The sequence below is a fragment of the Pseudorhizobium xiangyangii genome (assembly GCF_020531965.1).
Lineage (GTDB): Bacteria > Pseudomonadota > Alphaproteobacteria > Rhizobiales > Rhizobiaceae > Neorhizobium > Neorhizobium xiangyangii.
The window spans coordinates 1-48,146 of record NZ_JAJAWH010000030.1; the positions used below are offsets into that span (position 1 = coordinate 1).

At 59.7% G+C, this 48,146-nt stretch carries 47 protein-coding genes; 30 read left to right on the forward strand and 17 right to left on the reverse strand.

The window, feature by feature from the left end:
• The coding region (locus LH464_RS20795) for a hypothetical protein (RefSeq protein WP_226788329.1) at positions 1-251 on the forward strand (251 nt) is incomplete at its 5' end.
• Here LH464_RS20795 and LH464_RS20800 read toward each other — a convergent pair.
• The 11 genes from LH464_RS20800 to LH464_RS20850 form a co-directional block, all read right to left on the reverse strand.
• A complete protein-coding gene (locus tag LH464_RS20800) occupies positions 221-1,006 on the reverse strand; it encodes an ABC transporter ATP-binding protein (RefSeq protein WP_226788330.1) in 786 nt (261 codons plus the stop codon). The genes LH464_RS20795 and LH464_RS20800 overlap by 31 nt on opposite strands.
• Positions 1,003-2,067: a FecCD family ABC transporter permease gene (locus tag LH464_RS20805; RefSeq protein ID WP_226788331.1), complete on the reverse strand. Its 1,065-nt coding sequence runs from the start codon at positions 2,065-2,067 to the stop codon at positions 1,003-1,005. Before LH464_RS20805 ends, LH464_RS20800 begins: the two co-directional genes overlap by 4 nt.
• On the reverse strand, positions 2,064-3,179 hold the full coding sequence (locus tag LH464_RS20810; protein WP_226788332.1) for an ABC transporter substrate-binding protein: 1,116 nt from the start codon (positions 3,177-3,179) through the stop codon (positions 2,064-2,066). Before LH464_RS20810 ends, LH464_RS20805 begins: the two co-directional genes overlap by 4 nt.
• A 449-nt stretch (positions 3,180-3,628) precedes the next feature.
• Positions 3,629-4,024 carry a hypothetical protein gene (locus LH464_RS20815; protein ID WP_226788333.1) on the reverse strand — a complete coding sequence of 132 codons (396 nt, stop codon included), beginning with the start codon at positions 4,022-4,024 and terminating at the stop codon, positions 3,629-3,631.
• A 439-nt stretch (positions 4,025-4,463) separates the two neighbouring features.
• Positions 4,464-5,885 carry an MFS transporter gene (locus tag LH464_RS20820; RefSeq protein ID WP_226788334.1) on the reverse strand — a complete coding sequence of 474 codons (1,422 nt, stop codon included), beginning with the start codon at positions 5,883-5,885 and terminating at the stop codon, positions 4,464-4,466.
• Between the two features lie 57 nt (positions 5,886-5,942).
• Positions 5,943-6,980, reverse strand: coding sequence for an aliphatic sulfonate ABC transporter substrate-binding protein (locus LH464_RS20825; RefSeq protein WP_226788335.1), 1,038 nt, complete (start codon positions 6,978-6,980; stop codon positions 5,943-5,945).
• Between the two features lie 51 nt (positions 6,981-7,031).
• Positions 7,032-7,895 carry an ABC transporter permease gene (locus LH464_RS20830; RefSeq protein WP_226788336.1) on the reverse strand — a complete coding sequence of 288 codons (864 nt, stop codon included), beginning with the start codon at positions 7,893-7,895 and terminating at the stop codon, positions 7,032-7,034.
• Positions 7,896-7,906: 11 nt separating this feature from the next.
• The gene (locus LH464_RS20835; RefSeq protein ID WP_226788337.1) at positions 7,907-8,743 is read right to left on the reverse strand and encodes an ABC transporter ATP-binding protein; all 837 of its coding nucleotides are present in this window, start codon (positions 8,741-8,743) and stop codon (positions 7,907-7,909) included.
• 17 nt (positions 8,744-8,760) lie between these two features.
• Positions 8,761-9,090, reverse strand: coding sequence for a 4Fe-4S dicluster domain-containing protein (locus LH464_RS20840; protein ID WP_226788338.1), 330 nt, complete (start codon positions 9,088-9,090; stop codon positions 8,761-8,763).
• 3 nt (positions 9,091-9,093) lie between these two features.
• On the reverse strand, positions 9,094-10,719 hold the full coding sequence (locus tag LH464_RS20845; RefSeq protein ID WP_226788339.1) for an FAD-dependent oxidoreductase: 1,626 nt from the start codon (positions 10,717-10,719) through the stop codon (positions 9,094-9,096).
• A 71-nt stretch (positions 10,720-10,790) separates the two neighbouring features.
• Complete coding sequence (locus tag LH464_RS20850) at positions 10,791-11,378, reverse strand: thioredoxin family protein (RefSeq protein ID WP_226788340.1); 588 nt, start codon at positions 11,376-11,378, stop codon at positions 10,791-10,793.
• A 358-nt stretch (positions 11,379-11,736) separates the two neighbouring features.
• Here LH464_RS20850 and LH464_RS20855 point away from each other — a divergent pair, with 358 nt between their 5' ends.
• The 14 genes from LH464_RS20855 to LH464_RS20920 all read left to right on the forward strand — a co-directional run bounded on the left by LH464_RS20855 (position 11,737) and on the right by LH464_RS20920 (position 29,882).
• Positions 11,737-13,059, forward strand: a complete 1,323-nt coding sequence (locus LH464_RS20855) for an acetamidase/formamidase family protein (protein ID WP_226788341.1) — start codon at positions 11,737-11,739, stop codon at positions 13,057-13,059.
• Between the two features lie 730 nt (positions 13,060-13,789).
• On the forward strand, positions 13,790-14,686 hold the full coding sequence (locus LH464_RS20860; protein WP_226788342.1) for a DMT family transporter: 897 nt from the start codon (positions 13,790-13,792) through the stop codon (positions 14,684-14,686).
• A 381-nt stretch (positions 14,687-15,067) separates the two neighbouring features.
• Positions 15,068-15,820: a pseudouridine synthase gene (locus LH464_RS20865; protein ID WP_226788343.1), complete on the forward strand. Its 753-nt coding sequence runs from the start codon at positions 15,068-15,070 to the stop codon at positions 15,818-15,820.
• Between the two features lie 216 nt (positions 15,821-16,036).
• Positions 16,037-16,603, forward strand: coding sequence for a trimeric intracellular cation channel family protein (locus tag LH464_RS20870; RefSeq protein ID WP_390625030.1), 567 nt, complete (start codon positions 16,037-16,039; stop codon positions 16,601-16,603).
• Positions 16,604-16,859: 256 nt separating this feature from the next.
• Positions 16,860-17,594 (forward strand): hypothetical protein, encoded by a 735-nt coding sequence (locus tag LH464_RS20875; RefSeq protein WP_226788345.1) that lies wholly within the window; start codon positions 16,860-16,862, stop codon positions 17,592-17,594.
• Between the two features lie 406 nt (positions 17,595-18,000).
• Complete coding sequence (locus LH464_RS20880; protein WP_226788346.1) at positions 18,001-18,525, forward strand: transcription elongation factor GreAB; 525 nt, start codon at positions 18,001-18,003, stop codon at positions 18,523-18,525.
• A gap of 45 nt (positions 18,526-18,570) precedes the next feature.
• On the forward strand, positions 18,571-19,059 hold the full coding sequence (locus LH464_RS20885; protein ID WP_226788347.1) for an NUDIX hydrolase: 489 nt from the start codon (positions 18,571-18,573) through the stop codon (positions 19,057-19,059).
• A 408-nt stretch (positions 19,060-19,467) separates the two neighbouring features.
• Complete coding sequence (locus LH464_RS20890; protein ID WP_390625025.1) at positions 19,468-20,265, forward strand: FadR/GntR family transcriptional regulator; 798 nt, start codon at positions 19,468-19,470, stop codon at positions 20,263-20,265.
• An 87-nt stretch (positions 20,266-20,352) separates the two neighbouring features.
• Positions 20,353-21,858 carry an ABC transporter substrate-binding protein gene (locus LH464_RS20895; RefSeq protein ID WP_226788349.1) on the forward strand — a complete coding sequence of 502 codons (1,506 nt, stop codon included), beginning with the start codon at positions 20,353-20,355 and terminating at the stop codon, positions 21,856-21,858.
• A 68-nt stretch (positions 21,859-21,926) separates the two neighbouring features.
• On the forward strand, positions 21,927-22,874 hold the full coding sequence (locus tag LH464_RS20900) for an ABC transporter permease (protein ID WP_226788350.1): 948 nt from the start codon (positions 21,927-21,929) through the stop codon (positions 22,872-22,874).
• Positions 22,871-23,746 carry an ABC transporter permease gene (locus tag LH464_RS20905; RefSeq protein WP_226788351.1) on the forward strand — a complete coding sequence of 292 codons (876 nt, stop codon included), beginning with the start codon at positions 22,871-22,873 and terminating at the stop codon, positions 23,744-23,746. The genes LH464_RS20900 and LH464_RS20905 overlap by 4 nt, the downstream gene beginning before the upstream one ends.
• An 18-nt stretch (positions 23,747-23,764) precedes the next feature.
• Entirely contained in the window at positions 23,765-25,549 is a 1,785-nt protein-coding gene (locus LH464_RS20910; RefSeq protein ID WP_226788352.1) for a gamma-glutamyltransferase family protein, read from the forward strand.
• Between the two features lie 2 nt (positions 25,550-25,551).
• Positions 25,552-27,363, forward strand: coding sequence for an ABC transporter ATP-binding protein (locus tag LH464_RS20915; RefSeq protein WP_226788353.1), 1,812 nt, complete (start codon positions 25,552-25,554; stop codon positions 27,361-27,363).
• A gap of 197 nt (positions 27,364-27,560) precedes the next feature.
• The gene (locus LH464_RS20920; RefSeq protein ID WP_226788354.1) at positions 27,561-29,882 is read left to right on the forward strand and encodes an arylsulfatase; all 2,322 of its coding nucleotides are present in this window, start codon (positions 27,561-27,563) and stop codon (positions 29,880-29,882) included.
• Between the two features lie 34 nt (positions 29,883-29,916).
• Here the strand turns inward: LH464_RS20920 and pqqE are convergent, their stop codons facing one another.
• Genes pqqE through pqqB form a run of 4 tightly spaced genes read right to left on the reverse strand, consistent with a single transcriptional unit; the run spans position 29,917 to position 33,024 of the window.
• Positions 29,917-31,041, reverse strand: coding sequence for a pyrroloquinoline quinone biosynthesis protein PqqE (gene pqqE / locus LH464_RS20925; RefSeq protein ID WP_226788355.1), 1,125 nt, complete (start codon positions 31,039-31,041; stop codon positions 29,917-29,919).
• The gene (pqqD, locus tag LH464_RS20930) at positions 31,038-31,334 is read right to left on the reverse strand and encodes a pyrroloquinoline quinone biosynthesis peptide chaperone PqqD (RefSeq protein ID WP_226788356.1); all 297 of its coding nucleotides are present in this window, start codon (positions 31,332-31,334) and stop codon (positions 31,038-31,040) included. Before pqqD ends, pqqE begins: the two co-directional genes overlap by 4 nt.
• Entirely contained in the window at positions 31,331-32,089 is a 759-nt protein-coding gene (gene pqqC, locus LH464_RS20935; protein WP_226788357.1) for a pyrroloquinoline-quinone synthase PqqC, read from the reverse strand. Before pqqC ends, pqqD begins: the two co-directional genes overlap by 4 nt.
• Positions 32,086-33,024: a pyrroloquinoline quinone biosynthesis protein PqqB gene (gene pqqB, locus LH464_RS20940; protein ID WP_226788358.1), complete on the reverse strand. Its 939-nt coding sequence runs from the start codon at positions 33,022-33,024 to the stop codon at positions 32,086-32,088. The genes pqqC and pqqB overlap by 4 nt, the downstream gene beginning before the upstream one ends.
• A gap of 465 nt (positions 33,025-33,489) precedes the next feature.
• On the opposite strand from pqqB, the gene LH464_RS20945 reads away from it, so the two are divergent.
• The 6 genes from LH464_RS20945 to LH464_RS20970 are packed head-to-tail and all read left to right on the forward strand — an operon-like array spanning position 33,490 to position 38,503.
• Positions 33,490-34,656, forward strand: a complete 1,167-nt coding sequence (locus LH464_RS20945) for an ABC transporter substrate-binding protein (RefSeq protein ID WP_226788369.1) — start codon at positions 33,490-33,492, stop codon at positions 34,654-34,656.
• A gap of 24 nt (positions 34,657-34,680) precedes the next feature.
• A complete protein-coding gene (locus tag LH464_RS20950) occupies positions 34,681-35,658 on the forward strand; it encodes a YVTN family beta-propeller repeat protein (RefSeq protein ID WP_226788359.1) in 978 nt (325 codons plus the stop codon).
• Positions 35,659-35,696: 38 nt separating this feature from the next.
• The gene (locus LH464_RS20955) at positions 35,697-36,182 is read left to right on the forward strand and encodes a hypothetical protein (RefSeq protein WP_226788360.1); all 486 of its coding nucleotides are present in this window, start codon (positions 35,697-35,699) and stop codon (positions 36,180-36,182) included.
• 43 nt (positions 36,183-36,225) lie between these two features.
• On the forward strand, positions 36,226-37,014 hold the full coding sequence (locus tag LH464_RS20960; protein WP_226788361.1) for an ABC transporter ATP-binding protein: 789 nt from the start codon (positions 36,226-36,228) through the stop codon (positions 37,012-37,014).
• Positions 37,011-37,874: an ABC transporter permease gene (locus LH464_RS20965; RefSeq protein WP_390625026.1), complete on the forward strand. Its 864-nt coding sequence runs from the start codon at positions 37,011-37,013 to the stop codon at positions 37,872-37,874. Before LH464_RS20960 ends, LH464_RS20965 begins: the two co-directional genes overlap by 4 nt.
• Positions 37,871-38,503, forward strand: coding sequence for a hypothetical protein (locus LH464_RS20970; protein WP_226788362.1), 633 nt, complete (start codon positions 37,871-37,873; stop codon positions 38,501-38,503). The genes LH464_RS20965 and LH464_RS20970 overlap by 4 nt, the downstream gene beginning before the upstream one ends.
• 12 nt (positions 38,504-38,515) lie before the next feature.
• Here LH464_RS20970 and LH464_RS20975 read toward each other — a convergent pair whose 3' ends face one another.
• Entirely contained in the window at positions 38,516-38,896 is a 381-nt protein-coding gene (locus tag LH464_RS20975; RefSeq protein ID WP_226788363.1) for a c-type cytochrome, read from the reverse strand.
• 294 nt (positions 38,897-39,190) lie between these two features.
• Between LH464_RS20975 and LH464_RS20980 the strand changes: the two genes are divergently transcribed.
• Genes LH464_RS20980 through LH464_RS20995 form a run of 4 tightly spaced genes read left to right on the forward strand, consistent with a single transcriptional unit; the run spans position 39,191 to position 41,954 of the window.
• Positions 39,191-39,400, forward strand: a complete 210-nt coding sequence (locus tag LH464_RS20980) for a hypothetical protein (RefSeq protein WP_226788364.1) — start codon at positions 39,191-39,193, stop codon at positions 39,398-39,400.
• 28 nt (positions 39,401-39,428) lie between these two features.
• Positions 39,429-40,421 (forward strand): ABC transporter substrate-binding protein, encoded by a 993-nt coding sequence (locus LH464_RS20985; protein WP_226788365.1) that lies wholly within the window; start codon positions 39,429-39,431, stop codon positions 40,419-40,421.
• Positions 40,418-41,245 (forward strand): ABC transporter permease, encoded by an 828-nt coding sequence (locus LH464_RS20990; RefSeq protein ID WP_390625027.1) that lies wholly within the window; start codon positions 40,418-40,420, stop codon positions 41,243-41,245. The genes LH464_RS20985 and LH464_RS20990 overlap by 4 nt, the downstream gene beginning before the upstream one ends.
• On the forward strand, positions 41,214-41,954 hold the full coding sequence (locus tag LH464_RS20995) for an ABC transporter ATP-binding protein (protein ID WP_226788372.1): 741 nt from the start codon (positions 41,214-41,216) through the stop codon (positions 41,952-41,954). The genes LH464_RS20990 and LH464_RS20995 overlap by 32 nt, the downstream gene beginning before the upstream one ends.
• A 54-nt stretch (positions 41,955-42,008) precedes the next feature.
• Here the strand turns inward: LH464_RS20995 and LH464_RS21000 are convergent, their stop codons facing one another.
• Complete coding sequence (locus LH464_RS21000; protein WP_390625028.1) at positions 42,009-42,350, reverse strand: hypothetical protein; 342 nt, start codon at positions 42,348-42,350, stop codon at positions 42,009-42,011.
• Positions 42,351-42,777: 427 nt separating this feature from the next.
• Between LH464_RS21000 and LH464_RS21005 the strand changes: the two genes are divergently transcribed.
• The 5 genes from LH464_RS21005 to gfa all read left to right on the forward strand — a co-directional run bounded on the left by LH464_RS21005 (position 42,778) and on the right by gfa (position 48,110).
• Positions 42,778-44,676 (forward strand): methanol/ethanol family PQQ-dependent dehydrogenase, encoded by a 1,899-nt coding sequence (locus LH464_RS21005; RefSeq protein ID WP_226788374.1) that lies wholly within the window; start codon positions 42,778-42,780, stop codon positions 44,674-44,676.
• Positions 44,677-44,833: 157 nt separating this feature from the next.
• Complete coding sequence (locus LH464_RS21010) at positions 44,834-45,358, forward strand: c-type cytochrome, methanol metabolism-related (RefSeq protein ID WP_390625029.1); 525 nt, start codon at positions 44,834-44,836, stop codon at positions 45,356-45,358.
• 1 nt (position 45,359) lies between these two features.
• Positions 45,360-46,223, forward strand: a complete 864-nt coding sequence (locus tag LH464_RS21015; RefSeq protein WP_226788366.1) for a substrate-binding domain-containing protein — start codon at positions 45,360-45,362, stop codon at positions 46,221-46,223.
• A gap of 31 nt (positions 46,224-46,254) precedes the next feature.
• Complete coding sequence (locus tag LH464_RS21020) at positions 46,255-47,382, forward strand: S-(hydroxymethyl)glutathione dehydrogenase/class III alcohol dehydrogenase (protein WP_226788367.1); 1,128 nt, start codon at positions 46,255-46,257, stop codon at positions 47,380-47,382.
• A gap of 152 nt (positions 47,383-47,534) precedes the next feature.
• On the forward strand, positions 47,535-48,110 hold the full coding sequence (gene gfa, locus LH464_RS21025; protein ID WP_226788368.1) for an S-(hydroxymethyl)glutathione synthase: 576 nt from the start codon (positions 47,535-47,537) through the stop codon (positions 48,108-48,110).
• Positions 48,111-48,146 lie beyond the last annotated feature (36 nt).

The window sequence follows — 48,146 nt, forward strand, 5'->3', positions numbered from 1 at the left end:
AAATCCTGCCCCCGCAACCAACGAAACTTGTAAAGTTACCCAGTCCAGCTTCTTATTATCAAGCTCCTCAGACCAAACGTCGAGGAGCTTTTTTGCGTTTTCCCTCCGTGTCGATCTGGGTAGACGCGATCTTGGCTGACCTTGTCTCCAAGTTTGCGCATGATCATGATGCCGCCATCGAGCTCTATTTGTGGAGCTGGATTGATGCCTTTCAGGGATTTCATCGTGTTTCCTTGATTGTTTCTGGTTGAATTAAGGTGGGCGCCAGGGGCAGGATCACCGGTACTCCCGAGCTGGAGGGAATGAATTCAGCCTCGATGCCGTAGACGGATCGCAGGACGTCCGGCGTGATAACCGTGGCCAAGGTCCCATGCCCCACCAGTCTTCCACCGTTCAGCAGCATGATCGTATCGCTATGGCGAGCAGCAAGATTGAGATCGTGGACCGCGATCAGTACGAGCGCGCCGGTAGCGGCTACGTAATCCTTCAGAAGGTTGAGAACGTGCATCTGGTGCCTGACATCAAGTGCACTGGTTGATTCGTCGAGCAGCAGCAACTGCGGCTCGCGCAACAGGCGCTGCGCGAGCAGCACCAGCTGTTGCTGGCCGCCCGAAAGGGTTTGCATGCCGCGCGCGGCGAGATCGCCGATCCCGAAGAAGGCCAGGATCCGGGAGGCCGCGCCAACCGTTTCATCGGCAATCCGCCAGCCGAGCTGCTCATGACGGCCAAGCAGAATGACCTCGAGGACGGACAATTCCGCCCGGACCTGGCACTGCTGCGGCATGAAGCCGATTTTGCGCATGTCGACCGGTTTGCCGCACCACAGGATCTTGCCACCGGAAGAAGACTGTCCCGCAATGGCGTTCAGCAGGGTCGACTTGCCAGCGCCGTTCGGGCCGATCAATCCGACGATCTGACCAGCCGCGATAGACGCGGAAACCCCGGATAGGACTCTGGTGCGGTCGTGCTGGACGACCACGTCTTTCAATACCAGCCGCATCGTCATGCCATGCCTCCTTGACCGCGTTTGGCGATGACCGCAAACAACATCGGCACGCCTGCGACGGCCGTGATGATGCCGACGGGAATGACGGCGGCCGGAGAGATGAATTTCCCAAACACGGAAGCGCCGATCAGAATGATCGCTCCTGTCACTGCTGCAAGGGGGAGGGAAAAGCGATGGTCCTCTCCGACGAGCGCCCGGGCGACATGTGGAGCAATCAGTCCAACGAAGCCTATGGTGCCAACGAAGGAGACAGCCGCGGCTGTCAGCAGCGCAACGATCAGGAAGGTGTGCCTGCGGATGTTTTCAACGGAGAGCCCGAGGCTGCGCGCATTGGCGTCTCCCAGACGGAGCGTCGTCAATGCCCAGGTGCTGCGAGCGATGAACGGCAGGCAGGCGCATGCGATGGCGGCAGTGACCGCGACACTCGTCCATGTGGATTTCAACAGGCTGCCGAACATCCAGAAGACGATCTGCTGGAGCACTTCCGGTGATGCCAGGAACTGCAGCAGCGACTGCAATGACTGGAAGAAAAACAGGACGGCGATGCCACCGAGAACCAGGATTTCCGGCGTAGAGCCACGCAACCGGGCGATGAGGTAGACAAGTCCGCAGGCGACCAGTGTCATCGCGAAGGCGCAGGCCGGGACAACCAAGAACCCCGGAAGAGGGATAAGCGAGCCGAACATGATTGCGAGCGCCGCGCCGAAGCCAGCGGCTGCTGAAAAGCCGAGCGTGAAGGGACTGGCCAGCGGATTGCCGAGGATCGTCTGCATCTGCAGACCGGCAAGGCCGAGGCAGGCGCCGACAAGCACGCCCATGACCGTTTGTGGCATACGCAACTGCCAGAGAATGGTCGCAACCATGCGGTCGTTGCCGGCCGGCCCGGCCAGCAGTCCATGCCATAGGTCGACAAGCGGCATGCCGGAAGGGCCGGTGACGAGATCGAGCACCGTCAGCAAGACGAGACCGATGAACGCGCCGATCAGCACCGAAGTCCGACGTGCGGATGCGCGGCGAAAGCCGTCGCGCATCCCTTCGAGACCTGAAGAAAAGGAGGTCATTGTTCGTCCGCTTCATCATAAGGCAGAACGAATACGCCATCGGCCTTGATCGGCAGCCATGTGTCGTAATAGTCGCGGATGTTCCTTGCAGGATCGACGTCCCTGAATGCGTCGGGATAGAGCTGCTTAGCGATATATTGCGCGTAGACGTAGTCCGAGAGTGTGCGTGCGCCACCATGATAGATTGCATGCACACCGCCATTGTTGACAGCAGGCAAATCGGACCAGCCGGGACGACCCATATAGGCCTTCACGCGCTCGCGGGTCACCGTGGGATCGGCGCCGAAGCCAACAGCAACCGCTTGCGGCTTGTTGAGCCATTCGGAGCCCCCGAGAAAGATCAGGTCGGGCTTCTGCGCCAGCACATATTCCGGGCTGAGTGGCCCCCAATTGCCGATCTGGCCTTTGGCGATATTATCGCCGCCAAGCCTGTCGACCAGAGCGCCCCACATGGTGTCGCCATAGGAATTGCCGACTTCGCCAGGTCCTTTTTGTGCCAGCTCGACATAGACCTTTTTATCCGTCGGTCCTGCCGCTTTGATCCGGGCATGAATGTCGGCCATCGCATCTTCATAATTCCTGGCAAGCCTCTCGGCGCGGTCTTCCGTGCCCATCAGTTTGCCAAGCGCCAATGTGGACGCGACATGCTTTTCGACGGTCTGGGCATTGTAGTCCAGCGTTACGATCGGGATACCCGCTGCCTCGATCTGCTGTATGCCTTGCCCGAGGGCGTCATAGGACCAGGCTGCCAGAATGAGCAGATCAGGCTTTGCCGCAATTACTTTCTCGATGGAGAACGTGTTGTCTTCGGTATTGCCGACGTCAGGAATGGAGGCGAGTTTTGGTAACGCCTTTTGATATGCTGCGAACTGGTTCGGTCTCCAGTCCTTCCACGTTGACAGCGAGAGCGCCACGACCTTGTCGAGCGCGTCAGGCCCGGCGATCGCGAGGTAATCCTCATAGTAAAAGCTGAGGACGATACGTTCCGGCACCTTGGGTACCGTCACGGTTCGTCCCTTGACGTCAGTGACGGTAATGTCGGCAAAGGCGCTGGCCGTCATGGCCGTCATGGCCATGAAGCCGAGGAAAGCTGCGGTGAGGGTGCTTTTCATGGTGTTTCCTTGCGGTATGCGCTGGCGGGCGCCAGAACGCTCGCCGCTCTTGATGTGGTTGGACGCTGTCAGCTCAACCCGCGTCAGGCAGGGCCGGAGTGCTTTTGCTGCGGGTGAGACGATTTCGATGGCCGGGCGAACTGCTCCGAGAGGTCGAGCAACGCGGAAGCCACTTTCTCCTATGCCGCCTTGCGGCCGAAAGTCGGTCGATCGCGGAAAGTCGCGCAGGAAAATCCTGGTGCGCGGTGCAACAAGCTTGCAAACCTGTGATTTGCTGCTGCTTCTGGACGGGAATCAGAAAATCGATCGGGAGTACGGGCGATACGTCGCCCAACGTGATCCTGAGGAACATGACGTGGTGTCCGGCGCTACGCCGGTCACCACGTTCCGAGGATCGGTACGCTCAACCGGCGATGACTGAAGGACCGCTGCGATTTGCAGCGGCGGGTTCAGGCAAAGGCGCCGGCCGGAGGGCCACGTGGGCTCGTGTTGGGAGGAAACAGCTGGCGGTAGAACGCTTCGCGCCGGATCGGCAACTGAATTTCCGCCGCGACGACAATTGCTTGTCCGATTGAATCGGCAGGCGCCGGCACGACGATTGACGCCGTGATCCGGCAGGCTTCGCAGCCATTGCCGACATCAGGGCTGTGGTGTTTCCCGTTTTCATCATGCCCAGGAAGGCAGAGCACCGGGACGGTTCCATCAGGCAATGTGTAGGCCGAGATTTCCGAAAGAGGAATTGCCGATTCGATGACGGGTGTCTTATGGGCAAACCCGACGGACAACAGGGCTATGGCGCAAAGCATGCGCACCAGTTTTGCCATGTCTGACGTGATTGCCGCCATACGGATCGGTCCCCTTCCGCTGACTGGATTAAGCGCGCTTTCAACGTTTCGCAATGCGGCACTTTGTACTGTCTTTTGTTTTCTGGTTCGGTCCGCGCATTCCACTATCCAGAAAATCGTTCAACTTTCGAGTTGGCTCTCAGAGCCCTCCAAGCTGTCATATAGCCCCAGACTGATTGATCCGGCCCCAAGCCCCAAGCGTTCGATGGACGCTGGGTGAACCCGCAACGTTCTGGATTTCTTAAGTTGTAACAAGCACTTAAACTCCGGAACTGTTCTCACTCAAATTCTTTCGAAAGCACCCGTGACGGGCGGGTTCAGCAGCTCGCAAAGCGACGACATCGGTCTGGAAGGCGCGCTTCGCGTGCAAGGGCTGCCGGTCCTGATGATTGGAGGTCCTGATGATTGCCGGCGAGGACGCCAAGCCCTCGCCAGCATATCAGCCTTTGTGGCCTGAAACTTCCAATCCGGCGTCGCGGGGCAGGCCGAGGAAACGAATGGCCGACAATACTCCGATTGCCGCGACGACGAGCAAGGCAATGCGGATATCGGTAAGCGTGCCACCCTCTCCAGTATCGCCATGCAGGTAAGACGAGAACCGGATCACGCCCGCGGCAACTGCGATGCCCAGCAGCTGTGACAACTGCTGCAACATCGAAGAGATCCCCGTGGCCGCACTTCGCTGGCTGGGCGTCACGTCCGCAAACGCAATCGTGGTCAGTGACGTAAATTGCATCGATCTGAACAGGCCGCAGGCGAAAAGCAGCACATACAACAAGGCACGAGGTGTCTGCCCGTCAACCAGTGCAAACGCGCCGATCGATGAGGCAGCGGCAATGCCGTTGATCACCAGAAGAGAGCGGAATCCGAATAGCCGCAAGGCCGGCGTTGTCACGCTCTTCATCATCAGGTTTCCGAAGAAGTAGACGAGGACCAGGCCTCCGGTTTCGACTGCGTTCAGGCCAAGGCCGACCTGAAACAACAACGGCAGCAGGAACGGGGTCGAGTTGATCGCCAGCCGTCCGGCGGTGCCGGCCCATAGAGTAGCGAGCGCGAAGGTCGGTAGCTTCAGGACTGACATGTCAAACAAGGCGTTTGTTGCGCGCCTCAGATGCCTGACGGCCAGCCAGCCCGCTCCGAGCCCGAGCGTCATCAACATAACCCCGGGGATGCCTCCATTCCCAGTGCTGATAAGCTCCAGACCCGTCAGGGTCGATGCCAGTCCGACGGTTGTCAGCAGGAAACCGGGAACGTCGAAAGGACGAGGATCTTCAGCCGGGACCGGGGGAATGAAAACCGCCACCAGTACGATGCCGATCAGGCCCAGCGGAACATTGATGAAAAAATTCCATTCCCATCCTACGTGGGTGGTAATCCAGGCTCCAACAAGCGGACCAATCACCGGAGCGATGAGCGCTGGCCAGGTAATGGTCGCGATAGCGCTGACGAGTTTCGATTTCGGTGTGTCGCGCAGCACGAGCTGGCGACCGACTGGGGTCATCAGAGCGGCCGAAGCGCCTTGGACGAGACGAGCAATCGTGAACTCACCCAGCGTTTCTGAAAGGCCGCAGGCAACGGACGACAGGGTGAAGAGAGCAATTGCCGAGAGGAAGACCTGTTTCGCCCCGAGGCGATCAGCCAGCCATCCGGCCGGCGGAATGAATACCGCCATGGCAAGCAGGTAGACGGTGAAGCCAATATTGAGGGTTACGACATCGGTGTCGAATGTTGCAGCCATCGCGGGAAGAGAGGTGGCGATGATTGTCCCGTCCAACATCTGCATGAAGAAGGCGACGGCAACAATGGCCGGGACAATCCGCGTGCGAGGAAGGGTAAGCGGTGAGGAATGGTTCAATGACATGGATGACAGTACAGTCGTTGGGCGTCGGCCGGTTCTCCGACGCCCGAATTCAAGAGATCAATTGCTTGCGGCGACTTGTTTCAGCGCAGCGTCATAGAATGAGCGGTCCACCCAGCTATCGTAGTCGACCTTGCCGTTTAGCAGCCCTGCTTCCGCCATGAAGGCTTCTTCACCCTGAAGCGCCCGGACTGCTTCGTCGGTGATTTCGGGATCCTGGAAGAACTTGCCGTCCGGGTATGTGGCGCGCACAGCACTGTCGCTGTTGCCAGTTTCCTTGACAAAGATTCCGATCGTCTCTTCCGGATTGGCGTCGGCCCAGCGCGCTGCTGCGATGTCCACGGCAAGCAAGCGCGTCACGATTTCCGGGTATTTGCCGGCGAAGTCGCCGTTGACGCTGACAACGTGCGGAACGGCCCATTCCGGCTTGCCGGATTTCCCGGCGTCGAAAAGGACCCGCGCTTGCCCGGTCTCCACCAGTTTCTGGGCGGGGCCGGTGCTTTCCACAATGGCGTCCACGTCGCCCCGAGCCAACGCTGGGGCGGAACTCTCGATGCCAAGATTGAGGCTCTCGATATCATTGATGGAAAGGCCCGCCGTCTGCAGCGCCTTTGCGAAGGTCGAATGGCGAACGGTACCCGACAGATAGGCCACTTTCTTGCCCTTCAGATCCTCAAGCGTCTGGAGCGGCGAGTCCGGCTTGACGACGATGAGGGTTTCGTTGGAACGGTTCCAGCTGGAAAGCCCGACCAGCTTGACGTCGGCACCTGTCGCGGCCAGGCGAAGTGAGGGATTGTTGCCGATGTAGGTGAAATCAAGCGCGCCGGAACCCAGGGCAACAGTGGCCGCGGAGCCGCCATCGAATGTCGTGAGTTCGACCTTGATCCCATCTTTTGCGAACTCCTCCTCCAACAACTTCTGATTCCGGTAGAGGATGAATTTCAGATGCCCGGGTGCGGTGGAGCCGATACGGATCACGTCCGGCTTTGCATCATCGGCAAAGGTCGGCGTGGCGCCTGCCAATGGAATGACGGAAAGTCCAAGGGCAAGTCTTAGAAGTGTCCGGCGGAGCGGAAATGCTGATGAAAAGAGGGTCATGAGTTGATCCTTTCGAGGTGATGCTGTGTCGTTAGGTGTGACGTCGGCAATTCAGTTCGGACCGCTATCTGCGCTGCTGTGCCAATGCGTGGCACGTCGTTCGCCCGCCACGAGCAGGTAGTTGAGGAGAAGGCCGATGATCGTGAGGGTCAGTATGCCGGCATACATCCGGTCGGTTTCCAGCATCAGCGACGAATGCTGGATCAGGTAGCCGATGCCCGATTGCGCCGCGAGCATCTCTGCGGCTATCACCGAGAACAGGGACGTCTTCACACCAAGCCGCGCGCCGGCAACAATTGATGGTATGGCGGATGGAAAGATGACTTTCTTGAACATGTTCCAGTCGGAAGTTCCCATCGAGCGGGCAGCCTTTATCAGCAGCGGATCCGCGGATTTCACCCCGACGATCGTATTGATCAGGAGAAAGAAGACGGCGGCGTAGAAGGTGATGGCAATCTTCGAGGCCTCGCCTATGCCGAGTACGAGGATGAAAACCGGCAGTAACGCGAACTGCGAGGTGTTGCGCAGGGTCTGCACGAGAAAATCCGACGCCTTCTCAAAGAGAGAATAGCGCCCCATCAGCAACCCTAACGGGACCGCTATCACGACAGCCAGCACGAAGCCCGCTGCTGCACGCTGGAGACTGATACCGATATGTTCGCCCAGCTGTCCGCTCATGATCATCTCCCACAACGTGGCGAGCACCCGGCTGAGCGGCGGAAAGAACAGTGCGTTGATCCAGCCGGCCCGGGGCGCCACTTCCCACAGAAGCGCAAACGCGATCAGCGCAGGGAGCCCGATTGTCAGGGTGCTGAATGTTTCGCTGAGGGCGGTCGGCGCTTTCGTCGCTTTCGACCGGCGGCGAAATCCGAGCGCGTTGCGAATTGGCGGGCTTTGGTCGATCGTCAGGCTCATTTCGCCCTCCATTAGTTGGCGTAGCTTGAAGCGAGCGCCCAATCGCGCTGCGCCTTGCTGACTTCGTCGCGCAGGCTCTCCCAAACCCGACCACGATAGGTATTGAAGGCATCGCTGTTGCGGACATCGAGTTCACGGGGTCGCGACAGATCGATATCGATGATCTCCTTCACTCGCGCCGGACGCGCGGTCATCACGACGACCCGATCGGCAAGGTAAATGGCTTCGTCGATGGAGTGCGTGACGAAGACTACCGTCGTCTTGATCTGTTCCCAGATGCGAAGCAGCTCGCTCTGCAGGATGTCCCGTGTCTGGGCATCGAGGGCCGCGAACGGCTCGTCCATGAGAAGGACCTGCGGGTCGGTGGAAAGTGCCCGCGCAATCGCAACCCGCTGCTGCATTCCGCCGGAAAGCTGTGAGGGAAAGCGATCCTCAAAGCCTTTCAACCCGAAGAGATGGAGGAAGTAGCGCGCTTTCTCGCGTCGCTCCGCGGTTGCCACGCCGCGAACCTCGAGTGCGTACTCGACGTTCTGCAGGGCCGTCCGCCAGGGAAACAGCGCATATTGCTGGAAGACATAGGCCGTCCTGGCATGTGGCTTCGTCACGTGTAGACCATCGATCGTGGCAATGCCGGACGTCGCTTCCGTAAGGCCCGCGATGACATCGAGGAGAACCGACTTGCCGCTGCCGGAGGGCCCGACGACGGTGATGAACTCGCCGCGGTTGATCGTCAGGTCAACACCGTCCAACACCGCGATCCGGTTGGAAGTGATGCCGTCCACCGTTATGGTCTGGCCGGGCTTGAGGGTAAATGTCTTGCGCAGTTCGCTAACGGCGATGCGTTCCATGGTCCTGTCTCCTTCGCTCAGACTTGTGCGACACGGATGTGGCGGGTCGGATCGTTCTGCGCCCCACCAGCGCGGCCACGGCTCCAACCCAGCGAGCGGGCGTAGACGCCAAAAAGTCCGCGTTGATCGACTTCGGTTTCGGTAATGCCGATGGGCTGGTGGGCCTGCTCGGCAACGTACAGCGCATCGGTCGGGCAATAGATTTCGCACAGAAAGCAGGTCTGGCAGTCGTCCTGGCGTGCGATGACCGGCAGGCCACTCTCGTCGCGATCAAATACGAAGGCCGGACAGATCCGCTCGCAAATGTCGCAACGAATGCAGCGATCCGAGGATATGACTTCAATCATCTCTCAAGCCTCCTGCATTGCGTCGAGAGCCAGTTGCTCACGCACTGCCGTCACCTGGTCCAGACCAGAAACGATGATGCGACTTGTCTCCGCGGCGCGCTCTTCCGGAAAATCCTTCCTGCGATGCACGCCGCGGCTTTCGGTGCGCAGCAGCGCTGCTGCAACGGTCCAGCGCGCCGTCGCCGTAACGGCAGCCACTTCTCGCGAGCGCAACCGTGCGATGCCTTTTGACGATGGTGCCGCGTTGAGACCGGCCCATAGCTTTTCAAGCTGCACCCGGCTGGCCTCCAGCGTGTCGCCCGAGCGCCAATAGCTCTTCTCTAGTGGTGCAATCTCATCGTGGACGACTTGGGCCGCTTCCGAGAGATCGACCTCGCGCTCGGCCGTGCCGTTCAGGCCTGTCGTCCCAAGCGCCTGCAATTGCTTGAAATGGCGGCCCTGCCGACGGCGGGCATGCTGTGCTGCCCCGTGCCCGGCCCACCACCCGCTGGCGATTGCCCAGGACGCGTTTATAGCACCGCCTCCAGAGACACCCCCGGTGACGTTCTCGCGGCTTGCCGCATCACCTGCGACATAGAGGCCTGGAACACCGGTGGCGCAATCGGACGATACGATGCGAATACCGCCAGTTCCTCTGACGGTGCCTTCATATTTGAGCTCAACGCGGAAAAGGTCGTTGAAGGGATTTATGCCCATCCGTTCGTAGGGCTGAAAGCAGTTGGGCTGCCCCCGCTGCAGCCAGTCCTGCATGGCGGGCTCGGCGTGGTCCAGACGCGCAAAGACCGGGCCGGACAGCAATGCCTTCGCAACCTGTCGTTCGCCACCACCGATGCCGTTGGTCACGGGTTCACCATTGGAATCGCGCAGCACCTCGCCGTCTTCGCGGTAGAACGTGGCCCAGCGGAAAGGCAGGCCCTTGTTCAACGAGGAGCCGTGTGGCGCCAGCGTGTATTTCCCCGTGAACTCCATTCCGGAAAGCGCAGCACCGGCCTCGGCAGCGAACAGATATCCGTCGCCTGTAAGCCCCGTGCCGCCAAGAATACGCTCGAAAAAAGCGCAGCCGCCGGTGGCGAGTACAACGGCCCTTGCCGTGACCCGAAAGCTCGATCCGGTACGGCGAACCAGCCCTGCAGCGCCTGCAATCTCATTGTCGGCACCCAGCAGTTCCAGCACCGGGTGATGATCGAGAATGGTCACGCCCGCCTTCTGGACCCTCTGGCGGATGAAGCGCATGTAGTCCGGACCACGGAGATTGGCGATGTAAAGGCTGCCGTCCTCCTCGGTTGGAAACGGATATCCCCATTCCACGAGTTTCTGCAGGTTTTCATAGGCCCGATCGGCGCAACGCAGCATCCATCGGCGGTCGGCAAGACCTGCCGTCCGCTTGAAACGCTGCTCGACGGAAGCGGTGCGTCCTTCACCGGGTGGGACGCACCACGTGCCCGTATTCGAAGGTGCCGTGGCACCACTCGTTCCATGGTAGCCTTTGTCGGCCAGGACGACGCGAGCCCCGGCTTCGGCGGCCGAAAGTGCAGCCCAGGCTGCCGCCGGCCCTCCGCCGACGACGAGCACGTCCGCTTCCATGACACGCCCCTCAATTACGGGCTGCTCTTTACGACGCGATGCCACGATCTTTCACTCTCCGGTGATGCGTTTGAATGACGCTGGCTCTGGGTGAACCAGGGCTGTCAGCCTGACCGTCAGGCCGCGGTCGAGAACCAGGATGGTTCGTTCCCTGCCGTCCACTTGATGTTGCACCCGATCGACGGAAGCTGGGCGCTTGCTACATCCTGACCAGCCAGGACCGCATCGACTGCTGCGCGCAGGTCGGCACCGGTCACCGGCTTGCCGTTGCCAGGCCGGGCGTCATCGAATTGGCCGTGATAGGCCAGACGGCGCTCCCGGTCGTACAGGAAGAAATCCGGTGTACACGCCGCGCCGTAAGCTTTCGCAGCGGACTGCGAGGCGTCCTTCAAATAGGGGAAGTGGTAGCCGTGGGCCTTCGCTTCCTCTCCGTTGCGCTGCAGAGTTTCTTCAGGGTGCGCCGCCGCGTCGTTGCTGTTGATCGCGATGACGGCCAATCCCTTGCCTGCAAACTCGTCGGCAAACCTGGCGAGCTCTTCGCGTAGCAGGACGACGAAGGGGCACCGATTCGAGATAAAGGCGACGAGCAATGCTGGCTGCTCGGAGAAGCTTGAGAGCGTGAAAATATTTCCGTCGGCATCGGGCAGTGCGAAATCGGAAGCAGAGGTGCCGAGTGCGATTTCGTTGGATTCGGTTTTGGGCATGATTTTCTCCTGCTGCAAGAACCGATCTATAAGGCGATATAATCCATAGTTTTTATAGATAATATGTTTTGTATTTGTGCCTGTGAGTAGATTTCGTTGTCATAAATTTCGAGAATTGGCAGCGGTTCTTTCCTCGCGGCCATGGGGCATACCGCATATGCCCGCTTGATCTGAGGTCTGCTGACTTGTGCGGCAATGCCGCTGGCTGAGGTCAGAACGGACGCTGGCCTCCAATAGGTTTCTGTCATAGCATCGCAGGACTTGCAGCAATCCGCTTTGGCACCACGAGGAGTGGTGGCACCAAATCCGCACATACTCACGCCATCACTGGCATGCGATATTCATCCGGAGCAGCGATATGAACAAGGCAACTTCTATCTCGTCCGCGCCTCAGCGCAGCATTGTCGTCCAGGGTTTTACCAACAGCCTGCTTGATCCAAACGCTCCGATGCTGGGGCCGGTCGAAAACGGTGGTACGATCATTGCCAATACCGCTCCCGGCTGCTGGGGACCGATGATCACGCCGCGTTTGCGCGGCGGTCACGAGGTCACACAGCCAGTCTTCGTGGATGGTGCCAAGCCCGGAGACGGAATTGCCATACGCATCCGCGACATCACGGTAACTTCGCTCGCCACTGCTTCCGGCCACGACTCTTCGCCGGAGGGCTTCTGCCTCGGGGATCCCTATGTCGCGGCACGCTGCCCCACCTGCGATGAGATCTGGCCAGAGACGCATTTGGAAGGGATTGGTCAGGATGCGGTGAAGTGCAATAAATGCGGCAATGCGGTCAAACCGTTCGAAATCGTTCACGGCTATACCGTGGTTTTCGACGAGACGCGTCGCGTCGGTGTCACCGTTCCGAAAGCGGCAGCTGAAACGATAGCACGCGACGCCCATCACTATGCCGCCCTGCCGGATGAATCCGTGCAGCATCCGATTTTGGCGTTCGCCCCCTCTGACATGCCGGGGGTCATCGTGCGCATGCGGCCCTTCCTGGGCCAACTGGGAACGACACCTTCGCACCCCATGCCAGATTCACACAATGCCGGCGACTTCGGCGCCTTTCTTGTCGGCGCACCGCATGCCTATGCCATCACGGCCGAACAGCTTGCCGAGCACAAGACGGACGGCCACATGGACATCGATGCGGTGCGGCCGGGGGCAATCCTGATCGCACCGGTGAAGGTAAAGGGTGCAGGGGTTTATATGGGGGACATGCATGCCGCCCAGGGTGACGGTGAGATCGCCGGTCACACAATGGACGTCGCCGGAAGCGTGACCCTTCAGGTCGAGGTCGTGAAAAACTATCCGATAGACGGCCCCGTGCTGTTTCCCCTGCTGGAGGACCTGCCGCCGCTTGCCCGGCCCTTCACCGCCGATGAGCGCACGCGCGCCGCACGCTTGGCCCATACCTGGGGCATGGATACTCTTGAAGAACTTGCCCCCATCTCGGTTGTCGGTACGGCCGCCAACATGAACGCCGCAATCGAGAACGGGCTTGAGAGGGCCGCCAAGCTACTTGGATTGACGGTTCCCGAGGTGCGCAACCGGGCCACGGTGAACGGTGCGATCGAGATCGGCCGCGCGCCCGGTGTCATCCAGGTGACGTTCCTTGCGCCACTGAGCCGGCTCGATGCGGTTGGTCTGGGTGACTATGCCCGGGAGCAGTACGGTTTATGAAGGCTGGTACCTGATCCGCGGGAACTGTTCTTCCTTCTGGGCGACTGGCCTCGATACATCCTCGGGCAAGGATGAGAACGTTGTGAACTCGTCGTGCGCCAATACCGGTGCCGCGCGGAGGTTCCTGCCGTCGGGAAAAGCCGGTCTCGCCGGAGTGTAGGCTATTGCGAGTAGTGCTGCGCGCGATGGAAGGCAAGCAACTCGCGCAGACAATCGCGATATGTTTGACAAACGCCTGTGAATGGCCGACAACCCGTCCATGTCACCGTTTTGGTCCATTCAATCAACTGACTACAAGGCTAGCTGTAAAATCGGCTAATTGCCTGGCGCCCCTACCTGCGAAAGCAAGAGCGGTGCCAGGCCAGCTTCCAGCTACTTCCCCTTATCTATGCAAGTTTCGAGCGCACTCGGTATGGTGCGCGCTTTTGCTTGCGCGTCTAAGATTGGATTACCAACATGACCTTCAGATGCAGTTGCACATTCCCCATCAGCGGCCCGAACAAGCTGCCTCGTTTCAAGAAGTGGGCGGCGGCCAACGTCCCCGAGATCCTGTTCAGCCTACCTCCGCAAGTGCCGGTAAAAAGCGAAGCACTAACGGTACGCGTCCGATCGGTGGAAGATCGCCGCATTCTTTTGGCTCGGCTTGATGGCGTGAAACTATAGCCGAAATATCGGATGGCGGCTTAGTCCGCCATCCATTCCCAAGGCGATTTCTTCTGCGGAGCATGTGATGGCGACGGACAAACTACTCACTGGTGCGAGGCAGCGGACAGCGTTTGGCCATGGGCTAATCTGGATGGCGCTCAGCATGGCCTCCTTCATCGGCATGGCTGTGGGGTCGCGGGAACTGGCAGCGACGTTGTCGATCCGTCAGGTCCTGTTTTTTCGTGCACTGGTCGGTCTTGCGGTGATCCTGGTCGTGGGACGGTCTCTGCTGCCAGAGATCCGGCAGAAAAAGCTCGTCCGTCTACACGTCTTGCGCAACACGGTCCATTTTGCCGCGCAATACTTCTGGACCATCGGCATAGTCCTTCTGCCGTTGGCCTCGGTGTTCGCGCTGGAATTCACCATGCCAATCTGGGTCGCTTTCTTTGCGTGGATGTTTCTGAAGGAGCGTCTGACGGGGCCGCGGATACTGGCCACCCTGGGTGGTTTCATCGGCGTCCTGGTGGTCGTGCGGCCCGGGTTTGGAATGGTCGACCCGGCTGCGGCATTGGTCCTGATCGCGGCCGCGGGCTACGGCCTGTCGCTGATTTTCGTGAAGCAGCTGACAAGACAGTGTTCGCCAGGGGTCATCGTCGTATGGATGATCCTGATCCAGTTGCCGCTGGGTTTCCTGGCCGCAATAACCGACTGGCGAGAGGTCCATTTCACGGATGTGCCCTGGATGCTCCTGGCGGGCATAGGTGCACTGAGCGCTCACTACTGCCAAGCGCAGGCACTGAAGAGGCTCGAGGCGTCGGTCGTCATGCCGATTGATTTCCTCCGCGTGCCAATGGCAGCCCTGGTAGGGTATTATATCTACGGAGAGGGTATCGATCTCTGGGTGGTGGTCGGGGGCGGCATCATCCTGGCATCGAACTTTCAGGCAATGATGTCGGAGCGTAGCAGGCCTCAGCCTGCGTAGTTCGGTACGATCCCTGGATAGATGGTCGTTTGACGGGATGATGAACCCCAACGCTTGGCTCGGTCCGCTGGAAGCATGCCGGAGGAACGGCATATGCTTGCAAAAAACACTTTAAGTGATATCCGAACGCTCAGATCATATGCCACACAGGCTTTTGTCCATTTGGTGACGCAGTCATGCTCGACTTGAAAAACAACGATAGCGGTCGACCGCATCCTTTGAAAATCACCATCTAGCCCGAACGTGCGCAAATCCTGGTGGCGTTCGGGGCTACCAGGAAAATCTCCCGACTTATTGCAGCCTCCCTGGAGGCCTTCGCTCCTGTCTCTTCATGGGCCAGCGCAGCGAGCGTTCCTGTGGAGCGATGACTGGTAACTCCGAATGCCAAAAGACGCAGTGTCCCACACCAAAAAAGTCACCCTGCAAAGAGCTTTCTCTAAGCTGGGTATTTCGTCCCGCACTCAAGCAGAGCAACTTGTTAAAGAGGGGAGGGTGCAGATCAATGGAAGGCTGGCCACAAATCCATCGGTATGGGTGGACATCGATAGTGATCGTCTAACTCTGGATGGCAAACTTTTGGAGGGACGACATCAAGTCTACCTGGCGCTCAACAAGCCACGCGGCTTGGTGACGACGCGGCACGACCCAGAAGGCCGTCCAACGGTCTTTGACTGTTTACGGAGTGTCGATCTCCCATTTGTGGCACCAGTTGGTCGTCTGGATAAGGCCAGCGAGGGACTACTGCTCTTCACCAACGACACGGTGCTAGCTCAGCGGCTGCTGGAGCCGTCGCTGAGTATCAGGAAGACGTATCACGTCCAGGTCAACGGAATGCCGACCGAACATGCCTTGAGGAGATTGGCCAACGGTGTCGCGTGTGGAGGAGCCCATCTGGCTGCCAAATCGGTTCGAGTTATCCGACGCGGCGAGAAGAATTGCTGGTTGGAAGTTGAACTCACCGAAGGCAAAAACCGTCAAATACGAAGGATGATGGAAGAAGTCGATCTGCTTTGCCTACGTCTTGTTCGAGTGGCAATCCATGACTTGGTTCTTGGTGATCTTCCGAAGGGACATCATCGCCATCTCACGGAGTTTGAAATTCAGTCGCTTCGCGCTGGAGCGGGGCTGCCGTAGCGTTCGGTCACCACAACGACTTCATTGCCAGGAGCGGGCTGGGAACCTTGAATGCCGGGCTTGGGGCAGATCCAGGTGACGCTTTCACCGCAAGCGGCGCTTAGAGCCGGCCCGTGCCAAAACCACCACTTCCATCAGGATTTCGTCCCCGTGCAGATTTTCCCCCTCGAACCCGTTATCCACGCCCTCTACCTGGTAGCGATCATCGTGGAGGCCATGACCGCTGCTATCGCAGCGGGGCGGCGCGAAATGGATTGGTTGGGCGTCTGTGTCCTGGGCAGTGTCACTGCTCTTGCAGGTGGCTCCGTCCGCGATGTGCTGCTCGATAACCATCCACTTTCTTGGGTGGAACGGCCGTATCTGCTGGGCGTGACCTGTGGCGCTGCTCTTGCCACCGTGGCGTTGGCAAGGCTGATGCCAAGGCTTCGACACTTGTTCCTGATCCTCGATGCCATCGGTCTTGCGGTCTTCACGGTTATTGGCTGTCGCATTGCCGCAAACCTTGATCTTCCCATTTCAGTCGTGGTCGCCTCAGGCGTGATAACGGGCTGCGCCGGGGGAGTGCTGAGAGATATGTTGTGTGCCGAAGTGCCGCTGTTATTCCGTGCGGAACTGTACGCGACGGTTTCAGTCGTGGCGGGTATTGCCTATGTGGGCACGATCTATGTTGGCCTTGGCGAGTCTTTCGCGCTATTGGCGGCTTTGGTCATAGGATTGGCGCTGAGGCTGACCGCGATACGGTTTCGCTGGAGCTTGCCGAAATTCACATACGTTCGTGATTGATGTTGATGTTCACGCTAGCCGATGCCTGGGGTTATGCGCCCCACCTCGCCGTTGACTTAATCGTGGGTAAGCATACGATCACCCACATGATGACGTGCGGACCACAAGCCAGACGGGAGCCCCTGCGCCTCAAAGCAGGAGCGTGACCCGGTCGCACTAAGATGCGCCCGGGATTATCTGCCGGTTCCCAAGAAATAGCGCCTTCGGTCGACCACTTCGCTTCCGAGCCGCGCCATCTGGTCGAAAGGTCATCGACATGGTTCATTCTCCAATCGAGAGTTTTGATTTTGATCGTCCTTCCCTTGGCGATCTGGCAGCCAGCCTGCATGAGGAAGTGCGTTCGATCGCACCGCTTGTTGATGCAGTCCACATGGTCGGAATTGGCACTTCGGCTGTTGGAACGCAGGCCTGGATCGCGCTGGCCATAATTCACGCCTTTTGGCGGAACGCGAATGTCTCTCCGGATGTTACCGCAGCCGTTCTAAGCGGTTGGCCCGAGATTTCGGCATCGCTGGAAGAAGTTCTATGTTTCAGATCGGGTGCAACCGACCATGAGAGCGATCCGTTTCTTCTCTTCAGTCCTATTGCCGCCGAGTCTATCCCTGTTCCTGCCATCGATGAATATCTGGATCTCGTGCAGAACCGCTTCTTTGTCTGGAGGCGCCCAAGCATAGACCGGAGGTCTCTGGGTCAATCGCTGCTCGCTGGAACGGGGCCGGACATCGAGGAGGATTATCTTGACGCATTGCAGAAGCTGAAGGCCAAGCCTTCCTACGACCGCCTTTGGCTTGGCTACACGGACGGACGAAGCTTTTTCCGCAACGAGAGGCGACAAGGTCCCAAGGGTCTGGAATTGGCAACGTCGGTCACTGATCTTGAACACAGTTCCTTGTCGTTCGAAGACAGCTACGCCTGCAAAATCTCGATTAATGTGTCCCTTGCCGCACGGGAGATGAAGCGTCGCGCGCTAGGGTTGGACGTGGTGTCTTGAACGGCTCCGTCCCTTTGGTGCCGCCGCTTGACAACAGCCTCCATGCGGCCATGATAGGTGACATGAAACTCCTATTGAAAAATCTCCACTCACTGAAGGCTAGCATTATCGCGAACTAGCGGCCCCCGTCCGGAAAATGACCGGGCGAGGGGACGATATCCAGCGAACTAGTCGATAGTCCCGGCGCCGCCGAGGCCGGACTTCAGGGTAGGTACAGAGAGTTTCATGACTTTGCGCGTTGCTTCTCACATTTATGTTTGGTTCTCGAATTTCCATTTGGGTCTCGCCGATACGCTATCGCTGCGCTCGGGGAGGCTGGGCGCAGGATCGATGCCCCTGGTCCGGTAAAGCCACTTGACCAGGGGTCGTTACCCTCCTGCCAAACCCATTTGTATCGGAGAAACCGATGTCCAGAGAATCCTTCTGTCAACTGACAGTTGGCGACGCCAGCGTTTTGATGTCTATGCTCGACTACTATTGTGACAAGCCGAATGCGTTCACAGTCCTTTTGCGGGAAAAGCTTAGCCACGCGGAGATCTTCTTCAAGGATGACATCCCGCCAGACGTGGTAACGCTCGATAGTCGAATCCTCTATAAAACAAACCAACGGCCAACCGGACCGCATGTGCTCGTCAGGAGCAGCCCCGAGAAACTACCGGAGTTTGCGCTTTCAGTTCACACCATGCGGGGACTTGCCTTGCTTGGTCTGGCGCAGGGCGAAACGGTGGACTGCCGTCTGGAGGATGGAAGCCTTGAGGTACTGCAGGTCGACCGTCTGCTGTATCAGCCTGAGGCAAACGAGAGGATGTCCAGCACGCCAGGTTCCACCGGAGCAATTGTCGATGATGCCCCACAAGTGGTCACCTTCCGGCCTCGGACAAAGCCGCTGCCAATCAACTACGACGATGACCCCGGCCCCAGCGCGGCCTGAAAGCTAGCGCCGTCAATCGTGAGCCCCCGGCGGGCTCCGAACCAATTGCCCGAACTGGAGAATATGTTGAATCCGATACGAGTGGCGGGCCGATGCGGCATCGCTGCGACAGAACCGCTGGCTCAGGTTGGTGCCTTGCCATGGCGCATGTCAAAGAAGGGCCTTCTGAGGATCATGCTGATTACCTCGCGAAGCGGTAGGCAGTGGATTATTCCAAAGGGGTGGCCGATCGCTGGAAAATCCGAGGCTGAGTCCGCGGGACGGGAAGCATTGGAAGAAGCGGGGATCATCGGAGATCTTGCTCCGCGGCCTTTGGGAGATTTCCACTACTCCAAACACGGTTGCTCGGAAGAGATTCTTCGTGTGCGCGTCTTTCCACTGCGGGTGCGTGGAACGCTGGTGAGATGGCAGGAATCGAAAGAGCGGAAGCGGCGCTGGTTTTCGATAAGTGAAGCGACCAACACGGTCGCCAACAACGAACTGGCAGCTTTAATCCAAGCCTCATCCGAGGCGGGGTTCGACAAGGCCGACTAGTCACCGACGTTTGCGAGGCGGCCTTGCCGCTTCGCAAACGCATTCGACAACGTCTGTATTTTCCCGTCTCGCCGCTTGCCGTTCGTTCTCTGTGCGGACCCTCAATACGACGGGTCATGCGTCGACCAACCTCGGATTCCTGATCCACCGCGCCACGGCAGGACTTTAGCGACTGTATTGCCATGTATGCTGCTCCACGTGCCGCCATGCCCGTCGGCGCATGTGTGCTGATTTTTGGTCGAAGCGACGGCCAATGCTTCCTGGCGGTTGTTTAATGGCTCGAAGTCCACCGAGTTGGCAAATGTGGTTCCAGCAGCGATGTGCTCATAATCTAGGCGATCCGTTGGGGTGCTTAAAAAACATCTTGACGCTTTCACCGAAATATTCTCCAATCGAACCAATAGAAGAATGGTTCGCAAAATGGCACGGTCAACTGAGTTAGAGCCTAAGGACAACTCAAATTACGCCCTGGAAAAACTGCGCGAGCTCATTCGAACGGGGCAGCTCGCAAGCGGCGGGCGATTGCCAACCGAGCGCGCTTTTGCAGAGACCCTTAATGTCGGCCGCCGTTCAGTTCGTCGTGCCCTGGAAGTGCTCGAGTCCGAAGGTCTGATCTGGCGTCGCCAAGGTGCCGGGACCTTTGTTGGCGAGAAGCCGGATGGCTGGACCAATCATGTCGATGCGCTTGTCGCCGGCACCGACATCATGGAAATCATGGAGGTGCGTCTGCGCATCGAGCCGCAACTGGCGCAGCTCGCCGCCATGCGTGCAAAACCTGCCGAAATCGAGCGCATGCGGGCGCTGGCTGAAAAGATCGGTCAGAGCACGGACGCCGATGCCAAGGAACTGTGGGACGGGGCGCTTCATCGCCAGATTGCCCAGAGCGCCGGCAACCAGCTTTTCCTGTCGATCTTCGATGTCGTCAATCGCATCCGCCAAGATGATGCCTGGCAGTTGATCCGCGAGCGCGCCCGTCGTGCCGGAAAGAACGAAAAGGCTTCCTACCTGCAGCACCTGTCTATCGTTGATGCCATTGGGGCGCGTGATCCGGGCAAGGCGGGTGAGGCGATGCGCCAGCATCTGCTGATGCATCAGGAGCGGCTGATCCGCGCCACTTCTCTCGACGATGCGGGCCTGACGGATGAGGAAATCGAAGGTCTCGCGATCGTGGATGAGGAGGACAGCCAGCTCAGCGCGGCCTCCTGAGACATCTGGAATACCTGCCGTTCCTTCGCGGGCGGCCAACAAGAACAATGCCAAAACAGAGAAAAATCAGACCAGAGGATCGAACAGATGAAAATTGCCAGCCTGACATCTGCGCTGCTTGCCGGCGCCTTCCTTGCCTTCCCGGCCATGTCCGCCGAACTGCGGATCGGCCTCAATGACGATGCAGACGTTCTCGACCCGGCGCAGTCGCGCACCTTCGTCGGGCGTCTCGTCTATACGGCGATGTGCGACAAGCTTGTCGACATCTCGCAGGAGATGAAGATCGTCCCGCAGTTGGCTACCGAGTGGGCATGGTCTGAAGGCGGTAACGTGCTGACCATGAAGATCCGCGACGGCGTGAAATTCCACGATGGCGAGGTTCTCGATGCCGCCGCCGTGGTTGCCACCATAGAACGCAACATGACCCTGCCGGAATCGCGCCGCAAGAGCGAACTCGCCTCTGTCGCCAAGGTGGAAGCGAGCGGCCCGCTGGAAGTGAAGTTTACGCTGAAGTCTCCGGACGTCACGCTTCTGGCCCAGCTTTCCGACCGCGCCGGCATGATCGTGTCGCCGAAGGCTGCCAAGGAACTCGGCGCCAATTTCGGATCCAAGCCGGTCTGCGCCGGTCCGTTCAAGTTCGTCGAGCGTATCCAGCAGGACCGTATCGTGCTGGAGAAGTTCGCCGACTATTGGGACAAGGACAAGATCCTCGTCGACAAGATTACCTACCTTCCGATCCCGGATACGACCGTGAAGCTGGCCAACCTGCGTTCGGGTGACCTCGATATCGCCGAGCGTATCTCGGCATCCGATGCCGAGTCCGTGAAGAACGACCCGAACCTCACCTACGCCGACGTCATCGGACCCGGCTACATGGCCATGTATGCCAACGTCGCCAACGGCGAGCGCGCGGACAACCCGCTCGGCAAGGACAAGCGTCTTCGTCAGGCGTTTTCGCTGGCGATCGATCGCGAGGCCATTAGCCAGATCGTCTACGAAGGCACGGCCATGGCAGGCAATCAGCCGTTCCCGCCCAGCAGCCCGTGGTTCAACAAGGACCTAGCCGTACCGGCGCGTGACATCGAAAAGGCCAAGCAGCTGATGAAGGAAGCGGGCTACGAAACGCTCGACATCGAGCTGCAGCACGCCAACAACACCACCCAGACGCAGATGATGCAGGTCATCCAGTCGATGGTGGCCGAAGCCGGCTTCAACGTCAGCCTGAAGGCGACCGAGTTTGCCACGCTGCTGTCGGAACAGACCGCCGGTAACTATCAGCTCAGCCGTTCCGACTGGTCCGGCCGCATCGACCCGGATGGTAACCTTCATCAGTTCGTCACCTGCAAGGGTGGCATCAACGACGTGAAGTATTGCAACCCGGAAGTCGACAAGCTCCTGGACGAAGCCCGCACTTCGCCGGACGATGCCGTGCGCAAGGAGAAGTATGACGCCGCCAGCGTCATACTCGCTGACGACATGCCGATCATCTACCTCGGCCACCAGCCCTACGCCTACGCCATCTCCAACAAGGTCGAGGGTTTTGAGCCGTCGCCGGATGGCATGATGCGTCTCTTGGGTGTCTCCAAGAAGTAATTTCACCTCAAGACAGCCGCGCGGGACAAAATTCCGCGCGGCCTCCTGCAAATCAAGAGGGCGATGTCATGCCTGTCTATATCGGCAAGCGGCTGCTGGTCGCGATCCCGACGCTGTTGATCATCTCGATCTTCGTGTTCTCGCTGCAGAAACTTCTGCCCGGCGATCCGATCCTGGCCATGGCCGGTGAAGAACGGGACCCCGCGACGATCGCGTTCCTGCGCGAAAAGTACCACCTCAATGATCCAGTCATCGTCCAGTATTTCTCCTGGATCGGCGGCATTCTCGTCGGTGATTTTGGCATCTCCCTGCGAACCAACCAGCCGGTCCTCGAACTGATCGGCCAGAAGCTTCCGGTGACGATCCAGCTCGCTGTCATGTCGATGATACTAGCCTTGCTGATCGGCATTCCGGCCGGCATCCTGGCGGCCGTCTACAAGAACCGCGCGTGGGACTACATCGCTAACATCGTGGCTTTGTCAGGCCTTTCCGTGCCGAATTTCTGGCTCGGGATCATGCTGATCCTGCTGGTGTCGGTCAATCTCGGCTGGCTGCCGGCCTCCGGCTACGAATCGATCTTCGTCGATCCCGTGCGCTCGATCAAAACCATGATCATGCCGGCCTTCGTGCTGTCGACGGCGCTTGCCGCCCAGTTGATGCGCCATACCCGTTCGGCCATGCTCGGCGTGCTCAGCTCCGACTACATTCGCACTGCCCGCGCCAAGGGATTGTCGCCGCGTGAAATCATCTTGAGCCATACGTTCCGAAACGCGCTGCTGCCGATCGTCACCCTGTCGGCGTTGCTGTTCGGCGAACTGCTGGCCGGCGCTGTGCTGACCGAACAGATATTCACCATCCCCGGTTTCGGCAAGCTGACCGTCGATGCCGTCTTCACCCGCGATTATGCCGTTGTTCAGGGCATTGTAATGTGCACGGCCATCGGCTTCATCCTGATGAACCTGATTGCGGATGTGCTCTACGTTCTCCTCAATCCGCGCCTGAGGGCAACGCTATGACGGTGATCGAACAGACTGCCCCCACGATCGCCAAATCCCGCGAAAAGAGCCGGGCCTGGCGCAAGATGTGCGCCAACCGTGGCTCCATCGTCGGCATGGTCATCATCCTGTTCTTCGCCATTCTGGCAATTGCCGCGCCGATCCTGCCTATCCCCGATCCGGTTGCCACCAGCTGGTCTGCGATCCGCAAGGCGCCGTCTGCGGCCCATTGGATGGGCACTGACGACCTGGGTCGCGACATTCTTTCGCGCATGATCTGGGGGGCGCGCGCTTCGCTGATGGCCGGCGTCATCTCGGTGGCTATCGCTGTGGCGATCGGCGTGCCGTTCGGCCTGCTCTCCGGTTATTTCGGCGGCTGGGTCGACCAGGTCATCCAGCGCGTTACCGAAGCGCTGCTCGCCATGCCCTTCCTGATCACCGCGATCGCGCTCGCGGCCTTCCTCGGTCCGAGCCTCACCAATGCGATGATCGCCATCGGGCTTTCGGCGATGCCGATCTTCGTGCGGTTGACCCGTGGACAGGTGCTGGCGGTGAAGACGGAGGATTATGTCGAGGGTGCCCGTTCGGTTGGCCTCGGCCATGTCGACATCATGACCCGCTACATCCTTCCCAACGTGTTTGCACCGATCATCGTGCAGGCAACGCTGACGGTGGCGACCGCGATCATCGCCGAGGCGAGCCTGTCCTTCCTCGGTCTCGGGCAGCAGGCGCCGGCACCAAGCTGGGGCTCGATGCTCAACGTTGCCAAGAACTTTTTGAGCCAGGCGCCATGGATGGCGATGTGGCCGGGTGCGGCCATCTTCCTAGTGGTCATCGGTTTCAATCTTCTCGGCGATGGCCTGCGCGATGCGCTCGACCCCCGCGAAAACTAAGTTTCAAGGAATGTCAGCATGAGTGACTTTACAACACGTCCTGAAATCCTCGGTACCTTCGGTGTCGTGACGTCCACCCACTGGATCGCGTCGGCCGTCGGCATGGCCATCCTCGAAAAGGGCGGCAATGCCTTTGACGCGGCGGTCGCGACGGGCTTCGTACTTCAGGTGGTCGAGCCGCATCTCTGCGGCCCCGGCGGCGATATGCCGGCGATCATCTACTCGACGAAGAAGGACAAGGTCGAGGTCATCTGTGCGCAGGGACCTGCACCGGCTGGCGCCACAATCGAGCACTACACGGCGGAAGGTCTTAAGCTCATCCCGGGTGATGGCCTGCTCGCCACCGTCATCCCCGGCGCCTTCGATGGCTGGATGCTGATGCTGCGCGACTACGGCACGATGTCCGTGCGCGAAGTTCTGGAGCCGGCGATCTATTATTGCGAACACGGCCATCCGGTGCTGCCGCGCGTCTCGGCGACCATCAAGGGACTTGCGGAATTTTTCGAGAAGGAATGGCCGACCTCCTACGAGACATGGCTGCCGGGCGGTTCTGCGCCGGAGCCGCATTCGAACTTCAAGAACCCGGTTCTCGCAGAGACCTGGAAGCGCATCATTGCGGAAGCGGAGGCAAAAACCGGCCGCGAGGCGCAGGTTGATGCTGCCCGCGACGCCTTCTATCGCGGTTTTGTCGCCGAGGCGATCGAGGATTTCCTGAAGACCGCCGAGGTCATGGATGCCAGCGGTTCGAAGCACAAGGGCGTGCTGACCGCTGCCGACATGGCCGGCTGGAGCGCCACGATCGAGGCGCCGCAGACCTACGATTACCACGACTGGACCATTGCCAAGACGCCGAGCTGGGGGCAGGGGCCGGTTCTGCTACAGTCGCTGGCGCTGCTGAAGAAGATCGATCTGGCGTCTATGGACCCTTCCGGCCCGGAATTCGTGCACACTGTCATCGAGGCGATGAAGCTCGCCTTTGCCGACCGCGAAGTCTATTACGGCGACCCCGAATTCGCGCAGGTTCCGGTCGAATACCTGCTGTCGGACAGTTACAATGACGAGCGTCGCAAGCTGATCGGCGCAGAAGCGTCGTACGAACTGCGTCCCGGCAGGGTTTCCGGTTTCGAGAACCAGTACGACCTCACCATGTCGATGCTGGCGAGCTATAGCGGCAAGGGTGCCGTTTACGAGCCGACCATGTCGCATCTCTCCGAAAAGCGTGGCGACACCGTCCATATCGACGTCATCGACCGCTGGGGCAACATGGTTTCGACCACACCCTCCGGTGGCTGGCTGCAGTCCTCTCCGATCGTTCCCGGCCTGGGTTTCGCGCTGAACTCGCGTGCGCAGATGTTCTGGCTGCAGGAGGGTCTGCCAACCTCGCTGGCGCCGGGCCGTCGTCCGCGCACGACGCTGACGCCGTCGCTGGCACTGCATCAGGGCCGCCCGACACTCGCCTTCGGAACGCCCGGTGGTGACCAGCAGGACCAGTGGCAGCTGCCGTTCTTCCTGCGCTACGTGCACCATGGCAAGAACCTGCAGGCGACCATCGACATGCCGCTGTTCCACACCACGCATTTCCCGGGTTCGTTCTATCCACGCACCAGCCAGCCGGGCAACATCATGGTCGAGGCGAGCGTCGGCGAGGCGGCGCTGGGCGACCTGCGCAAGCGCGGCCACGATGTCACCGTGTCGGATACGTGGACGGTTGGTCGTCTGACCGCTGCCAAGCGCGAGGCTGACGGCCTGCTGCGCGCGGCGGCAACGCCACGCCTGATGCAGGCCTATGCGGTGGGGCGCTGAGCATGGCTGACGCGCCCGTCCTGTCCGTCAGGAACCTTACCACCTCGTTCCGCACCGGCGACGGCTGGAAGACCGTGGTTCGCGACGTCTCCTTCGATGTAAACACCGGCGAGACGGTGGCGATCGTCGGTGAATCCGGCTCCGGCAAAAGCGTCACCTCACTGTCGATCATGCGACTGCTGTCGCAGGGTTCGAGCCGCATCGAAGGTGAGGTTCTGCTCAATGGCCGAAATATTCTTGCTCTGTCGGAAAAGGAGATGCGCGGCGTGCGCGGCAACGACGTCGCGATGATCTTTCAGGAGCCGATGACTTCGCTCAACCCGATCTTCACGATAGGTCGGCAGATTTCGGAGGTGCTGGTCCGCCACAAGGGCATGACGGCATCCCAGGCCCGCGAGGAAACGGTGCGGCTGCTGGAAAAGGTGCGGATTCCAAACGCCTCGTCGCGCTTCGACGAATACCCGCACCAGTTTTCGGGCGGCATGCGCCAGCGCGTAATGATCGCCATGGCGCTCGCCTCAAAGCCAAAACTTCTGATTGCCGACGAGCCGACGACGGCGCTTGACGTGACCATCCAGGGTCAGATCCTCGACCTCATAAAAGTCCTTCAGGAAGAAGAGGGCATGTCCGTCCTCTTCATAACCCACGACATGGGCGTTGTTGCGGAGATCGCCGACCGCACGATCGTCATGTATCGCGGCGAGCAGGTCGAAGCTGGAGCCACCGAAGACATCTTCCTCCGTGGCAAGCATCCTTACACACGGGCGCTTCTTTCGGCCGTGCCGAAACTGGGCTCTATGAAGGGTCACACGTGGCCGACGCGTTTCCCGGTCGTTGATGTGACGACGGGCGAAGCGGCGGAGCCGGTCGAGGCTACCGATACAGTGGAGAAGGGCAAGACGCCGCTTCTGGCGGTGAAAAACCTCGTCACCCGCTTTCCTGTCCGCTCCGGCCTGTTTTCCCGCCAGACCGGCGCGGTGCATGCGGTCGAGAACGTCTCCTTCGACCTGTTTCGGGGTGAAACGCTGGCGCTCGTCGGTGAATCTGGTTGCGGCAAGTCCACGACGGGCCGGTCGATCATGCGCCTGATCGAACCGACCGGAGGCGAGGTCTCGCTCGACGGTTATGATGTGCTGCGGCTCGACCAGGTCGGTCTGCGCAATCTGCGCAAGAGCGTGCAGATGATCTTTCAGGATCCGTTCTCCTCTCTTAATCCGCGCATGAGCGTCGGAGCGGCGATCTCGGAGCCGTTCATCAAGCACAAGCTCGGTACGGCCAGGCAGGCGAAGGAAAAGACGGCCGACCTTTTGACCAAGGTGGGCTTGTCGCCGGACATGGCGGATCGTTACCCGCACGAGTTTTCCGGTGGCCAGCGCCAGCGCATCGCCATCGCCCGCGCACTGTCGCTCGATCCCAAAGTGATCGTGGCCGACGAAAGCGTGTCGGCACTCGACGTGTCGATCAAGGCGCAGGTCTGCAACCTGCTGCTCGATCTGCAGCAGAGCCTCGACATCGCCTTTCTGTTCATCTCCCACGACATGGCGGTGGTCGAGCGCGTCAGTCACCGGGTGGCGGTGATGTATCTGGGAGAAATCGTGGAGATCGGCCCGCGTGCTGCGGTGTTCGAAAACCCGCAGCATCCCTACACGAAGAAGCTCATGGCGGCGGTACCTGTGCCAGATCCTGGGCGGCGCGGGATCCGACGAGGCATCTCCAACGACGAACTGAAGAGCCCGATACGCGGCATGGACTACAAGCCGCCGGTGCGGCAATACCGCGAGGTGTCGGAAGGTCACGTGGTCCAGGTGGCCTGACCGGTGTGGTCATAGCGCAGGTTTCAGGCGGTTCAACCGGCTGAGCGCGTTCCGTCGACGGCCGTCCGCGGCTCATCCTGTCCCACAATGCGATGAGAGTTACCTGATTTAACGGTAACGCCATGAGGCGTTACCGTTACGTACTTGTGGCCAGTTCGGTTGTCGTGATGCTCACCGCATCAAAAGGAGCGGCAGCCATGTCCAGGTCATTCGAAGGGAAGGTCGAGCTCGACATTCGCGACTCGAAACCCGATTGGGACGCCTTTCTCGCGAAGCGAGCGCCAACCGGAGCACCCAACGTACTTGTCATTCTCTACGATGATACCGGCCAGGCAGCCTGGTCGCCCTATGGTGGGCGGATCGAGATGCCCACTCTCGATCGCCTTGCCAAGAATGGGCTGACGTACAGCCAATGGCACACAACGTCGGTATGCTCGCCGACACGTTCGACCTTCCTGACCGGTCGCAATCACCATCAGAACGGATTTGGCACGATCGCCGAGTCGGCTGTCGGCTTTCCCGGCTACTGTGGCCATCGCGCCGCCAATATCGCCACCATGGCCACCGTCCTGCGTGATGCGGGCTGGAGTACTTTTTGGGTAGGAAAGAACCACAACGTCCCGGTCGACGCCTTCGACATGGCATCGTCACGAAAATTCTGGCCGCTTGGGCTAGGCTACGACAGATTCTATGGCTTTATCGGCGGTGAGACGAACCAATGGTATCCCGAGCTCATCGAAGACAACCACTTCGTAGAACAGTCCTCCTATCCGGAGGACGGCTATCATTTCTCCAAGGATATCGCCGACAAGGCGATCAACTTTATCCGCGATTCCAGACAGTCACAGCCTGAGAAGCCTTGGTATCTGTGGTATTGCCCCGGTGCAAACCACGCGCCGCATCATGCACCTGAGGAATTCATCGCGAAGTACAAGGGCAAGTTCGATGATGGCTATGAGGCCTATCGCGAATGGGTGCTGAAGCGGATGATCGGACGCGGCATCCTGCCCGAGGGCACCGAACTTACGCCGCTCAATCCGATGGCCGAGGGCACGTTCATGGAGGGCGATGCCGTCCGCCCTTGGGCCGAATTGTCGGCTGAAGAGAAAAAACTCTTCTCCCGTATGGCCGAAGTCTATGCGGCCTTCTCCGAGTATACCGATGTCCAGATCGGCCGACTTGTCGATTACCTCGAGGAGTCCGGCCAGCTCGACAACACTGTGATCCTGTACTGCGCCGACAATGGCGCGTCCGGCGAAGGCAGTCCCAACGGGTCGGTGAACGAAAACCGCTTCTTCAACGGCTATCCGGACGACATCGAAAGCAACATGGCGATGATCGACAAGCTTGGATCGCCGGATACCTACAACCACTATCCCACGGGTTGGGCGGTCGCCTTCTCCACGCCGTACCGGATGTTCAAGCGATACTCGCAGTACGCCGGCGGGACTTGCGATCCGCTGATCATCCATTGGCCGAAAGGCATCAAGGCCAAGGGTGAGATCCGGCATCAATATCATCACTGCACCGATATCGTGCCGACGATCCTGGATTGTTGCGGCATCACGTTTCCTGACGAGGTCGATGGCGTGAAGCAGGAGCCGCTCGTCGGCGTTTCGATGCGCTATTCGTTCGACGATGCAGATGTCCCGACCAAGAAGGAAACACAGTATTACGAGATGTTGTCCACGCGCGGCATATGGCACAAGGGATGGAAAGCGGCGACCGAGCATGGTCCGCTTATCGACAGAGGGCGGTTCGACCAGGATCGCTGGCAGCTCTTCAATACTGATCAGGACAGGGCCGAAGCGAACGATCTGGCCAGCGAGCATCCCGACAAGGTCAAGGAACTTGCCGCACTCTGGTTGAAGGAGGCGGAGCGGTATAGCGTGCTGCCGCTCAATGATCTCGGGATCGTCGACCTCCATGCGCTCGAGTACAAGGCAGCCAAGCCGGCGAGCGGCCGTTACGTCTATTATCCCGGAACGACGGAGATCCCGGAAGCCTCGGCAGCGCGGACCCTCGGCAATACGTTCAAGATCTTCGCTGAGGTTGAGTTTGCCGGGGACACGCAGGGCGTGATCGTTTCGCAGGGGTCGCGCTTCGGCGGCTATTCGATGTTCGTGACGGGCGGGAAGCTGAACTTCGTCTATAACTTCCTCGGTATTCCGCCCGAACAACGCCTGAGCTGCGACATCCCCAAGGTCGGAAAGCACATCGTTGGCGTCGAGTTCATCAAGGATAGCATTGGAAAGAACCACGAGGCGCTCGGCAGGATGACGCTTTACGTCGATGAGGAGGTCGCCGACGCTGGCAGTTTCCGGGTACAGACGGGGCACTATGCCCTGGCGGGGGAGGGGCTTGCCGTCGGCTACGACAGCGGTGATCCTGTATGCGGTGACTACAAGCCGCGTTTCCCCTTTACAGGCGGGCGCATCATCAAGGTGGTCTACGACGTCGCCGACGATGTGTATCTCGATCTGGAGCGCAAGTTTGCTGCGGCGATGGCGCGGGACTGAACGTTCTCGTACGGCCTTGGAGAAGACGTACCCTTCAGGAGGCCGGTTCCAGTTGGTGGGTTGGAACCGGGCCGCTGATCCGGCGATAGTGGAATGTATCCTTGTCGGAGGCCATGGCTTCCTCGATCAGCGCCGCCATCCGGGCGTGGAGCGGAGATTTGATGCAGGCCGGGTCGGTGGCCGCCGCATTTCCGGCAATCGCCATCGCCTGGCAGCGGCAGCCACCCCAGTCGATCTCCTTGCGCTCGCAGCCTCGGCAGGGCTCGGCCATCCATTCCGTGCCGCGGAAGGCGTTGAAGGCCGGGGAGCCATGCCAGATTTCGGAAAGGCTCCTGTCGCCGAAGCGGTCAAAAACAAGGTTGGGTATAGTGCCTGCGGCATGACAGGGCAGGACGGTGCCGTCCGGCGCAACCATGAACGCATCGCGCGCCCAGCCTCCCATGCAGGGTTTCGGGTAGATCGCGAAATAGTCCGGAGTGACGAAATCGACGGTAAGAATGCCGTATAGCTCTTCCTGGGCGCGGCGCACGACCTCCACTTCGCGCTCCACGGCCTCCCTGTCCGGCATCAGCGCGTTGCGGTTCAGGAGCGCCCATCCCGCATATTGCACATTGGCGATCTCCAGACGCTCGGCATCGAGTTCGAGAGCAAGTTCGATGAAATCCGGTACCTCGTCCATGTTGTGCCGGTGGACGGGGGCATTGATGGTGAGTGGCAGGCCGGCGGCCCGCACTCGGCGTGCCGTCTCCATCTTCTTCTCGTGGCTGCCACGGTTGTTGCCGATCTTCTCGGTCGTCGGCGCGAAGGCGCCCTGGAAGCTGATCTGCACGTGGTCGAGCCCGGCATCCGCCATGGCTTCGATCCGGCCCTCGGCAATGCCAACGCCGGCGGTGATCAGGTTGGTGTAGACCCCGCGCCGCGAGAGGGCTTCGATCATTACCTCGAGGTCGGGCCTCAGCGTCGGTTCGCCGCCGGAGAGATGAATCTGCAGCACGCCGAGATCTGCCGCCTGCTCAAATAGCGAGACCCAGGCCTCCGTCGGCATTTCGCGGTTGGCCTTCAGGAGTTCCACGGGATTGGAGCAGTAGACGCATTGCAGCGGACAGCGGTGCGTCAGTTCGGCCAGCATGCCAATCGGCGGAAGGATTGTCTCACTCATAGCGTCACCAGAAATCGATCGGACCATTCCTGCATGAATGCCTCCACATCGGCGGCGATCTCTTCGACCGGCGCCTCGTATTGTCCGGCCAGTTCCTCCAGGATCTGCGTCACCGTATGCTTGCCGTCGCAAAGCCTGAGGATGTCGAGGCTCACCTCGTCCGGCCAGAACACCTTTTCCGGCGACAGCAGTGCCCAGGCGCCGCGCACCGGATCATATTGCAGTCTTACATGCGGCTTCAGGGCCGGCATCGAGTTGGCCGACACGACCGCCCGTTCGCGTTGCGGCCTCATCTTTCCCGCTCCGGGTCGAAGGCGCCCGGCGGTATGTGGCCGTGCTCGCCATAGGCCTGTTCCAGGGCGTCCAGCATCGCCCACAATACGTCGCATTTGAAGACAAGCGCGTCGATCACCGCCTGCTGCTTCTCGGCGCTGTCCGCATGCTCCAGGACATAGGCGAGAGCGAAATCGGCGTCGCGCGCGGCCTGCGCTGGACGAGCCGTGAAATAGCTCAAGGTATCATCGTTGATATAGTCGTACTTCGCAAGCATGGCCGGCACGCGCTCGCTGATGATCGTCGGAGAGAAGAGTTCCGTCAGCGACGAGGCAACCGCTTCGAGCAGCGTACGGTTGGTACAGTAGGAAAGATAGGCGCCGACTGCAAACCGGGTTGCCGGAAGTGCCGCTCTCTCGCTGATCACCAGCGCCTCGCCGAGCCCTAGCCCCGTCGCGAGTTTCACCCAGCGGGCGATGCCGCCATTCCAGCCGTCGGTGCCGTCATGGTCTTCGATGCGCTTGCGCCATTCCGCGCGAAACGCCGGGTCTTCGGCTCGAGCGATGATCATCGCATCCTTACGAGGAATGACAGACTGGTAGCAGTAGCGGTTCAGTGCCCAGGCTTGCAGCTGGCCCTTGGAGAGGGTCCCCGACGTCATCTTGTGGTGCAGCGGATGACGGTTGTGATAGCGCGATGCCCCGACCTTGCGCAGCACATTCTCGAGTTCTGTCGGCGTCAGGCCGCCGCTTGCAGCATCTGCGAATTCATTCACAGGCGAACCTCCATTCCGTCATACCCTATCTCCCAACCGTGTTCCCTGACGATCTGGGCCTCGGGAGACCGCTCGTCGAGGATCGGATTGGTGTTGTTGATGTGCACGTAGATGCGGCGGCCGATCGGGACATCAGCCAATGCGGCGATGGAACCGTCCGCTCCCGCGATATGCATATGGCCCATGCGCTGGCCGGTCTTTGCCCCTACGCCTGCCGCCAGCATCTCGTCATCGGTAAAGACGGTGCCGTCGAACATGAGGCATTGAGCCCCGTCGAGCCGTGCCTTGAGGTCACGGTCGACCCGCGCGCAGCCGGGGATATAAAAAGCGCTTGCGTCACTGTTGTCAGACGTAATGCGCAAGCCGACCGTATCGCCCTCCTGCGTTCCGAAGCCCTCGTCCGCCTTTGCCTCATCCTCAAGGAAAAGGGCGATCTTTCCCGGGACTGGAAATGCCTCGATGGAAATGCCCGTCGGGCGCCCCTGCCAATCCAGAATGATTGACTTCGCATCTAACGAAAGCTTGCGCCGTTCGACGAGCGTACGGTCGAGCACGTTGAAGATGGAGTTCTGCTCCAGAACCGCCAAAACGCGATCGGTCGCGTAGATGACGAACCGCTCCTTTTCGCGCAGGCTCAGAAGCCCGGCGATGTGGTCCACATCGGCATTGGTCAACACTACGGCGGAGATCGGGGTGGATCGTAGGGGGCCGCTTGCTGCTGGCTGAAGACAGGTCGTCGCGGCAATCTGTTCGCGGATGTCCGGAGAGGCGTTGAAAATGATCCAGTCATTCCCGTTGGCGCAGGCGGCAAGACTTGACTGGGTTCTGGTCCTGAGGCCGGCTGCGCCTGTTCGCGCGGCCCGGCTCAAATGAAAATTACAATTCCACTGGGGAAATCCGCCTCCGGCGGCGGATCCCAGGATCTTTAGATGCATAGCGCCTTCCCCTTGCCGAGGCGATTTCCATCGCCTTGTGGATACCTGAGGGGCCGCCCCACCCGGAAGGCCCGGATAGGACGGTGGAGGCTAGCTATTTCTTCGCGGGCAGTTGGGCAGGAAAGTAACGTGACATCTCCATTCCAACAGCGACCGTGCACATCGCTGGTTTCTTCCAGATCTTTTTCATTAATTCCTCCTTCCTCGCAACGGCCATATCGGCCACGTCCACCATACGCTCAAATAGTTTATATCCAAGTCCCAGCATTGTCACGAAAGCTTGGTCGGCACGGTCTCGTTTTTTCAGTTGAAATCCAGTTTAACTTGGTTAGGTTGGCTGCGGCACCGAAATGTTCTTACACAGATCCGACTTGCGTCGGGGTTTCTGTATGGCGTTCGTTGGGAGGCGGGTTCGCGGTGCGCAATGTGTTCCTTGTATCTATTTCCGTTTTGCTTTCAGCTTCGATCATATGCGATGTTGCAGCGCAGCAGCCGGCCAAGGCCGTGAAGCCGGTCCTGGAAATCAAGTTAGGTTATATTCGAGCTTACGAGCCTCAGCTGGCGCTTTCCGTGCTGGATGTTGCGCCGCGCGACGAAGGCGTTGCCGGTGCGGAGGTGGCCGTCGCGGACAACAACACGACAGGCAGTTTCCTTGGGCAAAAATTCTCGCTTGATGTGGTGGAGGTGAAGCTCGGCGCGGATGTCGTCGCGGCGTACGAGGAGTTGGTGCAGAAGGGGGTCACATACTTTCTGACGGACCTTTCCGCCCCACAACTTCTCTCGATAGCCGACCTTGCCCAGGACAAGGGGCTGCTGATCTTCAACGTAGGTTCGACCGATGACAGCCTGCGCGAGGAAGAGTGCCGTTCAAACGTGTTCCACGCGGCTCCTACCCGCACGATGCTTGCGGATGGGCTGGCTCAGTATCTGATCTGGAAACAGTGGCGACGATGGGTATTGGTCCATGGTTCGCACGATGCCGATAAGCAATTCGCCGACGCGCTGCGTCGGGCGGCTACCCGCTTCGGTGGCGAGATCGTTGCGGAAAAAGAGTTTGCCGACACTGGTACCGCGCGACGGACGGATTCCGGCGTGGTGCAAATCCAGCGGCAGATGCCTGTTTTCACGCAGGATTTTCCCGAACACGACGTATTGCTGGTGGCGGATGAGAGCGAGGTTTTCGGAACCTATCTTCCATACCGTACCTGGGTTCCGCGACCGGTAGCAGGAACTGCCGGCCTGGTTCCGTCCGCATGGCATCCCGCGAGTGAGCAATGGGGCGGCACCCAGATCCAGAACCGTTTCGCCAAGGCAAATGGCCGGCGGATGCTATCCAAGGACATGGCGGCCTGGACTGCCGCCAGGATCATTGGCGAGGCCGCTACACGCACCCAGGTAGCGGATACGGCAAAGATAGCCGATTTCATTCGCAGCGAGGATTTTTCCATCGCCGCCTTCAAGGGGCAGAAGCTGACTTTCCGTGAGTGGAACTGGCAATTGCGCCAGCCCATCTTCTTGGGAGATGACCGGTCGGTGGTTTCGACCTCGCCGCAGGAAGGGTTTCTTCATCAGGTTTCCGAACTCGACACGCTCGGGATCGACCAGCCGGAGACGAAATGTGTGTTGGACTAGCTTTTGAGAAGGGGAGAGGACCGAATGCTACGAAAACTGACGTTGCTTTCTATCGGATTTGCCGGCGCCACAAGCCTGTGCAGCCCGGCTTTTGCCTACATGGTCTACGTCTCGAACGAGAAGGACAATACCGTCACGGTGGTGGACTCAACGACGATGGAAGTCGTCCGGACCATCGATGTGGGACAAAGGCCACGCGGGATCACGATTTCCCACGACGGCAAGTACATCTACCTTTGCGCCAGCGACGATGACACGATCGAGATCATCGACACGGCGACCCACGAGATCGTGGGCTCGCTGCCTTCCGGGCCGGATCCTGAGCTCTTCGTGCTCTCACCGGACGGGAAAACCCTCTATGTCGCCAATGAGGACGACAATCTGGTTACCGTCATCGATCTGGAAAGCAAGGGCGTGCTGGCCGAAGTGCCGGTTGGCGTGGAGCCGGAGGGCATGGGCATCAGCCCGGACGGCAAGTCCATGGTCAATACCTCCGAAACGACCAACATGGCCCATTTCATAGACACAGCGACGAACGAGATCACCCATAACGTCCTCGTCGATTCCCGCCCGCGCTTCGCGGAGTTCAAGCCGGACAATTCCGAAGTCTGGGTGAGTTCGGAAATCGGCGGCACGGTCTCCGTCATCGACAACTCCACGCGCGAGATCAAGCACAAGATCAGCTTCGAAATCCCGGGGCTGCGTTCGGAGGCCATCCAGCCGGTTGGCGTGCGCATCACTGCGGACGGCAAGAAGGCCTATGTGGCGCTCGGGCCTGCCAATCGCGTGGCGGTGGTCAATACCGAGACCTACGAAGTTGAAAAATACGTGCTCGTCGGGCAGCGGGTCTGGCAGCTCGCATTCACGCCCGACCAGAAGACGATCATCAGCACGAACGGCGTTTCGAACGACATTACTTTCATCGACGTCGCCACCGACGAGCCGGTTCAGTCCGTGACTGTCGGCGCACTGCCTTGGGGAGTGGTGGTGTCTCCCAACTGATCCATAGGACCGAAGTCTTTTTCAAGGAGGAGGAAAACATGAAGAAATATGGGAAATTCGTGCTCTATGCATTTTTGGGAGCCGCTTTATCGGTGACGTCCAGCCTTGCGCAGGAGGCCGACGACGATGACGATGATGAAGCACCTGCGGCTGCGGAAGCATCGCAACGGGTCTCACGGGCAAGCAAGGATGTCCCGGAACTCATTCTCGGATCAGCCGGCGATAGTTTTACCGTCAACCAGAAAGACTTCGAACTGATCGCCGGGCAGGGTTATCGCTGGAAGATCACGTCGGCAGCCGGGCTGGAGTACAAATTCGCCACCGACCTGTTCCGCAATGTGTGGATGAACCAGATCGTCATCAATGACCTGGAGGTTCACATGAACGGTGCGCCGGCCTGGCTCGAGTTCGACGCGGAAGGCACGATGCAAGTGCAGTTCACGACGATCCGGCCCGGCAACTATACCTGGTCCGTTCCCGATCTTGCAGACAAGGGCATGAAGGGTACGATCGCCATCAAGTAGGATTCAGCCTACTTGCGCTCTGCCCTTGAACGAGAGCCACGTCATGCAGCATGTGAAGGCGAATGAGGGCATAAAACTGCCTGCGGCGCTTGAGGTCTCGGGCGTGACCCATGCCTACGGCCCGAAGAAAGCCTTGTCCGACGTATCCTTTGCGATCGCGCCGGGCAAGTTTACGGTCTTGCTTGGTCTCAACGGGGCCGGCAAGACCACGCTCCTGTCACTGGTCAGTCATCTCTACAACGCGCGTCACGGTACCATTCGCATCTTTGGGCACGACATAAGCCGGCAGCCGGGCGAAGCGTTGCGTCGCCTCGGCATCGTATTTCAGGCGCGCACGCTGGATCTCGATCTCACCGTCCATCAGAACCTGTCCTACCATGCCTCTCTCCACGGGATCGGCAGCCGCGGTGCATCTGAGCGCATCAAGGTGCTGCTGGCCCAGGTCGATATGGGCGACCGCCTCCACGACAAGGCGCGCAGCCTTTCCGGGGGGCAGATGCGGCGTGTCGAGATCGTGCGGGCGCTTCTGCATAGACCGCAACTGCTCCTGCTCGATGAGGCGACCGTCGGGCTCGACATACAATCGCGGGCCGAAATCCTGGCAACCATCCGGGAGCTTGTGGCAAGGGATGGCATCAGCGTTTTCTGGGCTACGCATCTGATCGACGAGGTCCAGGAAAGCGACCATGCCGTGGTTCTTCACAAGGGCGAAGTGCTGGCAACCGGAAAGGTGACCGACGTCACTCGTTCGGCCGGTGCCGAAACCATTCGACAGGCCTTCTCGACCTTGACCGGATTGAAGCAGTCTTCGAGCGAAGGAGGTCCGTCATGATTGTTCCAGGCGCTACGTTGGCGGAGATCTCTACCGCTCCGGGCTTCAGCTTCCGCCAGTATCTCGTCTGCCTCAAAGGCATCCTGATCCGGGAAGGCCTCCGCTTTCTCAATCAGCGGGAGCGGTTCATTTCGTCGCTGGTTCGCCCGCTCCTCTGGCTGTTCGTGTTCGCGGCAGGTTTTCGCCAGGTTCTCGGAGTCTCCATCATTCCGCCCTACAGGACCTATGTGCTCTATGAGGTCTACATCACCCCCGGCCTGTGTGCCATGATCCTGCTGTTCAGCGGTATGCAGTCCTCGCTTTCGATGGTCTATGACCGCGAAATGGGAAACATGCGGACCCTGCTCGTCAGTCCGTTCCCGCGCTGGTTCCTGCTGGTATCCAAGCTGTTTGCCGGTGTCACCGTGTCGATACTGCAGGTCTATGCGTTTTTGGCTGTGGCTTGGTTTTGGGGGGTGAGGCCCCCCTTGTCGGGTTATCTCCTTGTTCTGCCCGCGCTGTTCCTTTCCGGCATGATGCTCTGCTCCCTCGGGATGCTGCTGTCGTCGATGATCAAGCAGCTGGAGAACTTTGCCGGCGTCATGAACTTTGTGATCTTCCCGATGTATTTCGCATCGCCCGCTCTTTATCCGCTCTGGCGCATTCAGGAATCGAGCCCGCTCCTTCACAAGATCTGCCTGGCAAATCCGTTCACCTATGCCGTTGAGCTGATCCGTTTCGCCCTTTACGGCCAGGTCGATTGGCACTCCCTGCTGGTGGTCCTGGGATGCATCGTCCTGTTCCTAGGCGGTGCGATCCTCGCCTACGATCCATCGACCGGGCTGCTCGTCCGAAGGCAAGACACAGGAGGAAACGCATGATGCGATGGCTCATCACATGGATATCCGTCACTGTCGCGCTGGGCAGCATATCCAGCGACGCTGTTCGAGCTGCCCAGGGCGATGATCCGGAGTGGCCCTGTATCCAGCGCAAGGTGCCGGAATTATCGATTGGGCAGATCTGGACTGGCGGCGAGCTTCCTCCGGCGACAGCGGACTGGCAGAAAGATGCTGCGGTTTCGCTTCTGGTGGCTGAGCTTTCAGCGCGCCGGATGCCGCTGGCGGAGGCAGAGCAGCGGATCAGGGAATTCGCCAAGGGGCAACCGGACCAGCACCGGAAGCAGCGAATGCTGATGCTGGTGCAGGGGTTGTTCGACCACATGAACCGGGAGCGTTCGCACGTGATTTCCGGCATCGCGCGCTATGCTGACCGGCAGCGCGAAATGGCGGCACAGTTGCGTCAGGAGGCTTCTGCCGTCGATGCATTGCGTGTGAAACCCGATGTCAATGCCAACGAGCTTGCAGTGCGCAATGACCGCCTCATCTTCCAGACGCGCATCTTCCAGGAACGCGTGCAATCTCTGACGTTCGTCTGCGAAGTGCCGACTCTGGTTGAGCAGCGTCTCTACGCGCTTGCCAAGGCGATCGGTGAGACGCTGCAGCCGAAGTAACCCCGGAACGGGCTATTTCGGGAATTGCTTCAGGTAGGCGATGACGTTAGCGACATCCTCGTCTGCCTTCAGGCCCACGAATGCCATCTTCGTGCCCTTGATGAATGTCTTCGGATTATGAAGGTAGGTGGCCAAAGTCTGTTCATCCCATACGGTACCTGCCTTACCGGCATCGGTCATAGCCGCCGAGTACTTGAACCCCTCATGCGTTCCGGCGGTCCTTCCGATGACGCCCATCAGCGACGGCCCGATCTTGTTCTTGTCGGCATCGACAACGTGGCAGGCCTTACATTTCGTGAATACCTTTTCGCCCGCGGCGGCATCCTGCGCGGGACAATGTCCTGCCGTCGCGAGAATTATGCCCAATGCACTAAAACAGACAGTGGCATGCATGCTTTCCTCCTGAGGTTCGAGCAGTCGGAATGATGCCTGGAAGTCGGCATCACGCTGAACTTCACTCACGCCACTGAACGTAACCCTACCGCAGGGCAAGTCAACAAGCGCAAAACTGTCATCGCCTCGCATCGCCAAGGGCGGATATTTGCACGATGTTGACGCACCTTGGTCGCCCGCGTATCCTCATTCTCAGCTTTCCATCGGGCACCTTGCGAAGGCTGTTTCAGGCTGGCGTGCGGCGCATGACAGTCTGCGTTGTTTCTGCGCGACTGCGTGCAGGGAAAGGTGCCAATGAACCTCGTCGATCTCGTGCTCACCGTGTGCGTGCTGGCCAACCCCAGCAATTGCCGCACCGAGCACCTCTATTTCGAGAGCCAGGGATCGCTCTTTCAGTGCATGATTCTGGCCCCCACCCAAATCGCGAAGTGGTCCGAGAGCCATCCGGCTGTAAGGATCGTGCGCTGGAAGTGTGTTTTTCCTGACCAGAGCCGGGAAATCTGACGCTCTGTTCGCTGTCGTTGGAGGGGTTATGAGCATATTGAGGCGCGAATTTTGCGGATCGGCGCTGTTGGCCGTCGCAAGTTCTTTGGTGATGCGTGGACCGGCCCATGCGGCGGCTCCGAAGATCAGGGTCGGTGTCCTGAAGTTTGGTACGGTGAACTGGGAGCTCGACACGATCAAGCACCATGCGCTCGACGTGGCGAACGGGGTCGAGGTCGAGGTCGTTTATTTCGCCGGCGAGGATGCCACCAACGTGGCCATTCTGGGAGGAAGTGTCGACGTCATTGTCTCCGACTGGCTGTGGGTGTCTCGTCAGCGTTCGCAGGGCGCCGGCCTAACGTTGGTCCCCTATTCGACGGCGGTTGGCGCCATCATGGTCAAGCAGGAGGCGCCTCTCCGCGGTATTCCAGACCTTGTGGGCAGGAAAATCGGCGTGACCGGCGGTCCGCTCGACAAGAGCTGGCTGCTGATCCAGGGCCTTGCCCGGCGTGACTACCAGATCGACCTGCCCGAAAAGAGCGAGATCCTCTTCGGTGCGCCGCCGCTTCTTTCGGAGAAGGCCGCTACCGGAGAGCTCGATGCCGTCCTCAACTTCTGGCATTTCTGTGCCAGGCTGGAGGCCAACGGGTTTCGCCGCCTGATCGGCGCGGAGGAGGCAGCCACGGCACTGGGGGCCACGGGACCTGTCTCGGCGTTGGGATATGTCTTTCACGATCAATGGGCGAACGAGCATCTGGAGGCGGTGATGGGCTTCGTCCAGGCCAGCGCCCAAGCCAAGAAAATCCTGGCGGAGTCCGATGCGGAATGGCAACGCCTTGCTCCGATCGTGCGTGCGGAGGGAAGGGAACTCGAGGTGCTGCGCACCCGCTATCGCGAAGGCATTCCCGGCCGGCCCATAGCAGAGGAAGAAAGCGATGCCGCCAGGCTGTACGAGGTTCTTGCCGAGCTGGGTGGCGACAGGCTGGTTGGTGACGCAAGGCAGATGGCGCCCGGAACGTTCTGGGCTGGCCTGAAAACATGACGGCAGGCTTCGGATCTGGAAAGCCGGCGGGTGCAAACAGGCCGGAGCGACGCGGGTGGCTGTTTCTTCGACGAGGCCTGCCTCTGGTTACGGCCCTCGCATCGTTGCTGGGGCTGTGCCTGCTCTGGCAAGTCGCAGCCGGAATCTGGCCTAGCCGGGCCTTTCCGCCGCCCGTCGATGTCTGGCGCGTCCTTACCAGGGATGCGGCCAACGGCGAGCTCGCTTACCACCTTGCAATGACACTCTGGCGTGTTGCCGCTGCCTATGCGGGGGCTATGGTCGTGGGCTCGGTAATCGGAGTTCTTCTTGGCATGCACCGGCGTGCCGATATGTTTTTCAATCCCTGGCTTGTTCTTTTTCTCAATCTGCCGGCATTGGTGGTTATCGTACTGGCCTATATCTGGTGGGGGCTGACGGAGGCGGCGGCAGTCGGTGCGGTCGCAATCAACAAGATACCGAATGTTGTCGTTACCATGCGGGAGGGCGCGCGAGCGCTGGATGCCCGTTTTACCGAAATGGCCAGCGTCTATCGTTTGACGCCCCTGGATCAGGTCCGGCATGTCCTGATCCCGCAGTTGCAACCATACTTTGCGGCGGCGTCCCGCTCGGGCATTGCGTTGATCTGGAAGATCGTCCTGGTCGTCGAGCTGCTTGGCCGGTCGAATGGCGTCGGCTTTCAGATATACCTTTACTTCCAGCTCTTTGACGTCGCCGCCATCCTTGCCTATTCACTGGCCTTCGTGGCCATTATGCTGTTGATCGAAATCTTTCTGGTGCAGCCCTTTGAACGACATGCAACCCGTTGGCGCCGCCGCCCCGCTTAAAGTCGACATTCGAGAAAAGACGTTCCGATCGGCTGAAGGCGTAACGCTTGTCGCGCTGGAGGGCCTCTCGTTCGAGGTGCGGCAGGGCGAGTTTGCCTGCCTGTTCGGTCCATCGGGCTGTGGCAAGACGACGACGTTGCGTATCCTGATGGGGCTCGATCGCCAGTTTTCGGGCAAGGTCCAGTTGCCCGAAGGCGGTTCCAACCGGGTCGCCGCTGTATTTCAGGAGCCGGTTCTGCTCCCTTGGCGGACGGTGGAGCAGAACGTTCGCCTGGCGCTGCCCCGAAACATGAGAGATGCGGACCTTGGCCACCTGTTCGACCTGCTGGGTCTCTCCGGCCTGGAAGCGCTCTATCCTTCGGAGCTTTCGCTCGGGCTTGCGCGCCGCGCCGCGCTTGCTCGCGCCTTTGCCATCGAGCCGGCGCTCCTCTTCCTGGACGAGCCTTTCGCCTCGCTCGACGAACCGACCGCCGATCGGCTTCGCCATCTTCTCATGAGGGTTTGGTCGGCCCGACCGACGACTGCGCTTATGGTGACGCACAACCTGCGGGAGGCATTGCTTCTGGCGGATCGCATCGTTGTTCTGTCTCCGCGGCCGGCGCATGTTGCCGGCATCTTTGACGTTTGTATCTCCCGCCATTCCCGCGATGCACAGGCGCTGGACGATCTCGTTTCGGAATTTCGCATGAGATTTCCGGACGAGGTCTGATCGCTCTCCGGAACTCCACGCCGATCGCGGGAGGAAGACGGCTAAGTTGTCTCGCTAGAAGCAGCGGACATCTGCTTCGGCCTGGGCGCGCTTCAGTTCAGTGGTCGCCGATCTCGCCGCGGCGCTCTGCCGGAACAGAACTCCCTTTTCACCGGTCAGAAGTCCAAGGCTTCTAAACGTTTCCGCGGCCTCGTAGCGCTCGTAAGGTACGATCGACGTGATCACATCGATAGAACAGGAACATTTTTCCAGGGCGGTCCGGGTCTCGCCGTTGGATTTCATGCAGCCATATACGTAATCGACGACTGCGATTGTCGGGTAACCGCCTGCGGCCGACGCCACCGTGGCGAACATCGACGCTACCCCAAGTGTCATCCCTGCGATCCTGATGGTCATCTTGGTCTCCAAAGGCCGCTCGAACGAGCTGAAAGCAGTCATGCATCCTCTCTCGAAGGTAGAGTAATTCTTGCGTCATTAAAGTAAAAATACAGCACGGGTAAATTGTCAATTATGCTGCAAGGCAATCTGTTTTGTGCGATGCACAACATAGCGGAATTTATTCTTGCCTATGCAGATTTGTTCGCATATCTTCTTCTTTAGTTTCCGACTTCAAGGCTTTGCCGATTGGGAGCGGCAAAATCTCGTAGGTAGCCTGGCTGGGCATAACGGTGCCCTCTGTCCATCCGGCCGAACCGTGACACGCTGGCGGAAGCGCATGTCCCACAGACAAGCTAGATGGCTTTGGCTGGCCTATGTGGTCTCCCGAGGAACTTAATGATGAGCCTCGGGTGCATTTCAACATCGGGAGGATTTTCGCATGCGCATGCTTACAAAATATGCCTGTCTGCCATTGGCGGCCGCCGGCTTCATAGCTGCGGCACTCTCTGGTACTGCGTTAGCAAATGATGATCTGACCGCTCTATCGTCCGACCCGAAGAACTGGGCCATGCCCACGGGCGACTATGCCAATCACCGCTATTCCAAGCTCAACCAGATCACCAAGGACAACGTCAAGGATCTGCAGGTCAAGTGGACCTTCTCGACCGGTGTCCTGCGCGGCCATGAAGGTGGCCCGTTGGTGATCGGCGACGTCATGTACGTCCATACGCCGTTCCCCAACATCGTCTACGCGCTCGATCTCAATAACGACGGGAAGATTCTCTGGAAGTATGAACCGAGACAGGATCCGAACGTCATCGGCATCATGTGCTGCGATACCGTCAACCGCGGGGTTGCTTACGGCGATGGGAAGATCATCCTCAACCAGGCGGATACGACTGTTGTCGCGCTCGATGCCAAGACCGGTAAAGTCGTATGGTCCGTGAAGAACGGTGAACAGATCGACGGCGGAAAGGGCGAATCCGGCACGGCGGCTCCGATGGTCGTCAAGGACAAGGTGATCATCGGTGTATCGGGTGCCGAATTCGGTGTCCGCGGCTGGACGGCGGCCTACAATCTGAAGGATGGCTCGCTCGCATGGAAGGCCTATTCCATGGGGCCGGATTCTGAAACGCTGATCGACCCAGAGAAGACGACCCATCTCGGCAAGCCGGTCGGCGCCGACTCCGGCACCAACACCTGGGAGGGTGAACAGTGGAAGACCGGTGGCGGAACGACATGGGGATGGTTCTCCTATGATGCGAAGACCAATCTCATCTTCTATGGTACGGGCAACCCTTCCACCTGGAACCCTGTACAGCGGCCCGGTGATAATCGCTGGTCCATGACCTTGATGGCTCGCGACGCCGATACTGGCATGGCCAAATGGCTCTATCAGATGACCCCACATGACGAGTGGGATTATGACGGGATCAATGAAAACATCCTCGTCGATGCGATGCAGATCAACGGCCAGCCGCGAGACGTGCTCGTGCATTTCGACCGGAACGGTTTCGCCTACACGATGGATCGGACCAGCGGGGAACTGCTGGTCGCCAAGAAGTACGACCCGAAGGTCAACTGGGCAACGGAAGTGATCATGGACCCCTCGAGTGACCAATTCGGTCGCCCGCAGGTCGTGGCAAAGTTTTCCACCCAGCAAAACGGTGAGGACGTAAACACGACGGGCATCTGCCCTGCGGCTCTCGGGACAAAGGATCAGCAGCCGGCCAGCTATTCGCCGAAGACCGGTCTGTTCTACGTGCCGACCAACCACGTCTGCATGGACTACGAGCCCTACAAGGTCAGCTATACGGCTGGGCAGCCTTATGTCGGGGCGACCGTTTCCATGTACCCGACCCCGGACAGTCATGGCGGGATGGGCAACTTCATCGCGTGGGATGCTGCAAAGGGTGAGATCGTCTGGTCGAAGCCTGAGCAATTCTCGGTCTGGTCCGGCGCACTGGCAACGGACGGCGATGTGGTCTTCTACGGAACGCTTGAAGGCTACATCAAGGCGGTCGATAAGGACGGCAACGAACTCTACAAGTTCAAGACGCCGTCCGGCATCATCGGCAATATCAACACCTACGAGCATGGCGGCAAGCAGTATATCGCCGTCCTCTCCGGTGTCGGTGGCTGGGCGGGCATCGGACTTGCCGGAGGACTGTTGTCACCAGATAACGCCGCCGCGTGGCACGGAGCTGTCGACCAGGGTCGCGAGCAAGGTGATGAAGCTCAGGTCGTGGGTACTGCAGGTCTCGGTGCAGTCGGTGGTTATGCCGCGCTTGCGGACTACACCACGCTCGGTGGCCAATTGACGGTGTTCGGTCTGCCGGATTGAGGCTCCGTCAGTGATCGATGAACTGCGCCTCTCCGGCGCAGTTCATCTGGATACCGGCGCCTCGTCTGAGACAGGCGCCGGCATCCTCTCTTTTCCTGTTTCCCTATCGGTCTCTGCTGGTGCGTCGTGTTCCGGCGTCGTGAACGTGAGGTTTTTAATGGCTTTTCGCATGGCAGTTCTGGCGCTCGGCGCCGTGTTCTCTCTCTTGACCCTCGAAACCCCCATGGCGGCAGATGACAAGGAAAAGGCCGCAGCAGTGACAGACGAAGATGGCAAGTATTTCGATGCCGAAGGTAATCCGACGTTCAAGATTGAGAGCGATGGGACTGTCGATTGGTACACGTTCAGTGGCTATCGTCGCTACCACTCGGATTGTCATGTCTGTCACGGCCCCGATGGCGTCGGGTCAAGTTATGCACCTGGATTGGCGGAAAGCATGAAGAATCTGGACTACGCCGGCTTCCTCTCGATCGTTGCGGAGGGACGCAAGAATGTTGGCGGCGGCAAGGAGAACGTCATGCCGGCGTTCGGCGAAAACAAGAACGTCTATTGCTACCTCGACGATATCTACGTCTACCTGCGCGCCCGCGCCGTCGGCGCAGCGCCGCGAGGCCGCCCGCCCAAGAAGGCCGACAAGCCGGAAGCGGCAAAAGCCTTCGAAGCCTCCTGCATGGGAGGCTGACATGGGGCTCGGCGTTAACGCGACGCGCAGGATAGCGCTCATCATTGCATGCTTGGTCGTACTGGCGCCGCCGCAGGCATATGCTCAAAGCGCCGGGCTCGGCGCCGCCGGCGAACTCGTCGATCCGGAGCGGTTGCGGGTGTGCGCCGACCCTTCCAACATGCCGTTTTCGGACGAGAGCGGCGAGGGGTTCGAGGACAAGCTTGCCAAGATGGTCGCGGAGGGAACCGGGCGAAAGTCGGTTTCCTATACATGGTTTCCTTCGATTACCGGCTTTGTCCGCAACACGCTCGGGGCCAATCGCTGCGACATCATCATGGGATATGCTCAGGGAGACGAACTGGTCCAGAATACCAACGCCTATTATCGCTCGTCCTATGTACTGGTTTACAAGAAGGACGGACCTCTTTCCGGCGTGGAAACGCTGACCGATCCGAGGCTCGCAGACAAGCGGATCGGTGTAGTCGAGGGTACGCCTCCGTCCGCCAGCATGGCCTCGGCGCAACTGCTGCGCAAGGCGAAGGTCTACCCGCTGATGGTCGATACGCGTGTCGCACCCTCGATGGCGGAGATCATGATCAGAGACATGCTGGCCGGGGTGATTGACGCTGCGGTGATCTGGGGTCCGATGGCCGGCTATTACGCGAAGAAATCCGGAGCCGATCTGGCGCTTGTACCGCTGATCAAAGAGAAGGGCGGCCAGCGCATGATCTATCGGATCACGATGGGTGTTCGCCCCTCGGACCAGCAATGGAAACGCACGCTAAACACCTTCATCCGGGATCACCAGGCAGACATCAACAAGCTGCTGCTCGAATACGGCGTGCCGCTGCTGGATGAACACGATCAGGCGATCACGCAATGAAGCTGTAGTGAATTACAGGGGAGAAAAATCAATGGATGTGCGCGCCGCGGTAGCCGTTCAGGCTGGCAAGCCACTGGAGATCATGACCGTGCAGCTGGAAGGCCCGCGTGCCGGCGAAGTGCTGGTCGAGGTCAAGGCGACGGGCATCTGCCACACGGATGATTTCACCCTGTCGGGTGCCGATCCGGAAGGCCTGTTCCCGGCCATCCTCGGCCACGAGGGCGCCGGCATCGTCGTCGATGTCGGTCCGGGCGTCACCTCGGTGAAGAAGGGCGACCACGTCATCCCGCTCTACACGCCGGAATGCCGCGAGTGCTATTCCTGCACCTCGCGCAAGACCAATCTGTGCACCTCGATCCGCGCCACGCAGGGCCAGGGCGTGATGCCCGACGGCACGTCGCGCTTCTCGATCGGCAAGGACAAGATCCACCACTACATGGGCTGCTCGACGTTTGCCAACTACACGGTCCTGCCCGAGATCGCGCTTGCCAAGGTCAACCCGGACGCGCCGTTCGACAAGATCTGCTACATCGGCTGCGGCGTCACCACCGGCATCGGTGCGGTGATCAACACCGCCAAGGTCGAGATCGGCTCGACCGCGATCGTCTTCGGTCTCGGCGGTATCGGCCTCAACGTGCTGCAGGGCCTGCGGCTGGCCGGCGCCGACATGATCATCGGCGTCGACATCAACCCGGACCGCAAGGCATGGGGCGAGAAGTTCGGCATGACGCATTTCGTCAACCCGAAGGAGGTCGGCGACGACATCGTGCCCTATCTGGTCAACATGACCAAGCGCAACGGCGATCTCATCGGTGGCGCCGACTACACGTTCGATTGCACCGGCAATACCAGGGTGATGCGCCAGGCGCTGGAGGCCTCGCATCGCGGCTGGGGCAAGTCGATCATCATCGGCGTCGCCGGCGCCGGCCAGGAGATCTCCACCCGTCCGTTCCAGCTGGTCACCGGCCGCAACTGGATGGGCACGGCCTTCGGCGGCGCGCGTGGCCGCACCGACGTGCCGAAGATCGTCGAGTGGTACATGGAGGGCAAGATCCAGATCGATCCGATGATCACCCACACCATGCCGCTCGAGGACATCAACAAGGGCTTCGAACTGATGCATTCGGGCGAATCGATCCGCGGCGTGGTGGTTTATTGAGCGCGCGCTTTCGCCAAAGCTTGGCTGACAGACGGCGACGATGAAGGCCGTTTGCGACGAGGTATTCCGGACGCTGGCCGGGCGTTCGAACGGAGGGCAATGAGGTCGCCGCCGGCAAGAGGGGCGGGCCTTGGAGAGGGAGGAGACATTCTATGGCAAGTGCGATTTCGATCCATCCCGCGGTGGATGGAGGTGTGCAACCGGCCAGTTCCGGCTTTTCGGGAGGCACGCTGGTCTGCGCCTGCACCGACAGGCCGGTGAAGGTGCGGATAGAGGGGCAGGTAGCCCACAACCATGCCTGCGGCTGCACCAAATGCTGGAAACCGAATGGCGCCGATTTCTCCATCGTCGCGGTTGTGCCGCACGACAAGGTGACGGTGCTGGAGAATGGCGACAAGCTCGCCGTTGTCGATCCGGCCGCTTTGATACAGAGGCATGCCTGCAAGGAGTGCGGCGTGCACATGTACGGGCCGGTCGAGCGCGAGCATGCATTCCAGGGGTTGGACTTCATCCATCCCGAACGGTTTCAGGAATCGGGTTGGGCGCCGCCCGGGTTTGCGGCCTTCGTTTCGTCGATCATCGAGTCGGGAGTGGATCCCGGCCGGATGGACGGCATACGAGGTCGATTGAAAGAGCTGGGACTGGAGCCCTACGATTGCCTGTCGCCAGCCCTGATGGACTATGTGGCGACCTGGGTGGCTAAAAAGTCGGGCGCAATTCCGTCCTGAAGGTGGATGTAAGGCACTCTCCGTCAGCATGCTGAC

Bases quoted from the DNA above. Each gene is read 5' to 3' on its own strand.
- LH464_RS20955 (WP_226788360.1), top strand. From the start codon at position 35,697: ATGAAGAAATATGGGAAATTCGTGCTCTATGCATTTTTGGGAGCCGCT.
- LH464_RS20880 (WP_226788346.1), top strand. From the start codon at position 18,001: ATGTCCAGAGAATCCTTCTGTCAACTGACAGTTGGCGACGCCAGCGTT.
- LH464_RS20840 (WP_226788338.1), bottom strand. From the start codon at position 9,090: ATGATTGAAGTCATATCCTCGGATCGCTGCATTCGTTGCGACATTTGC.
- gfa (WP_226788368.1), top strand. From the start codon at position 47,535: ATGGCAAGTGCGATTTCGATCCATCCCGCGGTGGATGGAGGTGTGCAA.
- LH464_RS21020 (WP_226788367.1), top strand. From the start codon at position 46,255: ATGGATGTGCGCGCCGCGGTAGCCGTTCAGGCTGGCAAGCCACTGGAG.
- LH464_RS21015 (WP_226788366.1), top strand. From the start codon at position 45,360: ATGGGGCTCGGCGTTAACGCGACGCGCAGGATAGCGCTCATCATTGCA.
- LH464_RS20920 (WP_226788354.1), top strand. From the start codon at position 27,561: ATGTCCAGGTCATTCGAAGGGAAGGTCGAGCTCGACATTCGCGACTCG.
- LH464_RS20875 (WP_226788345.1), top strand. From the start codon at position 16,860: ATGGTTCATTCTCCAATCGAGAGTTTTGATTTTGATCGTCCTTCCCTT.
- LH464_RS20895 (WP_226788349.1), top strand. From the start codon at position 20,353: ATGAAAATTGCCAGCCTGACATCTGCGCTGCTTGCCGGCGCCTTCCTT.
- LH464_RS20965 (WP_390625026.1), top strand. From the start codon at position 37,011: ATGATTGTTCCAGGCGCTACGTTGGCGGAGATCTCTACCGCTCCGGGC.
- LH464_RS20910 (WP_226788352.1), top strand. From the start codon at position 23,765: ATGAGTGACTTTACAACACGTCCTGAAATCCTCGGTACCTTCGGTGTC.
- LH464_RS20830 (WP_226788336.1), bottom strand. From the start codon at position 7,895: ATGAGCCTGACGATCGACCAAAGCCCGCCAATTCGCAACGCGCTCGGA.
- LH464_RS20900 (WP_226788350.1), top strand. From the start codon at position 21,927: ATGCCTGTCTATATCGGCAAGCGGCTGCTGGTCGCGATCCCGACGCTG.
- LH464_RS20835 (WP_226788337.1), bottom strand. From the start codon at position 8,743: ATGGAACGCATCGCCGTTAGCGAACTGCGCAAGACATTTACCCTCAAG.
- LH464_RS20870 (WP_390625030.1), top strand. From the start codon at position 16,037: ATGACCGCTGCTATCGCAGCGGGGCGGCGCGAAATGGATTGGTTGGGC.
- LH464_RS20865 (WP_226788343.1), top strand. From the start codon at position 15,068: ATGCCAAAAGACGCAGTGTCCCACACCAAAAAAGTCACCCTGCAAAGA.
- LH464_RS20860 (WP_226788342.1), top strand. From the start codon at position 13,790: ATGGCGACGGACAAACTACTCACTGGTGCGAGGCAGCGGACAGCGTTT.
- LH464_RS20820 (WP_226788334.1), bottom strand. From the start codon at position 5,885: ATGTCATTGAACCATTCCTCACCGCTTACCCTTCCTCGCACGCGGATT.
- LH464_RS20960 (WP_226788361.1), top strand. From the start codon at position 36,226: ATGCAGCATGTGAAGGCGAATGAGGGCATAAAACTGCCTGCGGCGCTT.
- LH464_RS20975 (WP_226788363.1), bottom strand. From the start codon at position 38,896: ATGCATGCCACTGTCTGTTTTAGTGCATTGGGCATAATTCTCGCGACG.
- LH464_RS20810 (WP_226788332.1), bottom strand. From the start codon at position 3,179: ATGAAAAGCACCCTCACCGCAGCTTTCCTCGGCTTCATGGCCATGACG.
- pqqD (WP_226788356.1), bottom strand. From the start codon at position 31,334: ATGAGGCCGCAACGCGAACGGGCGGTCGTGTCGGCCAACTCGATGCCG.
- LH464_RS20985 (WP_226788365.1), top strand. From the start codon at position 39,429: ATGAGCATATTGAGGCGCGAATTTTGCGGATCGGCGCTGTTGGCCGTC.
- pqqE (WP_226788355.1), bottom strand. From the start codon at position 31,041: ATGAGTGAGACAATCCTTCCGCCGATTGGCATGCTGGCCGAACTGACG.
- LH464_RS20805 (WP_226788331.1), bottom strand. From the start codon at position 2,067: ATGACCTCCTTTTCTTCAGGTCTCGAAGGGATGCGCGACGGCTTTCGC.
- LH464_RS20905 (WP_226788351.1), top strand. From the start codon at position 22,871: ATGACGGTGATCGAACAGACTGCCCCCACGATCGCCAAATCCCGCGAA.
- LH464_RS20915 (WP_226788353.1), top strand. From the start codon at position 25,552: ATGGCTGACGCGCCCGTCCTGTCCGTCAGGAACCTTACCACCTCGTTC.
- LH464_RS20850 (WP_226788340.1), bottom strand. From the start codon at position 11,378: ATGCCCAAAACCGAATCCAACGAAATCGCACTCGGCACCTCTGCTTCC.
- LH464_RS20855 (WP_226788341.1), top strand. From the start codon at position 11,737: ATGAACAAGGCAACTTCTATCTCGTCCGCGCCTCAGCGCAGCATTGTC.
- LH464_RS21005 (WP_226788374.1), top strand. From the start codon at position 42,778: ATGCTTACAAAATATGCCTGTCTGCCATTGGCGGCCGCCGGCTTCATA.
- LH464_RS21000 (WP_390625028.1), bottom strand. From the start codon at position 42,350: ATGACCATCAGGATCGCAGGGATGACACTTGGGGTAGCGTCGATGTTC.
- LH464_RS20970 (WP_226788362.1), top strand. From the start codon at position 37,871: ATGATGCGATGGCTCATCACATGGATATCCGTCACTGTCGCGCTGGGC.
- LH464_RS20990 (WP_390625027.1), top strand. From the start codon at position 40,418: ATGACGGCAGGCTTCGGATCTGGAAAGCCGGCGGGTGCAAACAGGCCG.
- LH464_RS20890 (WP_390625025.1), top strand. From the start codon at position 19,468: ATGGTTCGCAAAATGGCACGGTCAACTGAGTTAGAGCCTAAGGACAAC.
- LH464_RS20950 (WP_226788359.1), top strand. From the start codon at position 34,681: ATGCTACGAAAACTGACGTTGCTTTCTATCGGATTTGCCGGCGCCACA.
- LH464_RS20800 (WP_226788330.1), bottom strand. From the start codon at position 1,006: ATGACGATGCGGCTGGTATTGAAAGACGTGGTCGTCCAGCACGACCGC.
- LH464_RS20825 (WP_226788335.1), bottom strand. From the start codon at position 6,980: ATGACCCTCTTTTCATCAGCATTTCCGCTCCGCCGGACACTTCTAAGA.
- pqqB (WP_226788358.1), bottom strand. From the start codon at position 33,024: ATGCATCTAAAGATCCTGGGATCCGCCGCCGGAGGCGGATTTCCCCAG.
- LH464_RS20815 (WP_226788333.1), bottom strand. From the start codon at position 4,024: ATGGCGGCAATCACGTCAGACATGGCAAAACTGGTGCGCATGCTTTGC.
- LH464_RS20995 (WP_226788372.1), top strand. From the start codon at position 41,214: ATGCAACCCGTTGGCGCCGCCGCCCCGCTTAAAGTCGACATTCGAGAA.
- LH464_RS20980 (WP_226788364.1), top strand. From the start codon at position 39,191: ATGAACCTCGTCGATCTCGTGCTCACCGTGTGCGTGCTGGCCAACCCC.
- LH464_RS21010 (WP_390625029.1), top strand. From the start codon at position 44,834: ATGGCTTTTCGCATGGCAGTTCTGGCGCTCGGCGCCGTGTTCTCTCTC.